The sequence below is a fragment of the Mesorhizobium sp. C399B genome, assembly GCF_030323185.1.
Taxonomy (GTDB): Bacteria; Pseudomonadota; Alphaproteobacteria; order Rhizobiales; family Rhizobiaceae; genus Mesorhizobium.
In genome coordinates this window covers 4,856,072-4,911,709 of record NZ_CP100472.1, presented here as the reverse complement: position 1 = coordinate 4,911,709, position 55,638 = coordinate 4,856,072, and the positions used below count along the sequence as shown (strand labels likewise).

The 55,638-nt window shown below is 63.7% G+C and carries 53 protein-coding genes and 1 pseudogene (2 of these 54 only partly in view); 21 read left to right on the top strand and 33 right to left on the bottom strand.

Annotation, left to right across the window (positions count from 1 at the left end; translation table 11 throughout):
* Window positions 1–1,145: the 5' portion of a histidine--tRNA ligase gene (gene hisS, locus NLY36_RS23325; RefSeq protein WP_286461491.1), read on the bottom strand. 361 nt of this gene lie to the left of the window's left edge; 1,145 of the gene's 1,506 nt are visible here — the first part of the coding sequence; its start codon is at window positions 1,143–1,145; the stop codon falls past the left edge of the window.
* A 202-nt stretch (window positions 1,146–1,347) separates the two neighbouring features.
* Here hisS and NLY36_RS23320 point away from each other — a divergent pair, with 202 nt between their 5' ends.
* Window positions 1,348–1,590, top strand: coding sequence for a hypothetical protein (locus NLY36_RS23320; RefSeq protein WP_023735722.1), 243 nt, complete (start codon window positions 1,348–1,350; stop codon window positions 1,588–1,590).
* Window positions 1,591–1,714: 124 nt separating this feature from the next.
* Here the strand turns inward: NLY36_RS23320 and NLY36_RS23315 are convergent, their stop codons facing one another.
* Complete coding sequence (locus NLY36_RS23315; protein ID WP_023695108.1) at window positions 1,715–2,353, bottom strand: DNA-3-methyladenine glycosylase I; 639 nt, start codon at window positions 2,351–2,353, stop codon at window positions 1,715–1,717.
* Between the two features lie 207 nt (window positions 2,354–2,560).
* Between NLY36_RS23315 and NLY36_RS23310 the strand changes: the two genes are divergently transcribed.
* Together NLY36_RS23310 and NLY36_RS23305 are read left to right on the top strand one after the other, a co-directional pair.
* Window positions 2,561–3,304, top strand: a complete 744-nt coding sequence (locus NLY36_RS23310; protein WP_023686831.1) for a L,D-transpeptidase — start codon at window positions 2,561–2,563, stop codon at window positions 3,302–3,304.
* Window positions 3,305–3,575: 271 nt separating this feature from the next.
* Window positions 3,576–4,496, top strand: a complete 921-nt coding sequence (locus NLY36_RS23305) for a bifunctional 5,10-methylenetetrahydrofolate dehydrogenase/5,10-methenyltetrahydrofolate cyclohydrolase (RefSeq protein ID WP_023735723.1) — start codon at window positions 3,576–3,578, stop codon at window positions 4,494–4,496.
* A 4-nt stretch (window positions 4,497–4,500) separates the two neighbouring features.
* Here NLY36_RS23305 and glcF read toward each other — a convergent pair whose 3' ends face one another.
* From glcF to NLY36_RS23285, 4 genes are all read right to left on the bottom strand, one after another.
* Complete coding sequence (gene glcF, locus NLY36_RS23300; protein WP_023735724.1) at window positions 4,501–5,826, bottom strand: glycolate oxidase subunit GlcF; 1,326 nt, start codon at window positions 5,824–5,826, stop codon at window positions 4,501–4,503.
* A 4-nt stretch (window positions 5,827–5,830) separates the two neighbouring features.
* Complete coding sequence (locus NLY36_RS23295; protein ID WP_023735725.1) at window positions 5,831–7,042, bottom strand: FAD-binding protein; 1,212 nt, start codon at window positions 7,040–7,042, stop codon at window positions 5,831–5,833.
* A gap of 235 nt (window positions 7,043–7,277) precedes the next feature.
* Window positions 7,278–8,774, bottom strand: a complete 1,497-nt coding sequence (locus tag NLY36_RS23290; protein ID WP_023695104.1) for an FAD-linked oxidase C-terminal domain-containing protein — start codon at window positions 8,772–8,774, stop codon at window positions 7,278–7,280.
* A gap of 222 nt (window positions 8,775–8,996) precedes the next feature.
* A complete protein-coding gene (locus NLY36_RS23285) occupies window positions 8,997–10,319 on the bottom strand; it encodes a DUF3422 family protein (protein WP_023695103.1) in 1,323 nt (440 codons plus the stop codon).
* A gap of 205 nt (window positions 10,320–10,524) precedes the next feature.
* On the opposite strand from NLY36_RS23285, the gene NLY36_RS23280 reads away from it, so the two are divergent.
* Genes NLY36_RS23280 through NLY36_RS23270 form a run of 3 tightly spaced genes read left to right on the top strand, consistent with a single transcriptional unit; the run spans window position 10,525 to window position 13,294 of the window.
* Window positions 10,525–11,322 (top strand): FCD domain-containing protein, encoded by a 798-nt coding sequence (locus NLY36_RS23280; RefSeq protein WP_023695102.1) that lies wholly within the window; start codon window positions 10,525–10,527, stop codon window positions 11,320–11,322.
* 12 nt (window positions 11,323–11,334) lie between these two features.
* Complete coding sequence (locus NLY36_RS23275) at window positions 11,335–12,471, top strand: alpha-hydroxy acid oxidase (protein ID WP_023695101.1); 1,137 nt, start codon at window positions 11,335–11,337, stop codon at window positions 12,469–12,471.
* Between the two features lie 55 nt (window positions 12,472–12,526).
* Window positions 12,527–13,294: a metallophosphoesterase gene (locus NLY36_RS23270; RefSeq protein WP_023695100.1), complete on the top strand. Its 768-nt coding sequence runs from the start codon at window positions 12,527–12,529 to the stop codon at window positions 13,292–13,294.
* On the opposite strand, the gene NLY36_RS23265 is transcribed toward NLY36_RS23270, so the two are convergent.
* Both NLY36_RS23265 and NLY36_RS23260 read right to left on the bottom strand, forming a co-directional pair.
* On the bottom strand, window positions 13,291–13,431 hold the full coding sequence (locus NLY36_RS23265) for a hypothetical protein (RefSeq protein ID WP_006206855.1): 141 nt from the start codon (window positions 13,429–13,431) through the stop codon (window positions 13,291–13,293). The two genes, NLY36_RS23270 and NLY36_RS23265, sit on opposite strands and share 4 nt — an antisense overlap.
* 277 nt (window positions 13,432–13,708) lie before the next feature.
* Window positions 13,709–14,407, bottom strand: coding sequence for a type 1 glutamine amidotransferase (locus NLY36_RS23260; protein ID WP_023695098.1), 699 nt, complete (start codon window positions 14,405–14,407; stop codon window positions 13,709–13,711).
* Window positions 14,408–14,493: 86 nt separating this feature from the next.
* On the opposite strand from NLY36_RS23260, the gene NLY36_RS23255 reads away from it, so the two are divergent.
* The 4 genes from NLY36_RS23255 (at window position 14,494) to NLY36_RS23240 (ending at window position 18,547) form a co-directional block, all read left to right on the top strand.
* Window positions 14,494–15,141 (top strand): hypothetical protein, encoded by a 648-nt coding sequence (locus tag NLY36_RS23255; RefSeq protein ID WP_023692351.1) that lies wholly within the window; start codon window positions 14,494–14,496, stop codon window positions 15,139–15,141.
* Between the two features lie 31 nt (window positions 15,142–15,172).
* Complete coding sequence (locus NLY36_RS23250) at window positions 15,173–15,907, top strand: 16S rRNA (uracil(1498)-N(3))-methyltransferase (RefSeq protein ID WP_023692352.1); 735 nt, start codon at window positions 15,173–15,175, stop codon at window positions 15,905–15,907.
* Between the two features lie 114 nt (window positions 15,908–16,021).
* Window positions 16,022–17,395: a glutamate--cysteine ligase gene (locus NLY36_RS23245; protein WP_023692353.1), complete on the top strand. Its 1,374-nt coding sequence runs from the start codon at window positions 16,022–16,024 to the stop codon at window positions 17,393–17,395.
* A 90-nt stretch (window positions 17,396–17,485) separates the two neighbouring features.
* Window positions 17,486–18,547, top strand: coding sequence for a DUF937 domain-containing protein (locus NLY36_RS23240; protein ID WP_023695097.1), 1,062 nt, complete (start codon window positions 17,486–17,488; stop codon window positions 18,545–18,547).
* Window positions 18,548–18,771: 224 nt separating this feature from the next.
* Here NLY36_RS23240 and NLY36_RS23235 read toward each other — a convergent pair whose 3' ends face one another.
* Entirely contained in the window at window positions 18,772–19,062 is a 291-nt protein-coding gene (locus NLY36_RS23235; RefSeq protein ID WP_023670560.1) for a DUF1127 domain-containing protein, read from the bottom strand.
* A 178-nt stretch (window positions 19,063–19,240) separates the two neighbouring features.
* On the opposite strand from NLY36_RS23235, the gene NLY36_RS23230 reads away from it, so the two are divergent.
* Window positions 19,241–20,197, top strand: coding sequence for a LysR substrate-binding domain-containing protein (locus NLY36_RS23230; protein WP_023695095.1), 957 nt, complete (start codon window positions 19,241–19,243; stop codon window positions 20,195–20,197).
* 6 nt (window positions 20,198–20,203) lie between these two features.
* Here the strand turns inward: NLY36_RS23230 and NLY36_RS23225 are convergent, their stop codons facing one another.
* Window positions 20,204–22,402 carry a bifunctional diguanylate cyclase/phosphodiesterase gene (locus tag NLY36_RS23225; protein ID WP_023695094.1) on the bottom strand — a complete coding sequence of 733 codons (2,199 nt, stop codon included), beginning with the start codon at window positions 22,400–22,402 and terminating at the stop codon, window positions 20,204–20,206.
* A gap of 91 nt (window positions 22,403–22,493) precedes the next feature.
* Between NLY36_RS23225 and xseA the strand changes: the two genes are divergently transcribed.
* Window positions 22,494–24,167, top strand: coding sequence for an exodeoxyribonuclease VII large subunit (gene xseA / locus NLY36_RS23220; protein ID WP_023735728.1), 1,674 nt, complete (start codon window positions 22,494–22,496; stop codon window positions 24,165–24,167).
* A gap of 8 nt (window positions 24,168–24,175) precedes the next feature.
* Window positions 24,176–25,294 carry a DmpA family aminopeptidase gene (locus tag NLY36_RS23215; protein WP_023695092.1) on the top strand — a complete coding sequence of 373 codons (1,119 nt, stop codon included), beginning with the start codon at window positions 24,176–24,178 and terminating at the stop codon, window positions 25,292–25,294.
* Window positions 25,295–25,327: 33 nt separating this feature from the next.
* Here NLY36_RS23215 and NLY36_RS23210 read toward each other — a convergent pair whose 3' ends face one another.
* From NLY36_RS23210 to NLY36_RS23180, 7 genes are all read right to left on the bottom strand, one after another.
* Entirely contained in the window at window positions 25,328–25,570 is a 243-nt protein-coding gene (locus NLY36_RS23210; RefSeq protein WP_023670565.1) for a DUF768 domain-containing protein, read from the bottom strand.
* A 621-nt stretch (window positions 25,571–26,191) separates the two neighbouring features.
* Entirely contained in the window at window positions 26,192–27,085 is an 894-nt protein-coding gene (locus NLY36_RS23205; protein ID WP_023695091.1) for a sugar phosphate isomerase/epimerase family protein, read from the bottom strand.
* 66 nt (window positions 27,086–27,151) lie between these two features.
* A complete protein-coding gene (locus tag NLY36_RS23200; protein ID WP_023670567.1) occupies window positions 27,152–28,090 on the bottom strand; it encodes an ABC transporter substrate-binding protein in 939 nt (312 codons plus the stop codon).
* A 76-nt stretch (window positions 28,091–28,166) separates the two neighbouring features.
* Window positions 28,167–29,159 carry an ABC transporter permease subunit gene (locus NLY36_RS23195; protein ID WP_286461478.1) on the bottom strand — a complete coding sequence of 331 codons (993 nt, stop codon included), beginning with the start codon at window positions 29,157–29,159 and terminating at the stop codon, window positions 28,167–28,169.
* Complete coding sequence (locus NLY36_RS23190) at window positions 29,156–30,652, bottom strand: sugar ABC transporter ATP-binding protein (protein ID WP_050588083.1); 1,497 nt, start codon at window positions 30,650–30,652, stop codon at window positions 29,156–29,158. Before NLY36_RS23190 ends, NLY36_RS23195 begins: the two co-directional genes overlap by 4 nt.
* A gap of 44 nt (window positions 30,653–30,696) precedes the next feature.
* Window positions 30,697–32,076 (bottom strand): FGGY-family carbohydrate kinase, encoded by a 1,380-nt coding sequence (locus NLY36_RS23185; protein ID WP_023701286.1) that lies wholly within the window; start codon window positions 32,074–32,076, stop codon window positions 30,697–30,699.
* The gene (locus NLY36_RS23180) at window positions 32,073–32,855 is read right to left on the bottom strand and encodes a DeoR/GlpR family DNA-binding transcription regulator (RefSeq protein WP_023701285.1); all 783 of its coding nucleotides are present in this window, start codon (window positions 32,853–32,855) and stop codon (window positions 32,073–32,075) included. The genes NLY36_RS23185 and NLY36_RS23180 overlap by 4 nt, the downstream gene beginning before the upstream one ends.
* A gap of 192 nt (window positions 32,856–33,047) precedes the next feature.
* Between NLY36_RS23180 and NLY36_RS23175 the strand changes: the two genes are divergently transcribed.
* Genes NLY36_RS23175 through NLY36_RS23165 form a run of 3 tightly spaced genes read left to right on the top strand, consistent with a single transcriptional unit; the run spans window position 33,048 to window position 36,212 of the window.
* Window positions 33,048–34,091: a class II aldolase/adducin family protein gene (locus NLY36_RS23175; RefSeq protein ID WP_023735733.1), complete on the top strand. Its 1,044-nt coding sequence runs from the start codon at window positions 33,048–33,050 to the stop codon at window positions 34,089–34,091.
* The gene (locus NLY36_RS23170) at window positions 34,075–35,364 is read left to right on the top strand and encodes an FGGY-family carbohydrate kinase (protein ID WP_031199271.1); all 1,290 of its coding nucleotides are present in this window, start codon (window positions 34,075–34,077) and stop codon (window positions 35,362–35,364) included. Before NLY36_RS23175 ends, NLY36_RS23170 begins: the two co-directional genes overlap by 17 nt.
* Entirely contained in the window at window positions 35,361–36,212 is an 852-nt protein-coding gene (locus NLY36_RS23165; protein WP_023701283.1) for a TIGR01459 family HAD-type hydrolase, read from the top strand. The genes NLY36_RS23170 and NLY36_RS23165 overlap by 4 nt, the downstream gene beginning before the upstream one ends.
* Before the next feature lie 75 nt (window positions 36,213–36,287).
* Here NLY36_RS23165 and NLY36_RS23160 read toward each other — a convergent pair whose 3' ends face one another.
* Genes NLY36_RS23160 through NLY36_RS23145 form a run of 4 tightly spaced genes read right to left on the bottom strand, consistent with a single transcriptional unit; the run spans window position 36,288 to window position 40,212 of the window.
* Window positions 36,288–37,469 carry a hypothetical protein gene (locus NLY36_RS23160; RefSeq protein ID WP_031249129.1) on the bottom strand — a complete coding sequence of 394 codons (1,182 nt, stop codon included), beginning with the start codon at window positions 37,467–37,469 and terminating at the stop codon, window positions 36,288–36,290.
* Window positions 37,470–37,490: 21 nt separating this feature from the next.
* Complete coding sequence (locus NLY36_RS23155; protein WP_023686805.1) at window positions 37,491–38,501, bottom strand: succinylglutamate desuccinylase/aspartoacylase family protein; 1,011 nt, start codon at window positions 38,499–38,501, stop codon at window positions 37,491–37,493.
* Between the two features lie 2 nt (window positions 38,502–38,503).
* Entirely contained in the window at window positions 38,504–38,848 is a 345-nt protein-coding gene (locus tag NLY36_RS23150) for a RidA family protein (RefSeq protein WP_023686804.1), read from the bottom strand.
* 38 nt (window positions 38,849–38,886) lie between these two features.
* The gene (locus NLY36_RS23145; RefSeq protein ID WP_023686803.1) at window positions 38,887–40,212 is read right to left on the bottom strand and encodes an alanine racemase; all 1,326 of its coding nucleotides are present in this window, start codon (window positions 40,210–40,212) and stop codon (window positions 38,887–38,889) included.
* A 71-nt stretch (window positions 40,213–40,283) separates the two neighbouring features.
* On the opposite strand from NLY36_RS23145, the gene NLY36_RS23140 reads away from it, so the two are divergent.
* Window positions 40,284–41,225 (top strand): amidohydrolase family protein, encoded by a 942-nt coding sequence (locus NLY36_RS23140; protein WP_023735735.1) that lies wholly within the window; start codon window positions 40,284–40,286, stop codon window positions 41,223–41,225.
* Here the strand turns inward: NLY36_RS23140 and NLY36_RS23135 are convergent.
* The 4 genes from NLY36_RS23135 to NLY36_RS23120 are packed head-to-tail and all read right to left on the bottom strand — an operon-like array spanning window position 41,199 to window position 45,708.
* Window positions 41,199–42,170, bottom strand: coding sequence for an ABC transporter permease (locus tag NLY36_RS23135; RefSeq protein WP_023748645.1), 972 nt, complete (start codon window positions 42,168–42,170; stop codon window positions 41,199–41,201). The genes NLY36_RS23140 and NLY36_RS23135 overlap by 27 nt on opposite strands.
* A complete protein-coding gene (locus NLY36_RS23130) occupies window positions 42,167–43,132 on the bottom strand; it encodes an ABC transporter permease (protein ID WP_023686801.1) in 966 nt (321 codons plus the stop codon). The genes NLY36_RS23135 and NLY36_RS23130 overlap by 4 nt, the downstream gene beginning before the upstream one ends.
* Window positions 43,129–44,628, bottom strand: a complete 1,500-nt coding sequence (locus tag NLY36_RS23125) for a sugar ABC transporter ATP-binding protein (protein WP_198020836.1) — start codon at window positions 44,626–44,628, stop codon at window positions 43,129–43,131. The genes NLY36_RS23130 and NLY36_RS23125 overlap by 4 nt, the downstream gene beginning before the upstream one ends.
* Before the next feature lie 27 nt (window positions 44,629–44,655).
* Window positions 44,656–45,708: an ABC transporter substrate-binding protein gene (locus tag NLY36_RS23120; protein WP_023748647.1), complete on the bottom strand. Its 1,053-nt coding sequence runs from the start codon at window positions 45,706–45,708 to the stop codon at window positions 44,656–44,658.
* Window positions 45,709–45,937: 229 nt separating this feature from the next.
* Here NLY36_RS23120 and NLY36_RS23115 point away from each other — a divergent pair, with 229 nt between their 5' ends.
* On the top strand, window positions 45,938–46,744 hold the full coding sequence (locus NLY36_RS23115) for an IclR family transcriptional regulator (protein ID WP_023723361.1): 807 nt from the start codon (window positions 45,938–45,940) through the stop codon (window positions 46,742–46,744).
* A 1,314-nt stretch (window positions 46,745–48,058) separates the two neighbouring features.
* Here NLY36_RS23115 and NLY36_RS23110 read toward each other — a convergent pair.
* A complete protein-coding gene (locus NLY36_RS23110; RefSeq protein WP_023697264.1) occupies window positions 48,059–48,232 on the bottom strand; it encodes a hypothetical protein in 174 nt (57 codons plus the stop codon).
* On the opposite strand from NLY36_RS23110, the gene NLY36_RS23105 reads away from it, so the two are divergent.
* The 3 genes and pseudogenes from NLY36_RS23105 (at window position 48,231) to NLY36_RS31835 (ending at window position 49,162) form a co-directional block, all read left to right on the top strand.
* Entirely contained in the window at window positions 48,231–48,548 is a 318-nt protein-coding gene (locus tag NLY36_RS23105; RefSeq protein ID WP_031201921.1) for a hypothetical protein, read from the top strand. The two genes, NLY36_RS23110 and NLY36_RS23105, sit on opposite strands and share 2 nt — an antisense overlap.
* 68 nt (window positions 48,549–48,616) lie before the next feature.
* A pseudogene (locus tag NLY36_RS23100) lies at window positions 48,617–48,730 on the top strand (SDR family NAD(P)-dependent oxidoreductase); the annotation flags it as partial.
* Window positions 48,731–48,811: 81 nt separating this feature from the next.
* Window positions 48,812–49,162: a hypothetical protein gene (locus NLY36_RS31835; RefSeq protein WP_444848987.1), complete on the top strand. Its 351-nt coding sequence runs from the start codon at window positions 48,812–48,814 to the stop codon at window positions 49,160–49,162.
* 483 nt (window positions 49,163–49,645) lie between these two features.
* On the opposite strand, the gene NLY36_RS23085 is transcribed toward NLY36_RS31835, so the two are convergent.
* The 7 genes from NLY36_RS23085 to NLY36_RS23055 form a co-directional block, all read right to left on the bottom strand.
* A complete protein-coding gene (locus NLY36_RS23085) occupies window positions 49,646–50,404 on the bottom strand; it encodes an SDR family oxidoreductase (protein ID WP_023697267.1) in 759 nt (252 codons plus the stop codon).
* 113 nt (window positions 50,405–50,517) lie between these two features.
* On the bottom strand, window positions 50,518–52,110 hold the full coding sequence (gene ggt / locus NLY36_RS23080; RefSeq protein ID WP_023697268.1) for a gamma-glutamyltransferase: 1,593 nt from the start codon (window positions 52,108–52,110) through the stop codon (window positions 50,518–50,520).
* Between the two features lie 43 nt (window positions 52,111–52,153).
* On the bottom strand, window positions 52,154–52,867 hold the full coding sequence (locus tag NLY36_RS23075; RefSeq protein ID WP_027049016.1) for an ABC transporter permease: 714 nt from the start codon (window positions 52,865–52,867) through the stop codon (window positions 52,154–52,156).
* Complete coding sequence (locus tag NLY36_RS23070) at window positions 52,867–53,580, bottom strand: ABC transporter permease (protein ID WP_023697270.1); 714 nt, start codon at window positions 53,578–53,580, stop codon at window positions 52,867–52,869. Before NLY36_RS23070 ends, NLY36_RS23075 begins: the two co-directional genes overlap by 1 nt.
* Before the next feature lie 29 nt (window positions 53,581–53,609).
* Complete coding sequence (locus tag NLY36_RS23065; protein WP_023697271.1) at window positions 53,610–54,458, bottom strand: transporter substrate-binding domain-containing protein; 849 nt, start codon at window positions 54,456–54,458, stop codon at window positions 53,610–53,612.
* 71 nt (window positions 54,459–54,529) lie between these two features.
* A complete protein-coding gene (locus tag NLY36_RS23060) occupies window positions 54,530–55,237 on the bottom strand; it encodes a GntR family transcriptional regulator (protein WP_245260224.1) in 708 nt (235 codons plus the stop codon).
* 266 nt (window positions 55,238–55,503) lie between these two features.
* Window positions 55,504–55,638: the 3' portion of a beta-galactosidase gene (locus NLY36_RS23055; RefSeq protein ID WP_023735738.1), read on the bottom strand. 2,007 nt of this gene lie beyond the right edge of the window; 135 of the gene's 2,142 nt are visible here — the last part of the coding sequence; the start codon falls outside the window, past its right edge — the gene reads right to left on this strand; it ends in the stop codon at window positions 55,504–55,506.

Below are 55,638 nucleotides of genomic sequence, written 5' to 3'. Positions count from 1 at the left end.
AGCACGACGACCGGCGCGATGACATCGGTGGTGTCCAGCTTGCCGAGGTTCTTCAGCGCCGTCATCAGGCGGGAGACGCCGATCGAAAAGCCGGTCGCCGGCACCGGCTCGCCACGGAAGCGCGAGACCAGCCCGTCATAGCGGCCGCCACCGCCGACCGAACCGAAGCGCACGATCTGGCCGTCTTCGTTGGGGATTTCGGCGAGCAATTCGGCTTCGAAGACCGGGCCGGTGTAGTATTCGAGGCCGCGCACGACGGAGCGGTCCATGGCGATGCGATCTTCGCCATATCCGGCCGCCCTGACCAGGGCTTCAATCGTCGCGAGCTCGCCGACGCCTTCTTGGTAAGTCGAGTTCGAGCTCACTATGGAAACCTGGTCGACCTGTGCGTTCCTTGCCGTGGCGAGAAGAACTGCTTCAGCTTGCCCGTCGTCCAAACCAGCGCCCTTGGCGAAGTCGCCCTCGCCTTCCTTGCCGCCATCCCATCGGCCCGGCCCAAGCAGAAGCTTCACGCCTTCCGGCCCGAGCTTGTCCAGCTTGTCGATGGCGCGCAGCACGGTCAGCCGGCGGCCGGCATTGTTGTCACCGCCAAGGCCGATCGCCTCCAGCACGCCGTCAAGCACCTTGCGGTTGTTGACGCGAATGACGTAGTCGCCGCGCTTGATGCCGAGCGCTTGCATCACGTCGGCCATCATCATGGCCATCTCGGCGTCGGCTGCGACGCCCGGCGTACCGATCGTGTCGGCGTCGAACTGCATGAACTGGCGGAAGCGGCCCGGGCCGGGCTTTTCGTTGCGGAACACCCAGCCGGAGCGGTAGCTGCGATAGGGTTTCGGCAGCTTCTCAAAATTCTCGGCGACGTAGCGCGCTGTCGGCGCAGTCAAATCGTAGCGCAGCGACAGCCACTGCTCGTCATCGTCCTGGAAAGAAAATACGCCCTCATTAGGCCGGTCCTGGTCGGGCAGGAACTTGCCGAGCGCATCGGTGTATTCGATCAGCGGCTGCTCGGCCGGCTCGAAACCGTAGAGCTCATAGACCGAACGGATCGTCGCCATCATCTTCTCGACGGCGCGGATGTCTTCCGCGCTGCGGTCGGCAAAGCCGCGCGGCAGCCGCGCTTTCGTCTTTTCCGATTTGTCGGCCATAGGATGGGTCTTTTCGCTTAGTAATCGATGACTTGTTTGGAGTGGGCGTGTCCTAACCGAAGCGGCTTTGTGCGGCAAGGGTTTGCGCTTTTTCCTTCTCCTCCGAAACAAAACGCACCAAAAGGAAACAATTCCGCCATCGGCGCGGCATCGTGCCGACACAATCAGAGCCGATAAGCGCGCCGAAACAAAGGGTTGGGCCATGACTGCCGCACACAAGTTCGACATCAGAGACGACGGCTTGCATGAAGTCCGGCTGCGGCCGGCCGAGAACCGTGCGCCGGTGACGGCGAGCCTCGGTCCGTTTGAGGTCACCGCCGACGAGCGCAAGGGTTCCACCATGCGCGAGGCGCTGATGACCGGATTGCTGGTGATTTATCCGGCCTTTGCGGCACTGGCGGCGATTGTGGCGGGATTGTTCCTGACTGGCGCCAGCGGGACGTGAGTTCCTTACCCTCCCCCTTGTGGGGAGGGTCGACGCGTAGCGTCGGGGTGGGGGTGCGGCGCCAAGATACCCCCACCCGCGCCTTCGGCGCGACCTCCCCACAAGGGGGAGGTCGGGGGACGCCCTACTTCGGCCTCTTAAAGGCCTTGCGTTCCTTCTCCACCTGCTCCCGGCAAACACACCCCTCGAGATGGTCGTTGACCAGACCCATCGCTTGCATGAAGGCATAGACCGTCGTCGGTCCGACAAAGCTCCAGCCGCGCTTTTTCAACTCCTTCGAAATCCTGATCGAGACCCCTGTCGTCGGGTTGGCGCGTAGATGCGCCATGTCCACCACCGCCGGCCGCTCCTCCGGCCCCGGCTCGAACTTCCAGAACCAGGCGGCCAGCGAACCGAACTCGTCGACCATTTCGCACGCCCGTTTGGCGTTGTTGATGGTCGAGACGATCTTGCCGCGGTGACGGATGATGCCGGCATTGGCGACCAGGCGCTCGACATCCTCGTCGGTGAAGGCGGCGACCTTGTCGAAGTCGAAACCGGCGAAGGCCTCGCGGAAATTCTCGCGCTTGCGCAGAATGGTCAGCCAGGACAGGCCGGACTGAAAGCCTTCCAAGCAGATTTTTTCGAACAGCCTGCGGTCGTCGGCGACCGGCCGGCCCCATTCATGGTCGTGGTAGTGCAGATAGTCCGGCAGATTGCCGTGCCAGAAGCAGCGCGTGATCCCGTCGGAGCCGGTAAGCAGTCCGGTGTTGTCTTGCGCCATGGCCGATCCATCCGTTAACGCGCTTTCGCTGCATTTACCGCGGCTTTACCAGATTCCTGAACCCGGCGGTAACCACACCAAAAGGTTTACTGACAAAGCGGCATTTTACGCATTCCGATTCATGTTTCGGTTGCCGCTTCGCGCCAAGGATCGCGCAACCGGGGGCAAGTTCCGCCTCCGTCCGTTCGACGATCAAGGTGCGTTCCGATGAAGATCTTTTTGCGTTCCGTGCTCGGCGCCGTGGCCATTCTGGCCGCCGGCGTCACCTCCTCTGCCGCCAACGACCGCTATGCCGACAGGCCGCCGGTGATGGTGAGCCCCGACCTTTCCGCACCCTGGGTGCTGCAGCTTGGCCGGGCGCCCGGCATCGTGCGGCAGAGCCGACAGGTGGTCCAGCAGCCGCGACTTCGCTATGCGCAGCCGGCGCGACCCGATCGGGTGCGCACTGCTTCCGTGCAGGCGCCGGCCAAGCGCGTGGTGATGCGGCCGCAGATCAATCCGCTCTACCTGCCGCAGGAAGTCGCCTATGACGGCCCGCAGAAGCCGGGCACGATCGTCATCGATACGACGCAGAACTTCCTGTTCCTGGTCGAGAAGAACGGCAAGGCGCGGCGCTATGGCGTCGGCACCGGCAAGCCTGGCTTCGAATGGTCTGGCACGCACAAGATCACCAACAAGCGCGTCTGGCCGGACTGGCGCCCGCCAGCGGAGATGATCAAGCGCGAGGCCGCCAAGGGCCGCTACCTCCCGACCTATCTGGCCGGCGGCGAGGAAAACCCGCTAGGCGCCCGCGCGCTCTATCTCGGCACGACGGAATACCGCATCCACGGCACCAACCAGCCATGGACCATCGGCGGCTCGGTATCTTCCGGCTGTATCCGCATGCGCAACGAGGACGTGGTTGACCTTTACGAGAGGGTCAATGTTGGAACGACCGTGGTCGTGATATAGTCGGCTACCGAATCATCTGGTTCAGAAGGCTAGACCTTCAGGGATCGGGAAGAGTTTACGGGGGACGGGCCGTGTGGGGATGCGGCCAGTCAGGAAAGGGCAGCCCGGGAAGCCGCGCTGCCCTTTCTCTTTGCGGCTATAGCTGAGCCAGGCTGCGCCAGAACGTCGCGCCAGGGGGATGACGGTTCGCTTTCACGCTGCCTTGCCGCATTTCCCCTGCTATAGGGACGGCCAAACTCCCCTGCGCCAAACTCGCTGCAAAGGTTCAGCCATGTCTCCGCCAGACGATAGCCGCTATCTCCGGGGCGGCCCGGTCGCCCAGCGCATCATGGCATCCGTGCGCGAGGATGCCGCCATCGCCACCGCCGAAGGTTTTCCGCCCAAGCTGGTGTCGATCACCGTCGGCGATACCGCTGCCGTCGATGTCTATGTGCGCAACCAGCGCGCCAAGGCCGCGCTTGCCGGCATCGGTTTCGAGGAGCGGCGGTTCCCCGCCGACATCAGCGCCGGCGAACTCGAGGCGGCGATCCACGGCCTGAACGCCGACCCGCGTGTCACCGGCATCATCATCCAGCGGCCGGTGCCGGCGCATATCCCGATCAAGACGCTGCAAGCGGCGGTGCATCCACTGAAGGACGTCGAGGGCATGCATCCGGCGTCGATCGGCAATATCGTCTACAATCAGCTCGACCTCGCGCCTTGCACGGCTGCGGCCTCGGTCGAGCTGCTCAAGGAAACCGGCCTCGACCTCAAGGGGCTCGAAGTCGTCGTCGTCGGCCATTCCGAGATCGTCGGCAAGCCGATTGCCTTCCTGCTGATGAGCGAAGGCGCAACGGTGACGGTGTGCCATCACATGACGCGCTCGGTGGCGGCACATGCGCGCCGCGCCGATGCGCTGTTCGTCGCCGTCGGCAAGCCGCGGCTGATCAAGGCCGACATGGTAAAGCCCGGTGCGGCCGTCATCGACATCGGCATCAATTTTGAGATCGGCCCGGACGGCACGAGCCGCATCGTCGGCGACGTCGACACCGAGAGCGTGAAGGAAGTCGCGTCCTGGATCACGCCGGTGCCGGGCGGCGTCGGCCCGATCACTGTGGCGATCCTCTTGCGCAACACAATGGTCGCGCTCAGCCGCCAGCGCGCGCGCTACCAGGCGACGTATGGCGTGGTGGACCGGCTGGCAGCGGAATAGCTGCTTACTCGGCGGCGACCAGGTTTCCTTCGGAGACGCCCTCCGGCTTCGGACCACCATAGGCCCAGTCGAGCAGCTTGATCGTGTGCACCACCGGCAGCTTTGCAGCCGAAGCGATCTGGGTGATGCAGCCGATATTGCCTGTGGCGACGATTTCGGCGCCGGTGGCCTCGATGTTTTTCACCTTTCGGTCGCGCAGCTTCTCCGAAATCTCCGGCTGCAGGATGTTGTAGGTGCCGGCCGAGCCGCAGCACAGATGTCCCTCGCGCGGTTCGCGCACGACGAAGCCCGCCTTGGACAGCAATTCCTTCGGCTGGCGGATGATCTTCTGACCGTGCTGCATCGAGCAGGCGGAGTGATAGGCGACGACGGTGCCGGGTTTGCGCACCGGCTCGGGCAGGTCGAGGCTTGCGAGATATTCGGTAATGTCCCTGGCCAGCGCCGAGACCCGCGCGGCCTTGTCGGCATAGGCCGGATCGAGGCGCAGCATGAAGCCGTAGTCCTTGATCGTTGTGCCGCAGCCGGACGCGGTGATGACGATGGCATCGAGCCCGCCCTGGTCGATGGCACGCGCCCACGCATCGACATTCTGCCGGGCCGAGGCAAGGGCTGCTGCCTCGCGGCCCATATGATGGACCAGCGCGCCACAGCAGGCTTCGCCCTGCGGCACCACGACCTCGACGCCAAGCCTGGTCAGCAATGCAATCGTCGTCTCGTTGATGGCGGGGTCGAGTACCGATTGGGCGCAGCCGGTGAGGATGGCGACGCGGCCTCTCTTCGTCCCCTGCCCGGCATGAATGCCGGAAGAGGCCATTGGCGAGACCGTCGGGATCGAGGCCGGTGCCAGCTTCAGCATCGCGCCCAGCGGCCTCAGGGCCGGCAGCCTTTCGAACAGGCCGATGAATGGCTTGCCCAGTCTCGCCAATTTCAGCGCGGCGCGAAAGCGCGCGGGATAGGGCAGCACGAAGGCCAGCATGGCGCGGGTGAGCCGGTCGAGCAGCGGCCGCCTGTAAGTTTCCTCGATATGGGCGCGGGCATGGTCGACCAGATGCATGTAATTGACGCCCGACGGGCAGGTGGTCATGCAGGCCAGGCAGGACAGGCAGCGGTCGATATGGGTGACGATCTGCTTGTCGGCCGGGCGGCCATTCTCCAGCATGTCCTTGATGAGATAAATGCGCCCGCGCGGCGAATCGAGTTCGTTGCCGAGCGTCACATAGGTCGGGCAAGTGGCGGTGCAGAAGCCGCAATGCACGCATTTGCGCAGGATCTTCTCCGATTCCGCGACATGCGGATCAGCGAGCTGGGCAAGGGAGAAATTGGTCTGCATCGCGTTAGCCCTGGGCCATGCGGCCGGGATTGAGGATGGCCTTGGGATCGAACTCGGCCTTGAGCCTAGCCGACAGGGCGGCCAGATGCGGCGCCTGTGGCTCGAACACCGGCACGGCGGCGCGATGCGCGGGCGCGGCGCGCACCAGCGTCGCGTGGCCGCCGCCATGTTTTCTGATCAGCCCGCGCAGCAGGGCGGCCTCGGGATCGCCCTCCTCCATGCGCAGCCAGACCAGCCCACCCTGCCAGTCGTAAAAGGCGCTGACGCCGATCTGCATGCGCAGCGTCAGTACCATCTGGTGGGCCTGGGACGGCGCCATCGAAACGCGCCAGACCGGCTTTTCACTGCCGTCGGCGAAGGGAGCGCAATCCCTGATATCACGCCAAAGGGCATGCGAGGCCTCGCCGGCAATGTCCTGCAACGGGCCGGCATTTTTCAGCAGGGTTTTCAGTGCCTCGATGCGATAGGCGACCGAAGGGCCGAACCCTTCGACGCGCAGCAGCGTCGCGGCGTCAGTGCCGAGCGCGCCGTCGGCGACACGCGCGGCGATCCGCTCCGGCAGATGCGCGGCGCTCGACACTTCGGCGCTGGAGCCGAGCGCCAGCGCCATGGCGGCGGCCGCCGCATCGTCGAGCAGGCCACGCACGGCAAGCGTGACCTCGGTCTCGGCCGCCGGCAACACCTTGAAGGTGACGTCGGTGAACACGGCCAGCGTCCCCCAGCTGTTGGCCATCAGCTTCGACAGGTCGTAGCCGGTGACATTCTTGACGACGCGGCCGCCGGACTTGAAAGCCTCGCCGCGGCCGGCAACGGCGTTGATGCCGAGGATGTGGTCGCGCGCGGCGCCCGCCTTCAGCCGGCGCGGGCCGGACAGGTTGGCGGCAAGCACACCGCCGATCGTGCCTCTTCCCTTGATGCCGCCGAACAATGGGCCGTAGTCCATCGGCTCGAAAGCAAGTTGCTGGCCGTTTTCGGCGAGCAGGCTTTCTATATCGGAAAGCGGTGTGCCGGCCTTCGCCGACAGCACCAGTTCGGCCGGCTCGTAGAGCGTGACGCCGGTGAGTTTTGAGAGATCGAGCGTGTGTTCGCTCTGCTGTGGCCGGCCGATGCGGCGCTTGGAGCCGTGGCCGATGATTTCCAAAGGTGACTCTTCCGCGGCCGCCCATTGGACGATGGAGAGGGTCTCGGCCGATGTGGTGGGAGTGAAGGTGGTCATGGCGACGCGCCGCTTGCGAGTGCAGAGACGTCGAGTTCCTTCGTGCCCCCCTCTGTCCTGCCGGACTTCTCCCCCACTTGGGGGGAGATTAGCAGCTTTGGCGACCGCGCCTCTCTAGCAACGTCGAAGATTGGCGAAGGCAGAGATGACTGGTGATCTCCCCCCAAGTGGGGGAGATGTCCGGCAGGACAGAGGGGGGCGCGAAGGATCGCCGACGTGAGACATTCCGCCCCCATCAAAACCTCGGAATGTCCGGAAACGCCACCTGGCCGCGATGCACATGCATGCGTCCAAGCTCCGCGCAGCGGCGCAGTTGCGGGAACACTTTTCCCGGGTTGAGCAGATGGTTGGGATCGAAGGCGCATTTGACGCGCATTTGTTGGTCGAGGTCGATCTGGTTGAACATTTCAGGCATCAAGTCGCGCTTCTCGACGCCGACGCCGTGCTCGCCGGTCAAGACGCCGCCGACCTTGACGCAGAGCCGCAAGATGTCGGCGCCAAAACTTTCCGCCTTGTCGAGTTCGCCCGGCACGTTGGCGTCGTAGAGGATCAGCGGATGCAGATTGCCGTCGCCGGCGTGGAAGACATTGGCGACGCCAAGGCCGTATTTTCCCGACAGTTCGCGCATGCCGGCGAGCACACGCGGCAATTCCTTGCGCGGGATGGTGCCATCCATGCAGTAATAGTCGGGTGAGATGCGGCCGACCGCCGGGAAGGCCGCCTTGCGGCCGGCCCAGAAACTCAGCCGCTCCTGTTCGGATTGCGAGATGCGGCAGGTGGTGGAGCCGTTCCTGTAGGCGATCGCTTCGACGAGACCGATCAGGTGATCGACCTCGACGCCCGGCCCGTCGAGTTCGACGATCAGCAGCGCCTCGACATCAAGGGGATAGCCGGCGTGGACGAAATCTTCCGCGGCATGGATCGCCGGCCGGTCCATCATCTCCATGCCGCCAGGGATAATGCCGGCGCCGATGATGTCGGCGACGCATTGGCCGCCCTGCTCGCTGGTCGGAAAGCCGATCAGCAGAGCGCGCGCCGTCTCCGGCTTCTTCAGGATGCGTACCGTGACCTCGGTGACGACGCCGAGCAGGCCTTCGGACCCCGTCATGACGCCGAGGAGATCATAGCCTTCCGAGTCCAGATGATTGCCGCCCAGGCGCACCACCTCGCCGTTCATCAGCGCCATCTCGATGCCCAGCACATTGTTAGCGGTCAGGCCGTATTTCAGGCAGTGCACGCCGCCAGAATTTTCAGCGACATTGCCGCCGATCGAGCAGGCGATCTGGGAGGATGGATCGGGCGCATAGTAGAAGCCCTCCTGCTCGACGGCGGTGGTGATGCCGAGATTGGTGACGCCGGGCTGAGCGACGACGACGCGATCGGGATAGTCGATCGCAAGGATGCGGTTGAAGCGGCTCATGACCAGCAGCACGGCATCCTCGAGCGGCAACGCGCCGCCGGAGAGTGAGGTGCCGGAGCCGCGCGGCACGACACGGATGTTGCGGTCGTTGCAGTATTTCAGCACCCGCGACACCTGCGCCACCGTTTCCGGCAGCACCACGACCAGCGGCAATTGCCGGTAGGCGGTGAGACCGTCGCTTTCGAAGGCGCGCATTTCGTTGGTGGCGTCGACGACGCCCTCGCCCGGCACGATGATGCGCATATCGGCGACGATCTCTGCGCGCCTTCGCATCGTGGCGTCGTCTGGCTTGGGCATGACAAGGCCGGACATCGGCGGCGTCCTCCGCTTAGCTGGTAAAAATCTTTTACCAGCTACATCCGGATGTTGCAAACACCGCGTCGGGCAAAGAGCGTACTGCCCGCCTTCCGCAGCGGCAATCTGCCGCTGGCCCGGCAGGGCGGATCGTCCAGCGCCTTGCCCTTCGCTGGCTCAGGGCGTTCGAAGCTCGAAAAGCCAAGCAATTGGCTTTTCGTCCGCTGCGCGGACCGCTTCTCACTCCCCCGGATGTTTCGCCGGCTCGGAGTGCATCCGCCTGACTCGCCGCACGCCCCACCAGACCAGCACGATGGCGACCGGCACCGCCGCGGCAGTGACGATTTCGGGTGCAAAGGCATGGCCGAAGATCGATGCGCCCTTGGCGAGATAGGAGATCAGGCCGACGACATAGTAGGACACTGCTGCCACCGACAGGCCTTCCACCGTCTGCTGCAACCGCAGTTGCAGCCGGGCGCGGTTGTTCATCGACGCCAGCAGATCGCGGTTCTGCTTCTCGACCTCGACATCGACCCAGGTGCGCAGCAGCGTGGTGGCGCGGGTCAGTTTTCGCGACAGGTTGGCCTGGCGCTCCTCGACCGAACGGCAGGTGCGCATGGCGGGTGCCACCCGCCGCTGCAGGAAGCCGCCCCAAGTGTCGTAGCCGGGCACGGCTTCTTCGTCCAGCGCTTCCAGCCGCTCGACAACGATGCCGTCATAGGCGCGGCTGGCGCCGAAGCGATAGAGGCTGGAGGCGGCATCAGCCTCGAGTTCAGCGGCAAGCTCGGTCAGGTCGGCGAGCAGCGTCTGGCTGTCGCGGGTTTCAGCGACCTTCATTTCCAGCGTGGTCTGCGCCAGCCGGTCCTCGATGCGGCGGGCGCGGCCCGACAGCGTCAGCGCCAGCGGCAGGCCGAGCATGGCAAGCGTGCGATACGTCTCGACGTCGATCAGCCGCTGCGACAGCGCGCCGGTCCGCGCCGGCGTCAGGCCGCGATCAAGCACCAGGATGCGGGTCAGGCCGTCGCCGTCCTGGCGGAAATCGGTGACTATGGCCGCATTGCCGCGCTCGACCAGCGAATAGCAGAGGCTCGTCGGGTCGAAGGCCGCAATCAGCTTCTCGCTTACCGGCGTCCATTTGCGGATCTCCAGCCTTATACCTGAGATCACCGTTCCCGGCGGCGAGAAGCCGTTGCCGAAAGGAGAATCCTCCTGCGCCCTGCTGCTTTCGGCCAGCGGCCCTTCCCACAGATAGGTCGAAAATTCCGTATGCCGCTCCCAGCGCAGCGTGCCCTTGCCCCACTTCATGGCGTGGTGGCGGGCATGACGGTCGGGCGCCGCGATGCCGAGGCGCCGCGACAGTTCGGAGAGCACGGCCATGTCGACGCCGGAGCCGCCCTCGGTCATGAAGGCGAGTTGCACAAGCACGCGCGGCTTCTCGATCAGCGGATGCGGCCGAGCATGGACCTCGCCAAGCGCGCCAGGCCGTCCCTCATGCGCGGGAAAGCCCATCACGCTGCCCTGGGCGCGCGGCTGGAATTCGAGGTTGGACGTCTCGTCCGACACGGTGGTCCCCCTGTTCTCGACCCTTCGTGTGATGGCGTCCTCTAAAGGCAATCCATGAGGCGCGTAAACACCAAAGTCTAGCATCGTAGGTCCTGCCGGCGCGACGCGCAGACCGACCCGATTGGGCAAATTGGATAAATAATTTGACCAGTTGGCGACGCTGGCTTTATCTTGCGCGACGCCGGTTCAATTTCCCAGGCCCCCGTTGAGCGATATTTTCTCCAGGATCGAGCATTCGCGCACCGCCGACGAGGTGGTGCAGCAGATCGAAAGCCTGATCCTTGAAGGCGTGCTGCGCACCGGCGACCGGCTGCCGGGCGAGCGCGAGCTGGCGCGCCAGTTCGACGTGTCGCGGCCGATCCTGCGCGATGCGCTGAAGGCGCTGGAAGGGCGCGGGCTGCTGATCACCAAGGCCGGCGGCGGCACCCATGTCGCCGACGTCATCGGCCAGTTGTTCACCAAGCCGGTGACCGACCTTATCTCGATGCACCGCAAGGCGGTGACCGACTATCTGGAATACCGCCGCGAGATCGAAGGTGTTGCGGCCGAATATGCGGCGCGGCGCGCGACAGCGGACGACATTGCGCTGCTCGACCGCATCATGGCGCGCATGGACGAGGCGCACCGCACCGGCGATTTCGACGACGAGGCGGAAATCGACGTCGAGTTCCACCATGCTGTGTGCGAATGCGCGCACAACATCATCCTCTTGCACACGCTGCGCTCCTGCTACCGGCTGCTGTCTGAAGGCGTGTTCCAGAACCGGCTTCTGGTGTTCAGCGTGCCCGGAGCGCGCGAGGCGCTGCTGGCCCAGCACGGCGCGATCTACAAAGCCGTGAAGGCCGGCGATCCCTCAGCTGCCCGCCAGGCGGCGATGGACCATATCTCCTATGTCGAGCGCTCGATGCTCGAGGCCGAACGCAGCGGCGACTGGCAGCGCGTGTCGCGGCTCAGGCTTAAGCAGCGCTCCGACGCCGACGACGGCTTCAAGACGACTGGCTAACGAGGAACCACCATGAGCGACATCCTCACCATTGCCGATCTCAAGGACCTGGCGCGCCGGCGGGTGCCGAAGATGTTCTTCGACTATGCCGATTCCGGCGCCTGGACCGAAAGCACCTACCGCGCCAACGAAGAGGACTTCCAGAAGATAAAATTCCGTCAGCGCGTACTGGTCGACATGAGCAACCGCTCGCTGGAATCGACCATGATCGGCGAGAAAGTGGCGATGCCGGTGGCGCTTGCCCCAACTGGAATGACCGGCATGCAGCATGCCGATGGCGAGATGCTGGCCGCGCAGGCGGCAGAGGAATTCGGCGTGCCGTTCACGCTGTCGACGATGAGCATCTGCTCGATCGAGGATGTCGCGTCGGTGACCAAGAAGCCGTTCTGGTTCCAGCTCTACGTGCTTCGCGACAAGGATTTCGTGCTCGACCTGATCGACAGGGCGAAGGCTGCAAAATGCTCGGCGCTGGTGTTGACGCTCGACCTGCAGATCCTGGGGCAGCGCCACAAGGATGTCCGCAACGGGCTGTCGGCGCCGCCCAAGATGACGCTGGCCAACATTGCCAACATCGCCATGCGGCCGCGCTGGCTGATGGGCATTGCCGGCACCAAGCGCCGCACCTTCCGCAACATTGTCGGCCATGCCAAGGGCGTCGGCGACGTCGCTTCGCTGGCATCGTGGACGACGGAGCAGTTCGACCCGCACCTGTCGTGGAAGGACGTCGCCTGGATCAAGGAGCGCTGGGGCGGCAAGCTGATCCTGAAAGGTATTCTCGACAAAGAGGACGCGCTGATGGCGGTCGAGACCGGCGCCGACGCCATCACCGTTTCCAACCATGGCGGGCGCCAGCTCGACGGCGCATCGTCGTCAATCATGGCGCTGGAGGAGATCGCCGATGCCGTCGGCGACAGGATCGAGGTGCATATGGACGGCGGCATCCGCTCGGGCCAGGACGTGCTGAAGGCGCTTTGCCTCGGCGCCAAGGGCACCTATATCGGCCGCCCGTTCCTGTACGGGTTGGGTGCCATGGGCAAGCAAGGCGTGACCCTGGCGCTGGACATCATCCGCAAGGAGATGGACATCACGCTGGCACTGTGCGGCAAACGGCTGGTGACCGAGATGGGCAAGGACCAGTTGCGGCGATAGGGTCTTGTTCACCGATTAGACCCTAGCCTCGCTGGATCACGGAGACGAAGCCGCCTTGACCGAGACCGGCATCCACTACCTCGACGCGCGCGCGCCCGATGGCATGCGCCTCTATGCGATCGGCGACGTGCATGGCCGGCTCGATCTGCTCGCCGCCATGCATCGCCGCATCGAGAGCGAACTCGAATACAAGCCGACCAGCGATTGGCGCGTCATCCACCTCGGCGACTATGTCGACCGCGGACCAGAGTCCAAGGGCGTCATAGACTTCCTGATCGACGCACAGAAACGCGATCCGCGGCATCTGATGCTCGCCGGCAACCACGATATCGGCTTCCTCGACTTTCTCGACGAGCCTGACCCGGAAGGGCTGTTCATCCGTTATGGCGGCGTGCAGACGGCACAATCCTATGGCGTCGACCTAGCGGGACACGCAAGCTGGTTCGGCAAGGCCGAGGCGTTACGGCGGGGACACCAGGCACTGGTCAATGCTGTACCGCAAGCCCATGTCGACTTCCTGCGGTCGCTGCAATTGTCACTGATATCAGGTGATTTCTTCTTATGCCATGCCGGCGTCAGGCCTGACGTGCCGCTGGCGAGCCAGAGCCCGCAGGATCTGGTCTGGATCCGCGACGTCTTCCACAACCATCCAGGGCTTTACCCGAAGGTGATCGTGCACGGCCACACACCGGTGCCGCAGGCGGAGGTGATGCCGAACCGCGTCAATGTCGACACGCTCGCCTGGCAGTCAGGCATGCTCAGCGCGCTCGCCGTGGACGGCGCGGACAAGCGTATCCTGACTGTGCAGGGAAAAGCGTTTTAGCGAAGCGCGGCGGTGACGCCGTAGCCGTCGACGGCCTGATGGTTGTTGGCCGCATCGGCGGAATAAATGCCGAGACCGCACAAAACGATGGCAGACAGCATGACAAAGGACAGAAGCGCTGCTTTCACGGACGTCATCTCTAGTTGAGCTTCCTGCATCTGGGCACGAGGCGGTTACCAATGGGTTGAAACCGAGAATTCGTCTCAAAGTTTCGACGATTTCGCGCTTGTAGGTCGATTCTGTATCGGCGGTGTGTCGCGCGGACCACACAGAAGGTTCATCGCGGTTGCATTGCCGATGCATAGCGCGCGCCTTGTAGGATAGCGTTCGGCCACAAACCAAGGACGAAAGAAGTTGTCCCCGGCAGATTCCCCGCCGCGTGCCAATTATGCAACGGCCGCGCGTTGGCTGGGTTCAGATCGTCGCCACCCAGGCGCGGGCAATGGCCAAGCCCGCGGCATCAGCCTCGGGGCCGTTGAGAGCCATTTCGCTGTCGAGGCGGTCGTGCCAGTCGGGATGGCGATCGGCAATCAGCGGCGCGAAGGACGTGCTCCAGTCCCTCACCATCGGCCGGTCGGCCTCGAAATGGAACTGGAAGCCGTAGACGGCGCGGCCGATACGGAACGCCTGGTTTTCGGCAATTTCGCTGCCGGCAAGCCGCACCGCATTTGACGGCAGCGCGAAAGTGTCGTCGTGCCATTCGAAGATGGGGAAATCCTGGGGAAGTGCGCCAAGCACCGGATCGGTTCTGGCGTCCGGCGTCAGCGATACCTTGTGCCAGCCGAATTCCGAGGCGCCGCCGATCTGGTTCTCACCGCCGAAAGAGCGGGCAACCAACTGGCTGCCCAGGCAGATACCGAGAACCGAGCGATCCTTGGCGGCGAAATCGCGGGTCAGTTCGAGCAGCGCCGGGAAATACGGGTAGTCATCGTCGGCCAGCGCATTCTGGCCGCCGCCCAGCATCACCATGGCATCGTGTCCGGTCGCGTCGTCCGGCAGCGCATCGCCCTTGTAGGGCCGGCGCAGGTCGAGATCGGCGCCGGCTTCGGCGAGCGCGGCACCAACCTGGCCAAGGCCGGTGTTGTCGTAGTTCTGGACCACCAGCACCCGCATCGCAAAACCCTGCTGACATGAAATGACGCGACGAGCGATATCATGTCGCCAGCATTGCAGCCAAGCTGCGTATTCGGGAGAGAGCTATGCCACTGCAGAACCGGGTCGATCCGTTCGGCGCCATCCATGCCATATCCGAGCGCGGCCTGTTCACCGGCAATCGCGGCATCATCCACGATCCTGAGACCAAGACGCTGCTGAAAAAGCGTTGGGCCTTGCCGGCCTGGATCATCTGCGTCTGCCAATTCCGCAATGTGCGGCGCGAGCCGATGGGCAGGAACAGGCCGGGCGGCAGGGCCGGCTGGACCGAGTTGTTCTTCCTCGACGAGGTGACGGCGCTGGCCGCCGGGCACCGTCCCTGTTTCTATTGCCGGCGTGAGCGAGCCACGGATTTTGTCGGGCGTTTCGGCAAAGTCTTCGGTGTAAATGAACCGCGCGCGCCAATGGTGGACAAGCGGCTGCACAAGGAGCGGCTGGCTTCCGGCGGCAAGCCACCTGATGTCACCATGGGAGAGCTTGCCGAATTGCCGGACGGAGCGATGATCGCGGATGGCGGCTCGGCCTATGCGCTGCGCGGCGGCAACGCGCTGCCCTGGTCGTTCGCAGGCTATGGCGATGCGGCGGCCTTCGACAGCCTTGCCGGCCGGTCGCTGCGCCTGCTCACACCGGCCACGACCGTTTCGGTGCTGCGGCACGGTTTTGAACCGGTGTGGCATCGTTCCGCCGAGACTTGACGCCAGGCACCGCCTCGCCCATTCCTCGGCGATGCGCGCCAATTACAAGATGCAGCGGCTGTTCGTGCCGGACGACCTCGCGGCAGGCATCGAATTCGATGCCGGCCAGCAGCAGAGCCATTATCTCATGCATGTGCTGCGGCTCGGCGAAGGCGCCGAGATCCTGGTCTTCAACGGCCGCGACGGCGAGTGGTCGGCGGCGATTGCCACCAGGTCGAAAAGGGCGGTGCGGCTGAAGGTGCTGGCCTCGCAGAGACCGCAACCGCCCCTGCCTGACCTGATCTATTGCTTCGCGCCGCTGAAACAGGGCCGGCTCGACTATCTCGTGCAGAAGGCGGTCGAGATGGGCGCCGGCATCCTGCAGCCGGTGATCACACAGCACACGCAAGTGGCAAAACCCTCCATCGACCGGCTGCGCGCCAATGTCGTCGAGGCGGCCGAGCAATGCGGCATACTGGCGGTGCCGGAAGTGCGCGAGGCCGAGAAATTCGAGCGCCTGCTCTCCGGCTGGGACAAGGAACGCCGGCTTATCTTCTGCGACGAGGATGCCTCGACCAACAATCCACTGCCAGCGCTGCAGGGGTTGAGGGAAAAGAAACTGGCGCTGATGGTCGGACCGGAAGGCGGCTTTTCCGACGAGGAACGCAAGATGCTGCGGGCGCTCCCCTTCGTCACCGCCATCCCGCTCGGACCGCGCATCCTGCGCGCCGATACGGCAGCGGTGGCGGCGCTTGCGGTGATGCAGGCGACGGTCGGAGACTGGTAAGAAGCGTAAAGATCAATTCCTGTTGACCTGTGGCTCAGGATTTTTCGCTTGATCGGCTGCTGACATTTCGTCCATTTAGCGCCGGCGGGCTCCGAGAGCCGCAGAGGGGGCCCCATGGCGCGCGACACAACCGATTTCCGGGCAATCGAAGGCATCGACGAACTGGTCGAGCATCTGGCCGAAGGCAACAAGCCGCGCGACAAGTGGCGCATCGGGACCGAGCACGAGAAGTTCCCCTTCTATGTCGACGGGAACGCGCCGGTGCCCTATGGCGGCGAGCGCGGCATCCGCGCCATCCTCGAAGGCATGCAGCAAAAGCTCGGCTGGGACCCGATCATCGATGACGGCCGCATCATCGGCCTGGTCGAGCCGACCGGACAGGGCGCGATCTCGCTGGAGCCTGGTGGCCAGTTCGAGCTGTCGGGCGCGCCGCTGGAAACGATCCACCAGACCTGTCGCGAGGGCAATGCGCATCTGGCGCAGGTCCGCGAGATCGCCGAGCCGATGGGCATCCGCTTTCTCGGCCTCGGCGGCAGCCCGAAATGGTCGCTGGCCGAGACGCCGAAAATGCCGAAATCGCGCTACGAAATCATGACCCGCTACATGCCCAAGGTCGGCACCAAGGGTCTCGACATGATGTATCGCACCTGCACCATCCAGGTGAACCTCGACTTCGAAAGCGAAGCCGACATGCGCCGCAAGATGCAGGTGTCGCTGAAGCTGCAGCCACTGTCGACGGCGCTGTTTGCCAACTCGCCCTTCACCGACAGCCGGCCGAACGGGCTGCAGAGCTGGCGCGGCGACATCTGGCGCGACACCGACAACCAGCGCTCGGGCCTGCTCGAATTCTGCTTCTCGCCCGAGTTCGGCTTTGCCGACTATGTCGAATGGGCGCTCGACGTGCCGATGTATTTCGTCATCCGCGACGGCCACTATCACGACATGACGCACATCACCTTCCGCCGGTTCATGGCCGGCGCTGCCCGCAATGAAGTACCAGACGGACTGCCGACCATGGGCGACTGGGCGAACCATCTGTCGACGCTGTTCCCCGACGTCAGGCTGAAGCGCTTCCTCGAAATGCGCGGCGCCGATGGCGGGCCGTGGCGCCGCATCTGCGCACTGCCGGCCTTCTGGGTCGGGCTGCTCTATGACGAGGCCGCGCTCGACGCCGCCGAGGCGCTGACTTCGAGCTGGACGTATGAAGAAACGCTGGCGATGCGCAATGCGGTGCCGGAACAAGGCATTTCCGCGCCGTTCCGCAACACGACGCTGCGTGAGATCGGCCGCGATGTAATGACGATTTCGCGCCTTGGGCTGAAAAATCGCGGCAGGAAGAACCGCGACGGCTATGACGAGACCTCGTTCCTCAACACGCTGGACGAAGTCGTGGCGCGCGGTACCACCAGTGCTGAGGAAATGCTGTCGGCCTACCACACGCGCTGGGGCGGCTCGATCGAGCCGGTGTTCATGGAATATGCGTATTAGCGTCGCGCCTTGAGCAGCGGCAAAAGCCGCTTCAATCGAACATCGAAACGAACTAGGTTCTCCCTCGAGGATTTCCCGGAGGAGAAACCGATGCCTACCTTGTTCGACATATTGGCGCAGGCGCAGAACGGCAACGGCATGCAGGCGCTTGCCCAGCAGTACGGGCTTTCCATGCAGCAGACGCAGGCGGCTGTCGCCGCTCTGCTGCCGGCCTTCTCGCAAGGGTTGCAACGCAACACCGCCGATCCCTATGGGCTAGGCGCCTTCATGACGGCGATGGCGAGCGGCCAGCACGCGAAATATTTCGAGGACGCGACCAGGGCTTTCTCACCGCAAGGCGTCAATGAGGGCAATGGCATTCTGGGTCATCTGTTCGGCTCGAAGGAGCTGTCGCGCGCGGTGGCCAGCCAGGCCGCGCAGGCGACCGGCGTCAGCCAGCAGATCCTGCAGCAGATGCTGCCGGCCATCGCTTCGATGGTGATGGGCGGATTGTTCAAGCAGACGACAAACCAGTTGACCGGGGGTCAGATGCAGGCCGCCGGTGGCTTCGGCGGCGGCAGCAATCCGCTCGGCGAGATCATCGAACAGATGATGCGGCAGGCGGGCGGCGGGGCACAGCCTGCGCCGCAGCCAGCACCCAATCCTTACGGTGAGAACCCGCTGGGCAAAGTGCTGCAGGACATGTTCGGCGGCGGCGCCCAACAGCCGCAAAGCCAGCCGCAACAGGCGCCCAACCCATATGGCGACAATCCGCTGGGCAAGGTGCTGCAGGATATGTTCGGCGGTGGCGCGGCACAGCAACCGCAGGGCCGGCCGCAGCAGCCAACACAGCCGCAACAGACGCAGAGCCCTTACGGCGACAACCCGCTGGGCAAGATTTTTGAAGAGATGATGCGGCAAGGCGGTGGTGGCGGCTTCGGCCTGCCCGGTGGGCAGCCGGCGCCGCAGCAGCCGCAAGCACCCCAGCCGCCACAGGCACCGCAGGAGCGCCAGGCGCCGCAACCGCAGGCCAATCCGAGCGGCAGGCCACGCAATCCGTTCGACGATATTTTCGGCAAGATGTTCGAGACCGGCGCCCAGCAGCGCGACGACTATCAGAAGGGCGTGGAAACGATCTTCGACCAGTTCAAGCGGGACATGGACCGGCGGTAGTTGGCGGTAGTTGGGCGCTGACCTTCGCGGCTTCGGAGCAAGGAACGAAGCGACGCGGCGCAGACCGCACGATGACGACGGAGCTTTAAAAGAAAAGCCCGGTCCTGGAGGAGGACCGGGCCAGTGTGCAGGCTGGCCGGCGGGGAACCGGCAGGGAGTGGGGAGCCTGCTATACTCGTTGGTCGTAGCGAGCCTGAGAAAGGTTCACGGCAATGCGCCCGATATCACGCTATCTGGCGGGCGAGATCTTCGATTGTATCGGCGCGATCGCTCGCAATCGCACGCAGCTTCACGGTCGGATCGGCGCCGAACGGCACATCGATGGCGACATGGAGATCCGCGCGCGTCAGGCCGATATCGGCGAGTTCGGCGTCCGACATCTCGCCGAGGCGATAGAAGGCCCGGCGATTTTTCCAGGCCTGGTAGGCATTGAGAAGGGTGTTGGCCACGCGCGTCGCAACGGCCGGACGCGAGGTGATGCGCGAGGTCTCGGTGGCGAAATCAAACGTGGTCATGTCGGTCTCCTTCAGACTCGAACTGGACAAGACCAGGCGATCGGCGCTGGGGACAGCGGCCGTTCCGGTCTCGATTCACATGCCTTCATGTGGACAATGTGAATTTGCCACGCACCGATTGATTAATCCAACGAATGTTTCTAATCTTTAGCATCAACGCTACTGATGGATTGGACCGATGAAAGCGCCACTCGATCTCGACCAGTTGCAGACCTTCATCTCGATTGCCGATACCGGCAGCTTTACCCGCGCGGCCGAGGAAGTGCTGCGCACGCAATCGGCGGTGTCGATGCAGATGCGCCGGCTGGAAGAGCGGATCGGCAAGCCGCTGTTCGAAAAGGACGGCCGCACCAACAGGCTGACCGAGGAAGGCGACAAGCTGCTCTCCTACGCGCGCCGCCTGCTCTATCTCAACCGCGAAACGCTGGCCGCCTTCGATGACCAGCGGCTCGAAGGCACCATCCGCATCGGCACCCCCGACGACTATGCCGACCGGTTCCTGCCCGAAATCATGGCACGCTTCACGCGCTCCAACCCACGCGTCGAGCTGACCGTCATCTGCGAGCCGACACCAGGCTTGGTCGAGCATATCAAGCGCGGCAATCTCGATCTTGCGCTGGTGACGCACAACGACACGCGCGGCCAGTCGGAAGTGGTGCGGCGCGAGCCGCTGCTATGGGTGACCTCGGCCAACCATGCCACGCACGAACAGGAAGTGCTGCCGATGGCCTTCGGCCGGCCGAACTGCATCTGGCGGCGCGCCGCCGTCGATGTGCTCGACCGGCAAAACCGCGACTATCGAATCCTGTTCACCAGCTTCTCGGCCACCGTCATCACCGCCGCGGTGCTGTCGGGGCTGGCGATCTCGGTGCTGCCGGAATGCGCGCTGCGGCCCGGCATGCGAGTGCTGGGCGAAGCCGACGGTTTTGGCGCCCTGCCCGACTGCCGCATCGGCATCATGCGCGGCCAGACCTCGCGTCCCGAAATCGTCGACGCGCTGGCCCGGCACATCTCGGAAAGCCTCGACAATATTTCCGTGCCGCTCGGCGAAGAAACGGGAAGCTTCGATTTCGCCTCGCTCGCCTTCGCCAAGATGAAGCGGAGCAAGCCGAACCAGATCCTGCCTGGCTGGTAGGAACGATCAGGCCGACGCTGCCGCCTCCGTCGTTGCGTTGGCCGACGACAGGCCGGGCAGCGCCACCAATTGCGCCGGCTCCAGCGGCGGCGACAAGAGGTAGCCCTGCAGCTGCTGGCAGCCCATGGCGACCAGCAGCGCCTTTTGCACCTCGGTCTCTACGCCCTCGGCGGTGACCTCGACCTTGAGCGCGCCGGCGAGATCGATCAGCGCCTTGACGATGGCGCCCGAATTGCCGTCGCCGTCGAGAAGCCGCACGAAGGAGCGGTCGATCTTGAGCTTGTCGATGGCATGGCGGCGCAGATAGCTCAGCGACGAATAGCCGGTGCCGAAATCGTCGAGCACAATGCCGACGCCCGACTGGCGCAAGGCTGCCAGAGCCGCTCTGGTGGTGTCGTTGTTTTCCAGGAGAACGTTTTCGGTGATTTCGAGCTGCAGGCGCTTCGGCGCCAGTCCGGTTTCGGCGAGGATCGAGGCAACCTCTTCGGCAAAGCCGGCGTCGCGCAATTGCAGCGGCGAGACATTGACGGCGAGCCACGGCAGTTTGGTCTTCACGGCGAAGCGGCAGGCTTCCAGCAGGGCCCATGCGCCGAGCTGCCCGATCATGCCGCGTTCCTCGGCGATGGCGATGAACTGCGCCGCCGGCAGTGCGCCATGGACCTCATGCGCCCAGCGGATCAGCGCCTCGGCGCCGACAATGGTCTTGCCGTCGCTGGCAAAGACCGGCTGGTAGGCGAGCTTGATACCGATGCCGCCATTCAGCGCGCTGCGCAGCTCGCTCTCGACCTTGCGCTTGCGCAGCAAAAGGTCGTCCATGTCGCCGGCGAAGACCTGGTAGCGGCCACGGCCGTTCTTCTTGGCTTCGTAGAGCGAGATGTCGGCCTTGCGCAGCAGATCGTCTGCGTCGGCATCAGGGCCTGTCGACAAGGCTATGCCGATGCTGGCGCTGATAAAGACCTGATCGTCCATCAGCTTGAACGGCTCCTGCAGTTTCTGCAGCACCCTCTCGGAAATATCCTCGGCGTTCCTTACGTCGCGGACATCGATCAGGATCACCGCGAATTCGTCGCCACCCAGTCTTGCCACCGTGTCGACGTCGCGAACCGTATGCTGAAGCCTGGCCGCCGTCTGGCGCACGAGTTCGTCGCCTGCCGGGTGACCAAGCGTGTCGTTGACATGCTTGAAGCGATCTAGATCGAGATAAAGCAGCGCGACCTTGCTTTCATTGCCGGAGGTAAGCAAGGCACGCCGCAGCCTGTCCTCGAACAGTGCCCGGTTGGGCAGGCCGGTGAGCGTGTCGTGAAAGGCGAGATATTGCGCCTGGGCCTGGCTGGTCTGCAGCGCCGATGACGCACGGCGCAGACGCCGGAGCAGAAAGGCGAGCACGCTCGCCGCAACCAGCGCGGCCAGAGCCAGGGCCGGGCTGGCCTTGCCCACCAGCGTCAGGCCGGGCCGTTCCTGGTCCCAGGCAATATAGCCGAGGATGACACCCTGTTTGTCGATAAGCGGAATGGCAGCAGAGCCAAGCGGCTGAGCCATCGGCAGGAGATGCGCCCCCGCCAGCAGATATTTCTGCGCGATCTTGCCGATCACCGCGTCGTTGATGAACTCTATGGAGACATGCAGATATTCGCTGCCGGATGCCTGGGTGACGCGATCCGAACTCGGCACCAGAGGCATGACGCTGAGTATGGCAGGCTGACCGCCAAGCGAGACCAGATCGTCGGCAACGAATTTTGCGCCGGCCTGGCTTGCGTCCTTGCTCATCATCTGGCGCAACCTGGCGATGGTCGGCCGCAAAGCGGGTTCGTCCTCGCCAAAGACGGCAGGCGACACGACCTTGCCTTCGCGCATGGCGTGGACCGGCCGGTTGGCGTTGTCCAGCACATAGACCCGGTTGTGGCCGTAATACGAGTACATCCAGACGCTGAGATTCTCGGCCATCCAGGTCTGGTTGCCGGCCTTGGCGTTTATAACGGAATCATCCCAGACGGCGACGCTTTCCTGCTCGCGCTTTACCGCGGCGATCTGGTCCTGCAGGCCGTTGGCAAGGAAAACCTTCTCCCGCTCGAGCGAGACCCGGTCGGCCTGCATGGTGGCGTAAAGGCCGAAGCCGACAACGATGGCCAGTGCAAAAACGGCAAGCGTCAGCACCGTCAGGGTGACCTGGAACGTCAACGGGCTGCGTTGTCTGCGGGCGCTCATGCGTCCTCCTTGGCCCAGAGTCAATCAGGACAGGCTTAAGATCAAGTTATGGAATCTTGACGCGGAGCGACAACAGCCGCTCAATCGGCCGATGAGCGACGCAGAATCCGAATCACGAACCAATGCCACCGAATACACGGTGAGCGAGATTTCCGGCGCGCTGAAGCGTACGGTCGAGGATGTCTTCGGCCATGTGCGGGTGCGCGGCGAAATTTCCGGCTATCGCGGGCCGCACTCTTCCGGCCATGCCTATTTCACCCTGAAGGACGACCGCGCGCGGCTCGATGCCGTGGTCTGGAAAGGCACGATGAGCCGGCTGAAATTCCGCCCCGAAGAGGGGATGGAGGTGATCGCCACCGGCAAACTCACCACCTATCCCGGCAAATCCAACTACCAGATCGTCATCGACAATCTAGAACCCGCCGGCGCCGGGGCGCTCATGGCGCTTTTGGAAGAGCGCAAGCGGCGACTGCAGGCCGAAGGGCTGTTCGATGCCGGCCGCAAGCGGCGGCTGCCCTTCATGCCGCGCACCATCGGCGTCGTCACCTCGCCGACCGGATCGGTGATCCGTGACATCATCCATCGCATCAAGGACCGCTTTCCGCTGCATGTGCTGGTCTGGCCGGTAAGAGTGCAGGGCGAGACGGCGGGGGCGGAAGTGACGGCGGCCGTCAACGGCTTCAACGCGCTGGCCTGGGATGGAGCGATCGTGCCGCCCGACCTTCTGATCGTGGCGCGCGGCGGCGGCAGCCTCGAGGACCTCTGGGGGTTCAACGATGAAGGGCTGGCGCGCGCCGTCGCCGCCTCGCGCATCCCGGTGATTTCGGCCGTCGGGCACGAGACCGACTGGACCTTGATCGATCTCGTCGCCGACATGCGGGCACCCACGCCGACAGGTGCGGCGGAGATCGCGGTGCCGGTGAAAGCGGACCTCGAAGCGACACTAGCCAGTCTTGGCGCACGGCTCAAAGCAGCCACCTTGCGCAATTTCGAACGCAAGCGGCAGGCCTCGCGTGCGGCCGCCCGCGCGCTGCCCTCGCCCGACCAGTTGCTGGCGCTGCCGCGACGGCGGCTGGACGAGGCGGCCAGCCGGCTTAGCCGGGGGCTGATGGTCTCCACCGAAAGAAAGCAAGCTCGGTTCTTCGCCGTGAAGCTCACTCCGGCAACGCTGTCGCGGCGGATTGCCGAGGCGCGACGCACCAACGACCGCAACCTTTTGCGCGCCCAGGGGGCGCTGCGCGCATTGGCGAGAGCCCGGCGCGCGGAGTTGAATCGTGCGGCGGATCAGTTGCCAAAATGTGCGAAAGCATCCCTGCAACGGCACAGGCAGCAACTGGCTTTGCTGCAAGGCCGCATTACGATCGAGCCAACCGCACGGCGGCAAACCGTGCAGAGGGATCTGCTGACAGCTTTGACGAGACGCGGCACGCAAGCGGTACTGCTCAGGCTGGAGCGACTGCGCGGCCGCATCGTCCAATCCGAGAGGCTGATGGCAACGCTGTCGCACAAGGCTGTGCTGGCCCGCGGCTTCGCGCTGGTCAAGGATGCCGACGGCGCGGTGATCAAACTGGCAGTTGATGTGGCGCCGGGCGCTGGCCTGCAGCTGGAGTTCGCCGACGGCATCGTAAATGCAGTCGCGACCGGCGACGCCGAGCGGGTGCAGGCCGTTGCCAAACCAGCGGCCACGCCGCCCGCCAGCAAACCCGCCGCAAAGCCGACGGCCAGCAAACCGAAAGAACCGGGCAATCAGGGCTCGCTTTTTTAGAGGACCGCATGACCGGACATGACCCGCATCTTCAAACGCCGGCGGGCAAGCCGCGCGCCCGTGCTTTCGGCATTGCCTTCGAGGGCACGCCGGGCGGCTTCAACGCCATCACCGATGTGCCCGGCGTATCGGTCGGCTATGCGACGCTGATTTCCGGCGAGGGTCTGCTCGAGGTTGGCACGGGGCCGGTGCGCACCGGCGTCACCGCCATCCTGCCGCGGCCGTTGGCTGAGCTCGCCACGCCGGTGTTTGCGGGTGTCTTCAGCCAGAACGGCAATGGCGAGTTGACGGGGTCGCACATTATCGAGGAAGTCGGCGCCTTCAACCTGCCCGTCACGATCACCAACACGCATTCCTGCGGCGTCACCCGCGACGGCACGCTGCGTTGGATGCAACGCGTGCTGCCGGCGGCGCTCGACAGCGGCTGGGGCCTGCCGGTTGCGGCGGAGACCTATGATGGTTTCCTCAACGACATCAACGGTCATCACGTCGGCTTCGAAGATGTCGAAGCCGCGCTCGACGGTGCCGCCGGTGGAGCGATCGAGGAAGGCAGTGTCGGCGGTGGCACCGGCATGATTGCCTTTGGCTTCAAGGCCGGCTCGGGCACGGCATCGCGCATCATCGAGTGGCAGGGCATCAGGCATACGGTCGGCGTATTCGTGCAGGCGAATTTCGGCAAGCGGCGCAATTTCACACTGCGCGGCGCCCGCGTCGGGCCCGATCTGGTAGAGCCGGCGATGCGCGAAGGCACGCCGCGTGCCGAAAAGGGCTCGATCATCGCCATCGTCGCCACCGATGCGCCATTTCTGCCGCACCAGATGAAGCGGCTGGCAAAGCGCGTGCCGCTCGGCATCGCCATGACAGGCGGCTTCGGCTACCACAGTTCGGGCGACATTTTTCTGGCCTTCACCACCGCCAATCCGCAAGCAGCACTTGCACCGTCGGGACGAACCGCAAACGCCGCTTACATCCCGGACGTCGATATCGATCCGTTCTTCGATGCGGTGGCGCAAGGCGTAGAGGAGGCGATCCTCAATGCAATGGTCGCCAATGAGGATATGAGCGGACGCGACGGCAATTTCGTGCCGGCGCTGCCGAAGGCCTGGCTGAAAGATCGATTTGGATAGAGGACAAGGCCTGGCGGCGCCAGGCCTGTTGCGTCACGGCTTGGCCGCGTTGCTCTGGTCGGCCTCGGCCGCCTCTTCGAGCCGCGATGCGATCAGTTCCTGGATGTCGCCGACTTCTTCCTGGATATCTTCCAGCGGAATGCCGACCTCAGCGGCCTTGGCCGCGCACTCCTTGGCGAGGGTCTCGGCCTGCTTCTCGATCTTTACCGGCGAGTGCTGGCAGTGGACCTTTTCACCGATCCATCCGCGCAAGAACTCGATCGCATGTTCACTCATACTGCTTTTCCCTGGCGGCTATGCCGGTTGGTAACCGTAAACGTCCGCACCCGGTAAAGGATGCATGCTGCCATTCGAACCGAGTCGGCTTCGCCCGGCAAGTTGATCTTGTCGGAGGTCCGAAGAGCCGAATGAAGGGAAGGGTTCAATGAGCACGTTCTGATTGTTTGATAGAGTGGTACGTTGGCCGGGATCGGCTTCGGCTCTATGCTATTGTTCTTACGATCTTTTCCTGCTGTCGACGGCCGATTTGTATCACAATAGGGATCACAACGCGTAACACATTTTCTGCTGCTTCGTGGTACACCGCCACAGCTACACGGTCGAAGCCGCCGCTATATAGTGACATCATTATGCGATGTCGACTCTATCAGCCATCCTGCTTCCTTCCGCCGCGCTGTGTCAAACGTCATCCCCGTCCAGTATGGAGATCGGATGGCCCCGGACGGCGTATGAAGATGTTGATTTTATTGCGTTTCGTGAGCCAAAATCAGAAAGCTCTCGTCAGCGTCACCCCGCTCGACTGCCTCCGCCACACTCAGCGCCTCCGACGTCGATTCCTTGCACGTAACGCGCGGGCCGGATGAACGACAACATTGGCGCTTTGGCAGCGCGCTCCTGCTAAGGACGATGTCTCGATGCGACAAGCTCTGCCTTGCGCTGCGCCGTCTCCAGCCCGATTGAGATGAAGGCGCGCGCATGCCGGGCCAGTTCCATATTGTCGGCCCACAGATTGCGCCAGATCGCGGTCTTCCGTGAGAGGTTCTCGTCGACGATCTTCGACGAGAAGGATTCAAAGCTGAGGTCGTCCCTATAGCCGATTGCGGTCAGCGCATCGAAGATGGCGGCAAAGTCGATATTGCCGGTGCCGAGGAAACCGCGATGGCTCTCGCCGATATGGACATAGCCGATCTTGTCAGCGGCATGGCGGATAGCCAGTCCGACATCGGCCTCCTCGATGTTCATGTGGAAGGTATCGAGATGCAGGAAGATGTTGTCGGAGCCGGTGTCCGCGATGAAGGCCAGGCCTTGTGAAGCGGTGTTGAGCAGATTGCTTTCGAAGCGGTTGACGATCTCCAGATTGAGCGTGACGCCGCCTGCCTTGGCCGTCTCCGCAACCTTCGCAAGTGTCCCCGCGCTGCGGTTCCACTGATCGCGCGTCGGCGCCTGCGTCTGCAAGCCGTGGCTGGTGCTGAGGATGCCGCCAATCTTCTGGCCGCCGAGATCGCGGGTGAGCGCGATCGTCTCGTTGAGGATCTCGACGCCGCGCGCGGCAACCGCCTTGTCGGCACTCGAAATGTCGCCGTCGGCCGGCAGGCCGATGCTGATCGCGACGCCGAGCTTGAGGTCGGCGATGCGCCTGGCCAACCCGCCAACGTCGACATTGGCCGGGTCAAGATAGGAGAACTCGATCAGGTCGAAGCCGGCCTCTCTGGTGTTGGCCAGCGTGCGTTCAAGGTCGCCTTGCGCCGAACTCGCCGACCAGACGAAGGAATGAATACCGATGCGCGACATGATCGTCTCCCGTTTCTGGAATTGAGATGCGGCCGGGTTGCCCCGGCCGCATCGGCCTTGGGAGGCTTAGCGGGCTGCGGTCCAGCCCTTGTAGTCTTTCAGGTTCTCGGCCGTGATCAGCTTCGGGTCGAGCAGCACGGTCGGCTCCGCCGGCTTCTTGCCGGCAAGCAGCTCAGCCGCCATCGTCAGCGACTGGCCAGCCATCACGTAGGGATCCTGCGAAGCCGAGGCCTTGATCATCGAGGTGCCGGAAGCGAGTTCCTTCTCGATATCGGGAGCGCCATCCACTGCGGTGAAGATGAACTCCGAGCGATTGAGCTGCTTGGCCGCAAGCTGGGCGCCGATCGCCGTCGGATCGTTGATGGCAAACACCGCATCGATCTTGTCGAAGCGGGTGAGCAGCGACTGGAAGACCTTCAGACCGCCGTCGCGCGAGCCTTCGGCATTCTGGTCGTCGGAGAGGATCTTGATGTCGGGGTGTTTTGCAAGGACGTCCTTGCAGCCCTTCACCCGCTCCAGGATCGACGACGACGCCGGGCCGTTGAGGATGACGTAGTCGCCCTTGCCGCCGGTGTGGTCGACCAGATACTGGCAGGCCTCTTCGCCGGCCTTGACGTTGTTGGTCATGACGGTGACGTCGGCGCCTGGCGCCGAAACGTCGAAGGCGGCAACGACGATGCCCGCTGCTTGCGCCTTCTTCACCGCCGGGCCGATCGCCTTGGCATCGACCGCATTGAGCATGATGACGTCGACGCCGGCGGCGATGAAGGAATCGACCTGAGAGACCTGCTTGTTGAGGTCGTAGTCGGCCGACACTGACGTCACCTCGACCTTCGGGTTGATCTTCTTGGCCGCGTCCTCGATACCCTTGATGGTCGCGACGAAGAAGGGGTTGCCGAGCAGGCCGACCGAGATGCCGACCTTGTTGAGGTCCTTGGCCGATGCGGGCGCGATGGCGGCAGCCGCGAGTGCGACGCCGCAGAGCAGTTTAGCGATGGTCTTCATTGCTTTCCTCCAATTGCCCCGCGCCTCTCACGGTGCGTTACACAAACCGGTCGTTTACGCCGGCGACCAAGGTCAATCACGTTCTCGCTCCTGCCTGGAGCCTGTAGCGGTCGAGGGCGACTGCCACGATGATGACCAATCCCTTGATGATGTACTGCCAGATGTCCGAGACACCGGCCAAGATAAGCCCGTTGGAGAGCACCGCTATGATCAGGCCGCCGATCAGCGTACCCCAGATCGAGCCGACGCCGCCGACGAAGCTGGTGCCGCCGAGAATGACCGCGGCAATGGCGTCGAGTTCGTAAGACTGCCCAAGCTGCAGCCCGTTGGCCGCATAGAGCCGGGCCGCTGACATGGCGCCGCCAAGGCCGGCCAGCAGGCCGGAAACGCCATAGACAAAGAGCAGCACCAGCGGCACCTTGATGCCGGTCAGCCGCGCCGCTTCGGCATTGCCGCCGACGGCATAGATCCAGGTGCCGAGCACGGTGCGCTTGAGCACCAGCCAGGACAGCACCACGACCGACAAGGCGATGATGACCAGCCAGGGAATGCCGAACAGCGTACCGTTGCCGATGAAGTCGAACGGCAGGTCCGAGTTGAACACCGTGGTGTCCTGGCCGAGCAGGCGGGCGACGCCGCGCACAGCGGTCAGCGACCCCAGCGTGACGATGAAGGGCGGCAGTCTGATATAGGCGATCAGCAGCCCGTTGATGACGCCGAAGCCGAGGCCGACGAGAATGGCCGCCGGCACGCCCAGCAGTCCCCAATCAGGCACCAGCGACACCATCACCGCCACCATCGCCGAGGCGGCAAGTATCGAGCCAACGGACAGGTCGATCCCGCCGGTCAGGATGACGAAGGTCATGCCCGCTGCCAGCACAATGTTGATCGACGATTGCTGCATGACGATCAGCAAATTGGTCTGGGTGAAGAAGCGCGCGTTCATCAACTGAAAGCCGACCGCCAGCAGGATCAGGATCGGCAGCATACCAAGGGCGGCGAAGGCGGTGCGCAACCGCCGGCTCCTGCCGACAACCTGGCCACTGATCTCGGTCGCCTTGTCGGTCATCCCTTGGCCGCTCCCGTTGCAAGTTCCATGATTGCTTCCTGGCGCAGCGGCTGGTCTTTGGACGCCGTAACCTCGCCGGCAATCGTGCCGTCGCGCATTACCAGCACGCGGTCGGCAACGCCGATCACCTCCGGCAGTTCGCTGGAGATCATCAGGATGGCGATGCCCTTTTTGGCGAGATTGTCGATCAGCCGGTAGATTTCCGACTTCGCTCCGACATCGACGCCGCGCGTCGGTTCATCCAGGATGACCACTTGCGGCTCGGTCTCGAGCAGGCGGGCAAGCAACACTTTCTGCTGGTTGCCGCCCGACAGCGAACCCGCATTGGCCTGTACCGACCTGGTGCGGATGGAGAGATCCGAAACGGCCGTGGCAGCACGTCTCTCGGCGGCTTTGAAATCGCGCAAGCCGCCGGGCCGCGCATCCCTGGCCAGCACGCCCATGCTGATGTTGTCGGAGATCGACATGTCGAGAAAGAGGCCGAGCTCCTTGCGGTCTTCGGTGAGATAGGCGATGCCGGCATTCAGTGCCTCGCTTGGCGAGCCGATGGTTACGGGCTTGCCGTCGAGTTCCAGCGTGCCGGCGATGCGTCTGTCGGCACCGAAGATCAGTCGCGCGAGTTCGGTGCGGCCCGAGCCGACAAGGCCAGCCAGAGCCAGCACCTCGCCCTTGTACAGTTCGAAGGAGCAGTTCTTCAGGAGATTGCCGTCCGCCATGCCGCGCACCGACAAGGCGACCGCGCGCTTGTTGTCCGGCGGGCGATGATCCTTCCTGTAAAAAGCGGACAGGTCGCGGCCAACCATCATCGAGACGAGGCGCGAGGCGTTCAGCTCGGCACGCTCGAGTGTGCCGACATAGCCGCTGTCGCGCAGCACGCTGACACGGTCGGCCAACTGGTAGACCTCTTCCATGCGGTGGCTGATGTAGATGATGGCGATGCCTTGCGACTTCAGCGTCGCGATGACCTCGAAGAGACGGTCGGTCTCGCGCGAGGTCAGCGAGGTGGTTGGCTCGTCCATGACGATGATGCGCGCGCTGGTCGAAAGCGCGCGGGCGATTTCGACCAGCTGACGCTCGCCGAGCGACAGGCTGGAAACCTGAGCCCGTGCGGAGAAGGACACGCCGAGACGCTTGATGATCTCATTGCTGCGCCGGTAGCATTGGTCGCGGTCGACGATGCCGAAACGCCTCGGCTCATTGCCGAGGAAGATGTTCTGCGCGACCGTCAGGTTGGGCGCCAGCGACAGTTCCTGATAGATAACCGCAATGCCGTGAGCCCGCGCCTTGATCGGGTCGCCGGTGGCGACCGGCACGCCGTCGATCAGTATCTCGCCGCCGGCATCAGGCCGATAGGCGCCGGACAGCACCTTCATCAAAGTCGACTTGCCAGCACCGTTTTCACCCATCAGCGCATGGACTTCGCCGGCATGGACGGTCAGCGACACGTCCTGCAAGGCGCGGACTGGCCCGAACGTCTTCGAGATGTGCCGCATTTCCAGCACTGGCTGGCGCGTGACTTCGGCCTGAGCAGCGACAATCACCGTGCGCCTCCCGCTGCCGCGCGGGGGATGCCCTGCTCGCCGATGAGGCCACGCCATGTGTCGCGATATCGGGCAAGTCCGGTGAAGCTTGCGGCACGCACGGGCTCCGGCACTTCCGCGGCAAATTCGCGGCCGACGGTCTCGAAGGCCAGCGCCGCCGCCCCGGTGGCGCTGCCCTCCAGTGTGGCCCCTTGCAGGAAGGCCTGGCTGGGACGCAGTTGCGCCACTAGCCCGGCGAGCAGGCCGCCAGCGTTCAGTCCGCCATCGACGATCACGGTGTTGTCCGAATGGATCTGGTCGAGGCAGAGGTCGACCATCAGCGCGACGTAGAGCAGCGCCACGGCTGCGCGTTCCTCGGCGCTTGGCATGCGGCCGACCAATTTGCCGGCGCGGCCGGGCATTGGTCCGCCCGGCGCGAAGCTCGGCAGCGCCATGCTGCCGGCGTTGATCACCCGCTGCACTGCCGCCGGCGCGATCGCGCCTTGCCAGCCGTCGCTGATCGTGGCGAATTCGCGCCCGCCCATGAAGCGGATGGTCGGCACAGGGCCGCCGTCGATATCGACATTGACCAGCATGTCGCGCTGGCCATCGAGCGCGTCGAGCAGGCAATCCGGATTAAGCACGACGACCCAGGTGCCGGTCGAGACGACGGTGACCGGGCCAAGCTCCTGCCGGCGATAGGCATGGAGCGCGGCATTGCTGTCATGGACACCATTGTGGATGGCGATCCGCCGCTTCGTGTCGCCGAGGCGTTGCTCGCCGACAACCGAGCCCGCCCGCTCGAAAGCGGGCATCCGGTCGCGCCAGCCCTCAATATCGACCAGCGAACTGAAGTCGCGCTTGCGCGGCGCCCATAAATGCGAGTGGCAGCCGAGATAGGACACTTCCGAGACCGCCCGGCCGCCAAACCGCCAGCTCCAGTATTGTGGATAGCCGAGGATCGATTTCGCGGCCGTGAATGCACCGGGTTGCACCGCCTGTAGCCACAGCATGTGGCGACCGTAGTTGAAGCCGAGCGGCAATCGCGGCGAGAAGGTCTCGGTGAAATCCGGAACGAGGCGATCAATTTGCGCGGCAATATCAGCCGGCGGCTCTTGCTCATAATCGAGTATCGGATGCGTCAGCGCCGCCTCGTCGACCAGGGCAAAGGTGCAGCCATGGCCCGACACCATCACGCCCTGTACGCCATGGACGTCGGAGGCCTCGCTTACGGCGCGAACCGCCCAACTGTGAAGTGCTGCCTCATCAAGCACGCTGAAGCCATCTTTGCGCATCCAGTTCGGCCGGGTCCGGCGCTCGTCGACGATGCGCCCGTCCTGAGCGAAGACGAACAGCTTCGAATTGGTCTTGCCGAAATCGAGGACGGCCATCTTCACTGGATGGCTCCCGAAGCCGAAGCGATGCGCACCATGACGCCCGCGTCTTCCAGCATGCGCGCGTCGACGTCGGACAGGCCGTCATCGGTCACCAGCGTGCCGATGCGCGACAAGGGCAGCGCGATGTTACGGGCGTGGATCGACAGTTTGCGGCTGTCGGCCAGCACCACGATCTGGTCGGCACACAGGCTGAGATCGGCGATGGAGCGGACCAGCAGCGGGTGCGATTCCAGCACGCCCTCCTGGCCAAGGCCTTGCGCGCCGAGAAAGAACTTCGATGCGTAGAACGGCTCCGCCTGGGTCGGTGAATGGATGATGCCCGGCTCACGATGCAGATCGCCGCCGGCAACGGTCAGGCTGCAATGGCCGTGGTCGCTCAGATAGGCCGCGAGCGGCATCGAATTGGTATAGAGACGGATGCTGCGCTCAGCCAGCTTGACCCCAAGGTGGAAGCAGGTCGAACCGCCATGCACGATGACCGCATCGCCGTCGCGCACCATCGTGGCCGCGAGAGCGGCGATCTGCCGCTTGGCCTCGACCGCGAGGTCGCGGTTCTCGTCATAGGGCCTGGCATAGGCAACACCCGCCTGTGAAGCGCCGTCGAGCGCCGAGATGCCACCATAGACCTTCCGTGCTTCACCGGCCTCGTCGATCTTGTCGATGTCGCGCCGCACCGTCGCCGCCGACACGCCGAGCTGCTCCTGCAGTTCGCGCACCGACGCGAAGGGGCGATCCCGCAGCAACTCGACGATCTGACGCTGGCGGCCGGAGTCGCTCAATCGTTTTCCTCCCAGGAGCCGTTTTTGCCACGGCATTTGACGTAACTTACTCAACATCTTTCCGATTGCAAGAACCTTTGATGACATTAGATCACTATTGACGTAAGTCGCTCGCATCTGCGATACACATCAACATCCCACGACGGGTATCCGAAGCTGCGAGGCTGACGGAGCTGATAGAGGAAATGCGCCATGGCGAGCTATGCGGATGCGCAGGAAATGGCTGCTTTGCGGGCGCTTTCGGCCAGCATCGGGCGCAATCCAAATCTGACCCAGGCCGCCGGCGGCAACACCTCGCTGAAAGCCGGCGACACGCTGTGGATCAAGGCTTCCGGCACATGGCTGAAGGATGCGCTCTCCGAAGACATCATGGTCCCGGTGGCGATGGCGCCGCTGCTCAGGGCTGTCGAACAGCGCGACAGCGCCGCCGACCAGCCGCAGATCTTCGCCATCGAGACGCTCAACGCCCGGCGCCTGCGCCCTTCGATTGAAACCACCGTTCACGCGCTGATGCCGCAGCGCGTCGTCCTGCATGTCCATTGCGTCGAAACCATTTCGCTGGCGGTACAGGCCAATTGCGAGGTGGAAGCCGCCAGACGCCTTGATGGTCTCAAATGGGCGTATGTTCCTTATTTCCGGCCAGGCCTGCCGCTTGCCCAGGGTATTGCCGAGCGGCTTCAGGCTGGGGTCGACGTGCTGATCCTTGCCAATCACGGGCTGGTCGTCGCGGCCGATACCGTCGCCGAGGCCGAAGTGCTGCTGCGCCGCGTCACGCTGCTTCTGGCGCGGCCGGCGCGCCAAGTGGCGGAACCGGATGTTGCGGGATTGGCGGCGCTGGCCGGGAAAACCGGTTACAGGCTGCCGGCGGAAATCGAGGCGCACGCGGTCGCCATCGATCCCGAAAGCCGCCGCATGGCGTCCGGGGGCAGCCTCTACCCCGATCACGTCATCTTTCTGGGTCGGGGGTCGGTGGTGGCAAAGCCCGGTGAGGATGTGCCGCGCGTCATCGAGCGGTGCGGTACAAACCCCGTGGCGATCCTGTTTCCCGGGCTGGGCGTGCTGATGCGCGGCGATGCCAGTGCGGGCGCCGACGCCATGCAACGCTGCCTTGCCGACGTGACGGCACGCGTCGACATTGCAGCGCGGCTGAACTACCTCACCGCCGCCGAGAACGATGAACTGGTCAACTGGGACGCCGAGAAGTATCGCCAGAAACTCAATGCCGCCAGCCGCTGACACGCCGCTTGCCATAGGCATCGACATCGGCACGTCCGGCGCGCGCGCGGTCGCCATGCGTCCGGATTTTTCCATTGCCGCGCGTTCCGCCGTTTCGCTCGAGTTGTTTGGCCGGAATGCCCGCGACCCTGCAGTGTGGTGGTCAGCGGTCGGCGCAGCGCTGGCGGAACTGCTTTCGGGCATCGACCGAACAGCGGTCCGGTCGATCGCTGTTGACGGCACTTCAGGTACGTTGCTGCCGGTCGACGGCGCCGGGCGGCCGCTGGCCGAGCCGCTGATGTACAACGATACGGTCGCCGACAACGCCATTCTGGTCGCGATCGCTCGCGAAGCCCCAGCGACCAGTGCCGCACTTGGGGCGACGTCCGGTCTCGCCAAGGCGCTCTGGTTCCAGCGCACGCCCGGTGTTGCCGCGGTGCTGCATCAGGCGGACTGGATCGCGGGACAATTCTCCGGTCGCTTCGATGTCAGCGACGAGAACAATGCCTTGAAAACCGGTTACGACATCACGGCCCGCTGCTGGCCGGACTGGATTGCGGCCACCGAAATGCGCATGGAGTTGCTGCCCGGTATCGCCAGGCCGGGCGATGTCGTCGGCAAACTCACCGCGGATGCCGCGGATATGTTCGGCTTACCGCGCGAAATCGCCGTCGTCGCCGGAACGACCGATGGCTGCGCCTCGTTCCTGGCGACAGGTGCCGCGGCAATGGGCGACGGCGTCACCGCGCTGGGGTCGTCGTTGACCGTCAAGATCCTGTCCGACCGGCCTATCTCGGCGCCACGCTTCGGCATCTACAGCCATCGGCTTGGAGATGTCTGGCTGGCGGGCGGCGCATCGAACTCCGGCGGCAAGGTGCTGACACAGCATTTCCCTCTGGCGCGCATCGTCGAGCTGAGCATGGCGATCGACCCGATGACCGAGACCGGCCTCGACTACTATCCTCTTGCCACTGCAGGCGAACGCTTTCCGATCGCCGATCCGGCACTGCCGCCGCGTCTTGTGCCGCGACCGGTGGAGGACGCCGACTATCTGAAAGCCATGTTGGAGGGTATCGCCGCGATCGAGGCGCTCGGCTATGACAGGCTCGCCGAGCTCGGCGCTCCGCAGCTGACGTCGGTCAGAAGCGTCGGCGGCGGTGCGGCGAATGCCGCCTGGACGGCGATCCGGCAGCGCAGACTTGGTGTTGATTTCCTGCCGGCGCTTTCGGACGAAGCCGCCGCCGGCACAGCGCGGCTGGCGCTGATGGGCGCAAGCGCGGCGGGGCTTCTATGAGCGCGAAAACAGTCGAACACCTCAACGGCGTCAACCAGCTGGCCGAGCGCTATGATTTTTTCCTGCTCGATCAGTTCGGCGTGCTGCATGACGGCGCCAGCCCCTATCCAGGGGCAGTGGAAGCACTGTCGGCGCTGAAGCGCGCCGGCAAGACCATTGTGCTGATCTCGAACTCCGGCAAGCGGGCGGGGCCTAACGAGAGCCGGCTGCTAAAGCTCGGCTTCGAACCGGGAAGCTGGGACCATTTTGTTTCTTCCGGCGAGGTCGCGTGGGAGTTCTTCCACGACATGGCGGTATCCGGAAAGCTACTGCCAAACACGAAATGCCTGTTGATAAGCCGCGACGATGACCGCTCGGCGATCGAAGGTCTGCCGTTCGCATTGACTAAGGACGGTGACGATGCCGGGCTGGTGCTGATTTCGGCCAGCGAGGGCGACCGCTATGATCTTGAGCACTATCGCCGACTTCTTGCGCCGGCTGCGGTGCGGCAGGTGCCATGCTTCTGCACCAACCCTGACAAGATCATGCTGACGGCAGTGGGGCCGCGCTTCGGTGCCGGCCGGCTGGCGGATCTCTACGAGGACCTCGGTGGTAGCGTCACGCGTATCGGCAAGCCTTACCCCACTATATTCGGCGCCGCACTAGCGCTGGCAGGCAATCCAGACCGCGGCACTGTGGTCTGCGTCGGCGACAGTGTCGAACACGACATCGCTGGCGGACTTGCTGCCGGCGTGGCCACGGTGCTGGTTCTGTCAGGAATATTGGCGGACACACCTGACCTGTTCGACCTGTTCGACACGATGGACGCATACCCGGATTACACCATGGATGGCTTCAGGTTTCGCTGATTTGATTCACCCCGCAGCGCTCGCGCCCGAATCCGGCCTCAACGCCTCGTGGCCGGCGAGCATTGGCCGGCTGGCTCAAGGCTGCCGAACAGCGCGGATCCAGTCGAGCCGCGCGGCTGGAATGAGGCCGTAATTGTAGAAATTGATGCCGTCGACACCGGGCGCCAGCGCTGGCTTCACCTTGGCCGCAAGAATGTCGGGGCGGGCCATTTCCGGATAGAACAGCCGGTAGCCGGCGCCGAGGAATTTGTCCGCGCCCAGTGCCGCACGGCCGGCCGCCATCAGGCTGGCGACATCGCCGGCCTGCATGTCGTAGGCGCACAGGATCGCCCCGTCGCAGACCTTGCCCAGCGCTGCCAGATCGCAACCGCCAAGCCAGCCGTCTTTCAGATCGATAATAACGACCCGCGTCGTGGGATCGGCTACCTCGCGCAGTTCGGCGACCAGGCTGGTCACTGGCTCGAATCGCCACAAGAGATAGGCATGGAGCTCCGGCCAGGGGGCAAAGGCGTCGATGCCGCAGGCGGTCAAATCGGGAAAGCGCTGCTCAGGCATCGCACGCTCGCAGGTCTCGACGATCCATTGCCTGGTGAGCTTGCGCGCCGCCTCGGCATCGATGCCGGCTTTTGCCGCACGGGCGACGCAGGACGGACAGAAGCACAGAGACAAAAGAAAATCGTCTTCCGGCGTCAGCCCGACACCGTCCTTCTCGTGATGGTATTCATGGGCAAAGCCCATGAAGGACGGGCTTTCAAGTTCTATCCGGTCCGGCCGGTAGCTGTGCGAGATGTCGGCGATCAGCGCGCGGACATAGGCGCGCGCATCGGGATGGGAGGGGCAGAGATTGTAGTAGTTGGCATCGCCGAAGGCGTTGCGGGTGACGGCCTGCGGATGCAGCATGCCCAGGCGGGTGTTGTGCAGGCAGACCGTCCAGCACGAAACTCCTAGTCCGCCCGCGTCGCGACGGCGGATGAGCTGACCGAGCACGTCGCCGCCCTCAGTGATCACGTCAGCCACCTTGGGCTGGATGGCTAGACTTCCCCAGCGCGCAGCGGTCGGCTTGAAATAGATGGTGCCGTCCTCAGGGAAATAGGCCTTGCGGCGCGGGCTGCGCGGCTGCAGGAAGCGCCCGGCATGATAGGATGTCGCCAGGCTGATCATGTTGAGCCCGGCGCGCTCGACAAGATCACGTTCGACCGTCTCCAGGCCGAGATCCTGGATGTCCCAGGGATAGGTCCACATGGACAGTTGCTGCATGGAATATCCTCTGCCTTTGGCTCAGCCGTCGACCGGCTCTGCGACCTGCATTAGGCAGTCGCCCGCCTCACACATCGTGTGCAGCCGGCGCGACAGCACCAAGCCGCTTTCGGCGAAATGCAGGGCCTCCTCGGCAACATCGAGCCGCTCGAGATCGTGGTACCAGCCGGCCAATTGTCCTGAAGTGACACTGTCGCCGAGCCTAGCGGCGGGCTCGAACCAGCCGCGGCGGGTGGCATAGAGGCCCTGGCTGTGCCTGGACAGGGACAGCAGCCTTGTCGGCGCCGAAGGCTTTTCGCCCGCGCCAAGAACCGGCGCGTCGACCACACCCATTGCTATCATCAGACGGTCGAGCGCGCGGGCCGTGATCGCCATCGAATCGACCGTTGCGGTGCCACCGCCGCCGAACTCGCCGCTGACGCCGACGGCGCCGGCGCGGCGCGCTGCGCCCATCGAGGTTGGCGAGGCCTGGCCGTTGTCAGCGATAAAGCCGTAGGGCATGCCGAGCGTGCGCATCAGCTCGACGCCACGCCGGTGGCGCTCGGGATCGGCGTTGCGTTCGACCAGCGCGGTCGGCAGATGCTCCATCGACGTGCCGCCCGAATGGATATCGAAGACGACGTCGTGACGAGGAAACAGCTCCGTCTCAAGGAAATTGGCGAGCCGGCTTGTCGGCGTTCCCGAGGGATCGCCGGGAAACGCCCGGTTGAGATTGCCGCCGTCGAGCGGCGAGCAGCGCTTGGCGGCCATCACCGCAGGGGCGTTGGCCATCGGCATGATGGTGATGCGGCCCTTGATCCGCTTCGGATCGAGCCGGCGCGCCAGTTTTGCCAGCGACAGCTCGCCCTCATATTCGTCGCCGTGATTGCCGGCCATCAAAAGCAGTGACGGGCCGTCGCCATTGCGGATGAGGCAGATCGGCACCTTGACCTGAAAGTAGGGCGAGCGATCGATCGAGAACGGAATGCTTAGATGGCTGAGCGTCTTGCCGTCGCGGTCGAAATCGAGCGTGTGGGCGAGGCCGGTGTGCATGGTCAGACCGCCGCGACCGCGGTGATTTCGATGCGCAGATCAGGGTCGGCAAGCCGCGCCTCGACGCAGGCCCGCGCCGGCAGGCGGGCAGGATCGATCCAGGCATCGTAGATGCTGTTCATGGCCTCGAAATCACCGATCTGCGGCAGGAAGATGTTGACCGCCACCAACTTCGACTTGCTGCTGCCGACCTCGACCAGCAGCGCCTCGACTTTGGCAAGCACGTCGCTGGTCTGGCCTTCGATGCCGGCCTTGCGATCGTTGGCCACTTGGCCGGCTATGTGAACGAGGCCGCCATAGACGACGGCCTGCGACATGCGCGAGCCGGACTGAAAATACTTGATCATATCGGATCCTTTCGAGGTTCTCTTTTTGGGGGATCTGGTCAGCCGAACCAGGTGGGGAAAGCGTGGCGGACGTGGCCGGTCGCGTCGACGCCGAAGATCACGCGATAACGGTCGAGGCAGGTGCAGGGATGCGAGATGCCGAATTCGACGACGTCGCCGACGGCCACGTCGTCGCTCGGTGCAATCGACAGGAAGGAATGCTGGTCGTTGAGCTTGACCACCTCGGCGCGCGCCGCCGGCATCGGCAGCGGCTTGCAGGCACGAAAGACGGTGAGCGGCGTTGGAAAGCCCTGGTCGAACGACACGTCGCGCATGCCCATGCCGCAGATGACAAGGCCCGGCTCCGGACGCGACAGCACTTCGGCCCAAAGGCGTAGCGCAGGGCGAAAGGAATGCCGCGCCGAAGCGCTGATGCCGCCTATGGCAAAACCTTTGCGGGCATCGAGGGCGCCGAGCGAACGGTCATAGGTGCCGTGGTCGTGGAAGAAGATGGCGCCGCTGCGCAGCACCAGCGTTGCGTTGCCGTCGCTGGAAACGAGGGGTGCAAGCGCCGCGACCACCTGGTCGAAGAAGGCGGAGCCGCCGGCTGTGACGATCAGCGGTGCGTCGCCGCCGACGCGGGCACGCAGCCGCAGGAACATGTCGGCGGTCATTGCCAGCAGGCCGGATATCACCTCATCGGTGCGACCGGGCTCGGGTTGCGCCGCCGCCCCTTCATAGGTCGCAACGCCGGCGATCAGCAGCCGCCCGCCGGCAGCCGTGATCGCATCGGCGATGGCCTCGGCTTGCGCGGTGGTGCGGGCGCCCGCCCTGCCCGCACCAAGTTCGACCAGCACGCGCAGCGGCGGCAGCGCCGCATTGGCGCGCCAAGCCTCGGCAAGCGCGTTCACGGCGTCGACCGAGTCGGCAAAGACATAGAGCTCGGCATCCGGCCAGGCACCAGCAAGCACGGCCAGCCGGTTGGCGCCGCCGGCTCCTCCAACCTCATTGGCGATGATCAGCCGTGTCAAGCCGGCCTTCAGCATCACTGTCGCTTGCCTGATGTCGGCGACCGTCGTGCCCCATGCGCCGGCCTCGACCAGCGACCGGGTAAGATCGGGCGCCATCGGCGTCTTGGCATGCGGAGCGATCGCAACATTGTGTTCGCGCGCATAGCGCAGGAACAGGTCGCGATTGGCGGAGAAGGCCGCCTCGTCGAGGGTCAGCACCGGAAGCGCCATGCGTCCATCGGCCGGATGCCAGTGCTCGGCCGCGACAAGGCTGCTGTCCAGCCCGGTTGTGCCGGGAGGCACGCCGCGGATGCGGTCGTCGAGCCGAAAATTTTCGCGCACCGAAAGGGCTGGAACCGGTGAGTTTTCAGTCATGCGATGCTAACCCTTTTACCGTCGCAGAACGAAGCCAGGATCGATCGCCGGTCACAGCCTGAGAGAGATACGTGCCAGAACCTTACGCCGGACCGATCATCGACGCCCATCATCATCTTTGGGATCTCAGACTGGGACGGCATCCCTGGCTCGCCGCCACGGCCAGCGAGCGCGGCGGCCTCGGCGAGCTTGGCCCCTTGCGGCGGAACTATCTGCCCGGGGATTATGCGCGCGATGCCATAGGGCATAATGTCATCGCCACCGTCCATGTCGAAGCCGGCTGGGCGAGTGGCGACTGCATCGGAGAAACGCGCTGGCTTGAAACACTCGACAAATCGCGCGGCGTCGCCGCCCGCTATGTCGTTCACGTGCCGCTCGCCGATCGCCAGGCGCCGGCGCTGATCGAAGCGCAAGCCGCGTTCGAGCGTGTCGCCGGCGTGCGCGACATATTGAGCTGGGATCCCGACCCTGCCCGCCGTTTTGCGGCCCGTGACGGCATCATGGACGATCCGGCCTGGCGCGCCGGGCTTGCCTTGCTTGGCCAGCATCGGCTGGCCTTCGACATGATGGTGTTTCCGCGCCAGCTCGCCGACGCGGGGCTGCTTGCCAGGGCCTTCCCCGATCAGCAATTCGTGCTCAACCATTGCGGTAGCCCGATCGACCGCGACGCCGATGGCATGCAGGTGTGGCGCGACGGGCTGCGGCTTCTGTCGCAATGCGACAACGTCGCCATCAAAATATCGGATCTGGTCGCCTACGATCATGACTGGACGCTCGACAGCCTGAAGCCCGTCGTCCTGCATTGCATCGATTGTTTCGGCACCGGTCGCGCCATGTTCGGCAGCGACTTTCCGGTCGCCGGCCTGCATGCCTCGTTCGATGACATATATGACGGCTTCAAAACCATCACAGCGGACTTTTCCGCCGACGAGCAGACGGCGCTGTTCTTCGGCAACGCAAGGCGCATCTATCGGCTCGACGATGTGTCATCGGCGCGCCTGCTCCCGGCCTGAGAGCAGCAGCAGGCCGAGGATCAGCGAGCCGAACAGGATGCTGCGCCAGCCGGGCGATGCGTTGACGACGGTGATCAGCGCGGTGATGGTGACCAGCAGGATGGCGCCGGGGATGGTGCCGGCATAGGTGCCAAGCCCGCCGAGGATCGAGGTGCCACCGAGGACCACGGCGGCAATCGAGGCGAGCAGATAGGGATCGCCGATGCCGACATAGCCCTGTCCGTTCATGCCCAACACGAGCACGCCGGCAAGTCCCGAGCAGAAGCCGCTGATGCCGTAGACCGCAAGCGTCGTGGACGTGACCGGAACACCGGACAGCGCCGCGGCAAGCGGGTTGGCGCCCATGGCAAAAATCCGGGCGCCGAGCGATGTCGCATGCATCGTGGTCAGCACGATCACCGAGACGACCACCCACAACAATACGCCAGCGGGAATGCCGGCCGGCCGGCCATTGCCGAGCCAGTGGACCAGCGGGTTCTCGGCGGTCACGGCGCTGCCGCCGGCGATGATGATCAACAGACCCTGCAAGAATGTCGCCATGGCCAATGTCATGATCATCGGGTGGACGCGCAGCAAAGCGACGCCGAGCCCGTTGACCAGGCCGATTGCCGTAGTCAGCACCAGAACGGCAAGAATGGCGGTGATGCCGGTCGGATCCACCTGCCACGACAGCAGCGGCAGGCTGACGGCGCTGACCGTGACGATGGCCGCGACGGAAAGGTCGATGCCGCCGGCGATCACCACAAAAGTCTGGCCCGCGGCAACCAGGCCGATGACGGCGCCGAGCTCCACCAGATAGCGCAGATGGCCATAAGCGCCGAAGCCGCGCGAAACGAAGCTCGCCACGATCCAGACCGCGGCAACGATGGCAACGGTGAGAAACGGCCGGCTGCGCAGGACCGTCAGGGCGCGTTTGCCGCCCGCGCTGTCATTCCATGCTGTCATTGCTGTGCCTTGCGGAATTGCGGGATGGCGACCGCGCCGATGATGATCAGGCCCTGGGCCACATATTGTGCGACCGGCGTGAAGCCGAGGAAGAACATGACGCTGATCATCAGGCTGAGCAGCAGGCTGCCGGCAAGCGCGCCGCGCATCGTGCCCTGGCCGCCGAGGAAGCCGATGCCGCCGAGCACCGCAGCGGCAATCGAGTTCAGGGTAAAGGCGGCGCCGATGACCGGGTCGCCCGAACCGGTCTGTGCGGCGACGAACAAGCCGGCGCCGGTGGAGAGCAGACCGCTGATCGCATAGGCCGCAATGCGCGCGCCGTCGACCGGCACGCCGGAGCGATAGGCGCCGACCGGATTCTCGCCGGCGGCATAGAGGCTCAAGCCAAGCGGCGTGGCGAGATAGAGCTTCCACAGGAGAACGATGAGCACCAGCAGCACGAATGCCGCCGGTGTGTTGCCGGCAAGCAGGTCGGACAGCCACGCCGGGATTGCGCCGCCGGGCCGCGGCAGGATCAGCAGTGCGGCGCCGCCGATGATGAACGACCCGGCAAGCGTCACCACGATGGCCGGCAGCCGAAGCCGTACCACGATGAAGCCGGTCGCCGCCCCGATGCCGAGGCCCGTCAGCGCCACCGCGGCAGTGCCCCCGGCGACGCCCAGCGGCCCGGCCATCGTCGTCGCGGCGATGACCGCGCCCAAGCTGACCGTCGCGCCGATGGCCAGGCTGATGCCGCCGGTGAGCATCAGGATCGCCTGCGCCATCGCGACCAGAGCCAATGGAAACCAGCTCTGCGTGAATTTGGCGAAGCCGGACGCCGTGAACAGACCCGGAAAGAGGACGCCATAGGCGATGAGAAACACTAGGACGACGGCAAACAGGCTGCGCACGCCGACATTGCGACGCAGTTGCACCGGCCAGTAGAGCGCGCCGGTCTGCCGGGCGGAGGAAGATGTGTTCATGCCGCAACCTTCCGCTGTTCGGCGCCCATCGCCGCGGAGACGATGGCTTCCTCGCTCAGCGCTCCACGCGCCAGCATGGCGACGATGCGGCCTTCGCGGACGATGGCTACACGGTCGCAAAGGTGCACGAGTTCGGGCGTGTCGGAACTGAGCAGCACGACCGCCTTGCCGGCGGCGGCGAAATTGCGAAGCATCATGTAGATCTCACGCTTGGTTTCGACGTCGACGCCGCGCGTCGGATCGTTGAGCAGAAGCACCAACGGGTCGTGCGGCATCCATTTCGCCAGCGCCACCTTCTGCTGGTTGCCGCCCGATAGAGCCTGCGCCGCCCGGCCGAGGTGACCCTTGATGCCGAGTTGGGCGGCAAGGCTTTTGGCCGTCTCGCGCTCTGCGCGGCGGCTGCGCAGCTTCAGCGCCGGCAGCCTGGCAAAGGCGGGCAGCATCATGTTGGTGATGATGGGATGGATCAGGTGCAGGCCCTCGCGCTTGCGATCCGCGGGCACATAGGCCAGCCCCAGCGCGTTGGCTTTCGGCACGCCGCCGGGCAGGCCGGAGGCGCCGTTGACGGTCGCCGACGCCGTCCGTGCCGGAATGGCGCCGTAGAGACCGAGCAGCAGATCTTCCTGCCCTTGCCCGACCAGGCCGCCAATGCCAAGCACTTCGCCCGTTTTGATATCCAGATCGACGTCGCGCATCAGGCCGCCCGAAAGATTTCGGACGGAGATAGCGTCGGCAGGCAAACTGGAAGGCTGCCATTGCGGAAAAAGATCACCGGGATCGCGGCCGACCATCAGCCGAACCAACCCGGCGGCGTCGGTGCCTTCCAGGGTGCGGTCGGCCGTGCAGGTGCCGTCCTTCAGCACGGTGACGTGCTGGCACAGCGCCATGACTTCGTTCAGTCGGTGCGAGATGTAGAGAATGGCGATGCCTTCGCCGCGCAACCGCTGCAGCAGATCGGTGAGGATTTTGGTTTCGGTTGCCGATAGCGACGATGTCGGTTCGTCGAGAATGAGCACGCGCGGCCGGCGGTAGAGCGCCTTGGCGATCTCCACCATTTGGCGGCGGCCGAGCGACAGATTCCCGACCGGCGTCGACAGCGGCTCGTGCAGCCCGACAAGTTCGCATGCGGCCCTCGCCCGCGCAGCGAGTTCGCGGTAGTCGATCAGGCCGAACCGTTTGGGATAGGCGCCGAGACCAACATTTTCGGCGATGGAAAGACTGGCCGTCAGGCTGAGTTCCTGCTGGACGACGGCGATGCCGGCCTGCCGCGCAACAGCTGGCGTCATGCGTGAGACCGCGCGTCCATCGACCTCGATCGTCCCGCCATCCGGTCTCAAGGCGCCGGACAAAAGGTTGATCAAGGTCGACTTTCCGGCGCCGTTCTCGCCGAGCAGCGCATGCACGCGGCCCGGCTGGAGAGCGATTGAAACGTCGCGCAGGACGGGGTTGCCGAAGAAAGACTTCGACACCCCGCGCGCCGCGAGCAGCGGAGCCATGGTTGTCAACGCTACAACCCTTCAGGCTTATTTCTGAGCCAGCAGCTTCTTGAACAGCTCCTCATCGTAAGGAGAAAAGATGTAGCCGTCAGCCGGGAAGTCCTTGGCCCGGGCGAGGTATTCGTCGATGTTGGAATTGTCGATCACCGGCAGCGGAATCTTGACGAAAGCCGGCACATCCTTGCCTTCCAGCGCCTGAACGGCGGTGTAGGTGGCGAAGGCGCCGAGCCAGTTCGGCTGCATCGTCGCCCAGCTCTTCAAGCCCTTTTCTTTCCAGAGTTCCAAAAACTGCCGGGCGTTCTCACCGGTGATCGGCACCTGTTCACGGCCCTGCTTGTCGAGGGCCAGCACGGCGCCTGCCGACAGAGCGCCGCCGAGCGACAGGATGCCGTCGATCTCGGGGTTGGCGAAGAGCAGGCTGGTGACGGCTTCCTGTGCCGGCGCGACGTTGTAGGGCGTGTTGGTCTCGGCAAGCACCGTCACGTCGGGATGGGCCTTGAGCTCAGCGTCGGCGCCTTTGCGCCTGTCATCGCTGACCGAAACCCCGGCGGGGCCATTGAGGATCAGGATCTTGCCCTTGCCGCCGATGGCGTCGATCAGGAACTTGGCGGCCTGGTCGCCCCATTGCGAAGAATCGGTGTTGACCTTGGCGGTGACCTTGTCGGTGTCGACGAGGCTGTCGAAGTTGATGATGGCGATGCCCTTGGCGCAGGCGTCGGCCAGAACGCGTGCCGGTGCGGTCGACGAACCGGCGATCAGGATGATGGCGTCGACATCGGAATCGATCATCGACTGAATCTGCTGGATCTGGACGTTGGCATCGCCCTGAGCGTCGGTGACGACGAGCTTGTCGACCAGTCCCTGCTTCTTCAGGGTCTCGACTTCGGCTTCGATCGTGCCTTGGGTCTGCTTCATCCAGGTCGGCACGGAATAGATGTTGGCCCAGCCGATCGTGTACGGCGCCTTGCGGTCGCCCTTGATGCAGTTGGCGGCAGCATTGGCCTGCGAGGCGACGCCAAAGCTCAGCACGAGACCGAGGCAAAGCGCGCTGGCGGATGCGAAAAACGGTGATTTCATCATGACTGTTCCCTTCAGAGGTTGTGGCCTCGACGTGCAGAACAAGGGCGAGGAAACCCGTCGGTCGCCGGGTCTTGGAAACCGTGTGTCCTCTCGGGATTTGTCTGCGTCCGGCTCGTTAGTTTGTCTGGTATTTCAGACAATGTGTCTGTATATCGGACAAATTGGATGCTAGACCGAGCCTTGACATCTTTCAAGCGCCTTGAGACGAGAACCGAAATGATTTTGGCGGATGGTCATGAGCGACGGCACTAACGATGCGATCGGGAAGGAAGCCGGCGCGGAGCCGCGCAACGGCGAACGACGACGCGGCATTGACCGCGTCATCATGCTGCTCGAGGCGTTGCTGCGGCACCGCGCGCCAATGCGCGTCGGCGACATCGCCAAAATGATCGGCGCGCCGCGTTCGACCACCTACGAGATCGTCAACAGCCTGCTCGACGCCGAAATGCTCGAAAACGTCGGCGGTGAAGGTTACGTCTATTTCGGACGCGCCATGCATCTGTTCGGCTGGGCCTACTCACATCACAATGCCCATTACCGTCGCATCATCGAGACCTTGGATAAGTTGGCCGCCGAGACAGGCGAGACGGTCCAGCTATGCGGCCTGCGTGGCAACAAATACGTCGTTCTTGACTGCAGAGATTCCCCAGGCCCGTTCCGGATCTCAAGCGATGTTGGGGTTGAGGTGCCGATCCCATGGACGGCATCCGGACGGCTGCTCCTCGGCCATATGAACGAGCAAGAGTTGAGGGATTTCATCCCATCTGGCGACTACAGGCTTCCCGACGGCCGCATCATTGCACCAGCCGAATTCTTTGCCGATGTTGCCCTGGCCCACCGGCAGGGTTTCAGCGAGACCACAGCCTTGGCCGACCGTTTCACCTGGTGCATGGCGGCCCCCATCCGTGACGGCCACGGCGCCATCAAAAGGACCTTGTGTTTGGTGTTACCCGTCGACACGCCGGAGCCACGGCGCGACGAACTGCTTGCGTTGCTGCGCGAGCGCGCCCGTGGACTGTCTCTGGCGGGAGGCTGACGATCAGCCGTCGTGCCCTCAGGTTGAAGCCTCTTAAAGGCACATGGATTCCGCTCTTCCCCATTGGTTCCATTTAGGTTCCGGACCTTAGTCCCATAGTCGGTGGATAAGGTCCGAACCAGGGAACACGCAACCGGAAGCCACATTAGGAGAAGACCGTCGATCAAAGTCCCTTCATCGCCGGTTGAGGATCCCGCCGCTCTTACTGTCGAGAGCGCGGCGGGATCCTTACGCGCGGAGCGAGCACATGAGATTTGTCGAGATTTTCACAGATGTGCTTACGGCCCTGCTTCTCGCTTTATTCGTGTGCGGGATATTCGCTGTTTTCGGAGGCCATCTGGTTCCTCCACGCTACGCAAAGATGGTGTTGCTGCCGGACCTCGATAGGATGACGACTGCATCATCTACACCCAGCTTGCCCGATTCCATCGACTTGCAAGTTCAAAAGCGCCCAGAGGTGCAAAGGTCTGCCGGCGTGACACAGCGCGCAGTCGGTCTGGAGCCGCCAGTGCCATCCAGCAAGCGGTAAGAATCAGCGGAGGTTTTGTGGCTCCCCAGCTATCAGAGAGCGCCGGCGATTATTGACAGACCCGGCTCTTGAAATTGGCTGAAATCGCCGCTCCACATTTCCGCATCTGTTTGAATTGTGTTTATCAACTAGTGCGAACGCTATGGCGAAGCAGGTTGAGCTGGCGGCGTTCCTGGCTGATCCCCGCCAGTGCTTGATCGCGGCGTGGGATCCTTGTCGAGCTTGGGATTTCGGTCCACCGGTTCGCCATTCACATCATCGGCCTTGGAGTTTGCAGGGTCCGTTTGGCCAGGATTTGGGCTGTAAGTATCTGGCGATGGAACCCGGCTGTTTTGCTGTGTCGCCGGTGTCTTAGCCTGCTCGCCATAGATTTCAGCGATCCCCCAGGCAACGAGCGCCAAGACAAGGCCTGCCAAGAGCACGCCAAGGACCGGTCGCCCCAAGCCACCCTGCCTGGCCCGCTTTTCCGGAATGTTTCTGCTCATGATCGCAACCTTGGGCTAAGAGGAGTGGCCCGCGCTCCAGGAGCGAAGACGCGGGCAGTCAAGAGCTCCGGATGTTGGCCATGCGGCGAACAGGGAACTCGCTGCACATACCGAACTCGCTGGCGCTGTTGATGTTCCCACGGAATCCAAACAGCGCGCCGCCGGGAGCCGGACTGGCAATTTGGGTTGGAGTGGCTGGAACGAGCCAGCTCAAGGTCAACGAGCGGCGGTGTGCGTAAGCGGGCATTGCGAGCCAGACTGGAACTTTGCCGAATCTGCCGCGTTGCCGACCATGGCCGACTACAACGAGACCACCAATCCGGTGCTGACCGGTTGCAAGGCCCGCGTTGCCACCAGGGACATCTGTTTGAAGGCTATCTGAATTTGCTCCTCGTTGTCGGCGATTCCGCCCGATGGAACATCCTGATCCGGTCGCGGTTGGGAAAGCCCGGCCAGCGACAGGAGCATCATCATGGACGTCGAACGCAACCCGGCCGAAGACAGAGGCGATATCCAGTCTGGGGTGACAGAGGACAAGACGCCGGGATTCGACCCGGCGGCGGCGCCTATGGAAACCGATGCCGAAGCAGCAGACACCTGCGCCGTGCCGGTTCCCGCAGCGACGGGCACGCCGGCTTTCGCTAATCAAGCAAGCTTCGCCAATGCGATGCGGCGGCCGGACGACGAGCACGCCCCGGCCCCGAGTAAAAACGGCCCGGTGCTGGCCATTGTCGCGCTTGTCGTCGTTGCCGCCGTCGTGTTCGTTGTCGCCGCGATTCTGGCGCGATAGCAGATCCTGCGCTTGCGCCAAACCTCTGCCCTGCGAAGCGATCAGGGATGCGGTCGTGGCAGCAGGCGATCAGCGGCTGGAAAAACAAGCTGCAGGTTGCAGCGGCGCATGGCACGCCGGCCGGCACCCTGGCCGAGCAGCATTGCGGCATGGCCGAACCCGGCTCGGCCGCCAAGGGTTGAGGCCGGATGCTCGTTCGAAGCGGGAACATTTCACATCAAGCCAAGTTCGGGCTCGCAGAGCTTGTCGTCAAGGAACAGCACATGAAGGCCCTCACATGGCACGGCAAAGGCGACATACGTTGCGAACAGGTGGCCGATCCGACGACCCAGGATGAACGCGACATCGCTGCAGAAAGTTCGGAACGGCGATATCGACCCGTCATTCGTGATCACCCATCGGGCTGGCCTCAAGGCCGGGCCCGCACTTTACAAAACCTTCCGCGACAAGGAGGACGGCTGCATCAAAGTCGTGATGCGCCCGCACGGCAGACCGTTCTGTCCAATGGCCCGACTTTGTTGTCCGGCCGTCTGCATGCTGAAAAGGCGAGAGTTGAAAATGGCCAAGGACAAACCCGTATCGACAAACCCGGTGGGCAATTTGTATCACAATAGGTATCGTAACGCGTAACACATTTTCTGCTACTTCATGGTACATAACCACACGCGGTTGAAGCCGGCGCTACGATGCCGCTTCTCGGCCGCTTTCATCAATTGATCTGCCAAGTCGCTGGCGACGATCGGATCGTCTCGCGCCGCAATGGGGAGTTGCTCGGCAACCCACCCTGTCCAAAAACTTCAGTCCGGGAACACTCAAAATTCCAAGCGGGGTGCGCACCGGGCTGAAGTCCGGCGTTTTTGTCCATATCTCGTCGTACCAACGACAGAGATACATTGATGCCGAAATTCTTATCACCGGTGCTTCGTCGGGTTTCGGTCTCGCCACGGCAGAACTCTTCCTTGCTCGGGGTTGGGAGGTCGTCGCGACCATGCGCACCCCCACGCACACACACTTCAGCCTCGGCGAATGCGTTGGCGATGCTATTTCCAACGCTTTCCATAACCCGCGACCTGATCGTGAACGACCTCGTTTCGGAGTCAGCCCTTGCGCTCCTGAAGACTGTTGCCGCCGTCGACCACCAACAGGGCGCCGTTGACGTAACTCGCGCCTTCCGATGCCAGGAACACCACCGCTGCGGCAACCTCGTCCGGTCGCCCGGCCCGCGCCGGTGGCGTGTGCAGGGCAGCTTGCCGCTCCATTGCGCTAGACGAGCCCGTTTCGATCCAGCCGGGGGCCACGGCATTGGCCGTGATGCCGCTTTTTGCCACTTCGAGCGCCAGCGTGCGCGTCAGGCCGACCATGCCGGCCTTGGCGGCGGAATAGGCTGCTGTGCCTTCGAAAGACACCAGCGGCCCGGTAACCGACGCCACATTGACGATGCGCCCATAGCCTGCCTCTACCATCGCCGGCAAAAACGCGCGGGTGACCAGGAATACGGTCTTCAGGCTGACGTCGATCCCTTGGTCCCAGTCTGCCTCGGTCATGGCAAGAAACGCCTTATCGGACGAGGGCGATGCCAGCGAACCCATGCCGGCATTGTTGACCAGGATGTCGACAGCGCCGACATCAGCCCGCAGCCGCGCGACTTCGGCCGCGATGGTGAGATCGGCGACCGCAGCTTTGGCATTGATGCCCTCGGCGCAAAGTTCGGCGGCGCGATCGAGTACACGCGCGCTGGCACCGTTCAGGAAAACGGCATGACCGGCAAGACCGAGCTGCCGCGCTATGGCAAAGCCGATGCCGTCGGCAGCACCCGCCCCGGTGATCAGTGCTCGCTTGATGATAGAAGAAGGCATGGTCAAATCAGACTCCGCTGGTTGCTACGAGGATGAGCCCATAGGCCCAAGTATGCGAGATGGCCGGACAGTGGCCTCGACCTTTGTTCCTCGTCCAACACCTGTGTAGCGTTCTAAATGCCGATTGCGCAGCCGTCCTTGCGTGGGTCTGAACCGCCCTGCAGCGTTCCATTCATCCAGTCGATCATGATCGCTTGGGCGCCCCCGATCGGCTCTCCCGCCGGGACGATGCGGAATCCGCGACCGGCCAGTTCCTCCTGAACCGCGACTGGAAGCGTGCTCTCGACCTCCACGTCCATCGTGCCAGGAATTGGAAAGACGCGGGGCAGATCAATGGCTTGCTGAAGGTCGAGGCCAAAATCAAGAACTTTTGACAGGAAGTGCGCGTGACCCATGGCCTGATACGCTCCACCCATCACACCGAAAGGCATAACAACGCGCCCATCCTTCACCAGCATGCCCGGAATGATCGTGTTCAGCGGGCGCTTGCCTGGTTCGATAACGTTTGGGTGGTTGGGATCCAGCGAAAAACTTATACCGCGATTGTTGAGTATCACGCCCGAGCGCGCCGCGACGATGCCGGAGCCAAAACCATAATAGATCGAGTTGATGAAACTGACGGCGTTGCGATCCTTGTCGACGACGGAAATATAGACCGTGTCGCGATGCACCGGCATATCGAATGAAGGAAGATCCGCGCGCGCGCGGCCAAGATCAATCATCCCCGCCAGACGATCCGCCGTCGCGCTTGAAAGCAGTTGCTCGACCGGCACCGCCACCTTCGCCGGGTCGGCGAGCAAAGCATCGCGCGCCGCATAAGCAAGTCGCGTCGCCTCGATCTCGATGTGCAGCCGGTCGGCGGATTGAGGGTCACCCTTGGCCTCGAAGCGCGACAGGATATTGAGGATCATGAGCGCTATGACGCCTTGGCCATTTGGCGGACATTCGTAGACGTCGTGGCCGCGGAAACCTGTCTTTATCGGCGTCACATATTCGCCCCTGGCCCCCATGAAATCATCCAGTGTGTGCAAACCGCCGAGGCTTCGCAGGCGCGAAACCATGTCCTCGGCAACCTCCCCCATGTAGAAGGCGTTGCGTCCATCCGTAGCTATCTTGCGGAATGTTGCGGCGAGTTCTGGTTGCCGGTGCACCTCGCCGATCCTCGGCGCCCGCCCCCCAGGGAGAAAGATGCGTTTTGCGCCAGGATCGGCGGAAAGCAGCGCCGCCTCCTGTTCCCAGTCGAAATGCACGCGTGGGGAGATGGCGTAGCCGCTTTCGGCGAACTCGATCGCAGGAGCGAAAAGCTTGCCCAGCGGCAGTTTTCCATGATCGGCGTTGAGCTGGGTCCAGGCGTCGACCGCACCGGGAACCGTCACCGCATGCGGTGAGTGACGCTCGATGTCCGTGATGCCCTGAGATGCATACCAATCGGCTGTTGCAGCCGCAGGGGCACGGCCGGATCCGTTGTAGGCGATGATCTCGCTGGAGCCTTCCTTCGACATCAGTACGAAACAATCTCCGCCGATGCCGGTCGATCCCGGTTCGACCACGCACTGGACGGCGCTGGCGGCGATGGCCGCGTCGAGTGCGTTGCCGCCCGCCTCCAGGATCCGGATGGCCGCAAGTGTGGCCGACGGATGGGACGTCGCGGCCATGCCATGCTGTGCGACCACGACCGACCGGTTTGGCTTCTCGAAATCCCTCATATGCAAAAAAACTCCCTAAAACGAATGCTGTGAGCGCCAGCCATCACGTTGGACCGGTCGAAAGGCCCGATGCAGGGCGCAGATGCCGTGACAGATTGTATTCGAGCCGGCCCAGCGTCCGGGTGATGATGAAATTGAGGATCAGGTAGATAGCGCCGGCGCAGACGAAAACTTCCATGGCCCGGTAGGTTTGCGAGATGATGCCCTGGGCGATGCCGGTGATTTCCATCAGCGTAACGATGGATGCAAGTGAGGTTCCCTTGACCATCAAAATGATTTCGTTGCCGTAGCTTGGCAAAGCCTGGCGCAGTGCGATCGGCAGGACGATGCGGCGCAAGGTCATCAGTCGCGTCATGCCAAAGGCCTGCGCCGCCTCAATCTGGCCGGACGGGACCGACTGCATGGCGCCGCGGAGGATTTCACTGCCATAGGCTGCGGTGTTGAGGGTTAGCGCGAGGATGGCACACCAATAAGGGTCGCGGAAAAGGCCCCACAAACCAAGTTCCTGCAATGTCGGCCGAAACTGGCCAAGGCCGTAGTAAATCAGGAATATCTGGACCAACAGGGGCGTGCCGCGAAACACCGCGACGAAGCCCTTGATTGGCCAGTCAATCAAGGGCTGGCGGAGGCGCTGGGCGAGCGCCAAAGCCAAGGCGAGGATGGCGCCGAGCAGGATGGACGTGCCGGCCAGCTCAAGCGTCAGCGGCAGGCCGGCAAGCAGCTTCGGTAGTATTTCGGCGAAAAAGGCGAAATCCATCACACTCTCCGAATGCCCCGAAGCGCGCGGCGCTCAGCGCGCTTGAACAGCAACCCTGTCGCTGAGGCGATGGCCAGGTAAAGCGCGGCGGCAGCTGTGTAGAAGAGAAACGGCTCGCGAGTCGATCCGGCCCCGATCTGTGCCTGACGCATCAGTTCGACAAGCCCGATTACCGAAATCAGCGCTGAATCCTTGAGCACCAGTTGCCACACATTCCCTAGGCCCGGGATGGCGTAGCGCATAAGCTGGGGTGCGATCACCCGGCGCAACATGAGCGCAGGCGGCATGCCATAGGCGCGCGCTGCTTCGATCTGGCCGCGGTCGATGGCGATGTAGGCACCGCGAAACACCTCCGCCTGATAGGCACCCGAAATTATGCCGATTGCCGTGGTGCCTGTGGCGAAAGCCGGCAATCCAAGGAATCCTTGGGCGCCAAGCCAATGGCCGACCGCAGTCAGCGCCATGCTACCGCCGAAATACAGGAGATAGATGGTCAATAGGTCGGGAACGCCCCTGAATACCGTGGAATAGGCATCGGCGAGCAGGCGGAGGGAGCGCGACCCGCTGACCCGGGCCGCAGCTGCCAAGGCGCCGATCACCGAGCCGACCATAAATCCGGCGACCGAAAGCAGAAGCGTTACGAACGCAGCGCTGAGCAGCGCCACCGCCCAGCCGCCGTCGCCAAACCCTAGCAGACGAACGCTATCCAGCATCGGCTAGTTCGCGCTCCGGGAAGGGCTTCTCACTTGGGCGGCGTGACGTCGGCCTTCAGCCATTTCAGCGAAAGCTTTTTGATGGTGCCGTCGGCAATGGCTTCATCGATCGCCTTGTTGAACATCGCCTTGAGCACGGTATCCTGCTTGCGCAGCCCTGCCCCAGTGCCCCGTCCGAAAACCCCGCCGAGAAAGCCGGGACCAGCGACCGTGTAGCCTGAGAATTCCGGCTTGGCCAAGGTTGCCGCCAAAGCGGTCTGCTGTGCAAACAGGGCATCCACACGGCCGGCCGCGAGATCGAGGTCGTGCTGTTCCGTGGTTTTGTACTCGCGGATTTCGACGGCGCCGTCGAAATACTTTTTCAGGAACTCCAAGTTCGCCGTCGCAGCCTGGACGCCGACGATCTTGCCGGCGATCAGCGGCTTGATCTTGTCGATCGCCGCCTTGGCAGGGGCCTCGTCTTCCAGTTTTATCTTCTCGGTCGAACCGGCCAACGCAGCGAGCGGACTGTCCTTCGCCACGGCGAATCCGGAAGGATCGATGGCGTAGGGTTGAGTGAAGTCTATAACTTCAAGTCGTTTGTCGGTGATAAACATGCTCGCCATGATGACGTCGAACTTGCCAACTGTCAGCGCCGGGATGAGCCCATCCCAGTCCTGCGTAATGATGGTGCAGTCAATTTTCATACGCTCACAGAGATTGCGCGCGAGCTCGACCTCCATGCCATCGGGCTTTCCATCAGCGGTGGTAAAGTTCCAGGGCGCATAGGCGCCCTCCGTCGCTATCGTGATCTTCTTTGGCGTATCCTCGGCTGAAGCCGACAGCGCGGCAGCTAAGCTCAATCCGGCCGCAAGACATGCAATGGGTAATAGTTTCATGGTTCTGTTCCCCTTTTTTACGGCCCTGCGAGGGCACTTTGTAGAACTCGAATATCCCTTAGCCGACTACCTCAACGTCGGCTCGGGCTCGCGAACTCTGCCAGCAGCGGCGCCGTGTCGAGAATGTGGCTGCGCATGACCGCTTCAGCGGCTCCGGCATCGCCGCCGCGTAGCGAATCGATCACGGCCAAATGCTCCTCCGCGGCGCTGAGCGGTTTTTCGACATAGTCGAACCAGATGCGCAGATAGGGTTCGATGGTCACATGCAGGGATGCGATTTGCCGAATAAGCTTCGGGCGGCCGCTTAGATTGCAAATGTAGCCGTGAAATTCCTGGTGCCGTGTCACCCAATCGGCGCCGCCGGCAGCGCCACTGCGCTCCATACGGGCCAAAAGGCGCTCAAGTTCGGCAATGGTTTCGGCGTTCATCCGAGGCATTGCCAGGCGAACGGCAAGCCCCTCAAGCACCGAGCGGATCTCGAACGTCTCGTAGATCTCGTTCAGCGTCAGACCAGCGACGATACAGCCACGATTGGGGCGGATCACCACCAGCCCGTCGACTGCCAGCCGCTGGAAGGCCTCCCGCACAGGCATCCGGCTCATGCCGATCTCGGCCGCGATCTCTTCCGGGATGAGCCGGTCGCCTGCACGGTAACGCCCGAGGCGTATTGCAGATTGCAGATGCAGAAAAGCTTCCTGCTCCGCAGTGGCCGGCGTCTGGGCGTAGGGAATTGCCGAATGGCTCATCTGGGGATCTTTTTTGCTGAATTTTCTGATCAACGCAAAATTGGATTTTTGTATCCACAAATACAATAGAGTTCTGTCGCGCAGTCAAGGCAAATCGTCAAGAGCCCTTAGAGGCCGGCGCGGTCCCCTGATACCGCCTCGTATCGCGCGCCCGAACTTGGCGCAAACGCGGCACGGCTTCTCATCGAAAGGATCAAGGGACGTACGAAAAGCGTGTTCGTGACGGTCGCGCTGAAAGTCGTGGCACGTGGCAACACAAAGATGCCTGGAGCGTTTCCCAAGGCCTCGCGCCAATATCCCTAGTCGAGTTCGATGATGCTGCAGCCATAGGCCGGGAGCGACAGCCTACCGCCGCGTACTTTGCCATCGCCGAGCAAATCCTTGCCCGCGGGGACATTGCCGATGCTTGCCGGCTCGCCCAGCGTGTTGAGGAT

What these genes read in the sequence shown, in the direction of transcription:
- NLY36_RS23260 (WP_023695098.1), bottom strand. Translation starts at nt 14,407, where the DNA reads ATGCGGGTGCTGGTGGTCCAGAACTACGACAACACCGGCCTTGGCCAG.
- NLY36_RS23115 (WP_023723361.1), top strand. Translation starts at nt 45,938, where the DNA reads ATGGTCATGAGCGACGGCACTAACGATGCGATCGGGAAGGAAGCCGGC.
- NLY36_RS23190 (WP_050588083.1), bottom strand. Translation starts at nt 30,652, where the DNA reads ATGCGGCACATCTCGAAGACGTTCGGGCCAGTCCGCGCCTTGCAGGAC.
- NLY36_RS23205 (WP_023695091.1), bottom strand. Translation starts at nt 27,085, where the DNA reads ATGTCGCGCATCGGTATTCATTCCTTCGTCTGGTCGGCGAGTTCGGCG.
- NLY36_RS23235 (WP_023670560.1), bottom strand. Translation starts at nt 19,062, where the DNA reads ATGACCACGTTTGATTTCGCCACCGAGACCTCGCGCATCACCTCGCGT.
- NLY36_RS23150 (WP_023686804.1), bottom strand. Translation starts at nt 38,848, where the DNA reads ATGATCAAGTATTTTCAGTCCGGCTCGCGCATGTCGCAGGCCGTCGTC.
- NLY36_RS23155 (WP_023686805.1), bottom strand. Translation starts at nt 38,501, where the DNA reads ATGCACACCGGCCTCGCCCACACGCTCGATTTCGACCGCGACGGCAAG.
- NLY36_RS23245 (WP_023692353.1), top strand. Translation starts at nt 16,022, where the DNA reads ATGGCGCGCGACACAACCGATTTCCGGGCAATCGAAGGCATCGACGAA.
- NLY36_RS23230 (WP_023695095.1), top strand. Translation starts at nt 19,241, where the DNA reads ATGAAAGCGCCACTCGATCTCGACCAGTTGCAGACCTTCATCTCGATT.
- NLY36_RS23255 (WP_023692351.1), top strand. Translation starts at nt 14,494, where the DNA reads ATGCCACTGCAGAACCGGGTCGATCCGTTCGGCGCCATCCATGCCATA.
- NLY36_RS23250 (WP_023692352.1), top strand. Translation starts at nt 15,173, where the DNA reads ATGCGCGCCAATTACAAGATGCAGCGGCTGTTCGTGCCGGACGACCTC.
- NLY36_RS23240 (WP_023695097.1), top strand. Translation starts at nt 17,486, where the DNA reads ATGCCTACCTTGTTCGACATATTGGCGCAGGCGCAGAACGGCAACGGC.
- NLY36_RS23065 (WP_023697271.1), bottom strand. Translation starts at nt 54,458, where the DNA reads ATGAAACTATTACCCATTGCATGTCTTGCGGCCGGATTGAGCTTAGCT.
- NLY36_RS23175 (WP_023735733.1), top strand. Translation starts at nt 33,048, where the DNA reads ATGGCGAGCTATGCGGATGCGCAGGAAATGGCTGCTTTGCGGGCGCTT.
- NLY36_RS23125 (WP_198020836.1), bottom strand. Translation starts at nt 44,628, where the DNA reads ATGGCTCCGCTGCTCGCGGCGCGCGGGGTGTCGAAGTCTTTCTTCGGC.
- NLY36_RS23135 (WP_023748645.1), bottom strand. Translation starts at nt 42,170, where the DNA reads ATGACAGCATGGAATGACAGCGCGGGCGGCAAACGCGCCCTGACGGTC.
- NLY36_RS23310 (WP_023686831.1), top strand. Translation starts at nt 2,561, where the DNA reads ATGAAGATCTTTTTGCGTTCCGTGCTCGGCGCCGTGGCCATTCTGGCC.
- xseA (WP_023735728.1), top strand. Translation starts at nt 22,494, where the DNA reads ATGAGCGACGCAGAATCCGAATCACGAACCAATGCCACCGAATACACG.
- NLY36_RS23295 (WP_023735725.1), bottom strand. Translation starts at nt 7,042, where the DNA reads ATGACCACCTTCACTCCCACCACATCGGCCGAGACCCTCTCCATCGTC.
- NLY36_RS23120 (WP_023748647.1), bottom strand. Translation starts at nt 45,708, where the DNA reads ATGATGAAATCACCGTTTTTCGCATCCGCCAGCGCGCTTTGCCTCGGT.
- NLY36_RS23320 (WP_023735722.1), top strand. Translation starts at nt 1,348, where the DNA reads ATGACTGCCGCACACAAGTTCGACATCAGAGACGACGGCTTGCATGAA.
- NLY36_RS31835 (WP_444848987.1), top strand. Translation starts at nt 48,812, where the DNA reads ATGAAGGCCCTCACATGGCACGGCAAAGGCGACATACGTTGCGAACAG.
- NLY36_RS23200 (WP_023670567.1), bottom strand. Translation starts at nt 28,090, where the DNA reads ATGAAGACCATCGCTAAACTGCTCTGCGGCGTCGCACTCGCGGCTGCC.
- glcF (WP_023735724.1), bottom strand. Translation starts at nt 5,826, where the DNA reads ATGCAGACCAATTTCTCCCTTGCCCAGCTCGCTGATCCGCATGTCGCG.
- NLY36_RS23070 (WP_023697270.1), bottom strand. Translation starts at nt 53,580, where the DNA reads ATGCTGGATAGCGTTCGTCTGCTAGGGTTTGGCGACGGCGGCTGGGCG.
- NLY36_RS23315 (WP_023695108.1), bottom strand. Translation starts at nt 2,353, where the DNA reads ATGGCGCAAGACAACACCGGACTGCTTACCGGCTCCGACGGGATCACG.
- NLY36_RS23265 (WP_006206855.1), bottom strand. Translation starts at nt 13,431, where the DNA reads ATGACGTCCGTGAAAGCAGCGCTTCTGTCCTTTGTCATGCTGTCTGCC.
- NLY36_RS23210 (WP_023670565.1), bottom strand. Translation starts at nt 25,570, where the DNA reads ATGAGTGAACATGCGATCGAGTTCTTGCGCGGATGGATCGGTGAAAAG.
- NLY36_RS23215 (WP_023695092.1), top strand. Translation starts at nt 24,176, where the DNA reads ATGACCGGACATGACCCGCATCTTCAAACGCCGGCGGGCAAGCCGCGC.
- NLY36_RS23290 (WP_023695104.1), bottom strand. Translation starts at nt 8,774, where the DNA reads ATGTCCGGCCTTGTCATGCCCAAGCCAGACGACGCCACGATGCGAAGG.
- NLY36_RS23130 (WP_023686801.1), bottom strand. Translation starts at nt 43,132, where the DNA reads ATGAACACATCTTCCTCCGCCCGGCAGACCGGCGCGCTCTACTGGCCG.
- NLY36_RS23160 (WP_031249129.1), bottom strand. Translation starts at nt 37,469, where the DNA reads ATGCAGCAACTGTCCATGTGGACCTATCCCTGGGACATCCAGGATCTC.
- NLY36_RS23105 (WP_031201921.1), top strand. Translation starts at nt 48,231, where the DNA reads ATGGACGTCGAACGCAACCCGGCCGAAGACAGAGGCGATATCCAGTCT.
- NLY36_RS23145 (WP_023686803.1), bottom strand. Translation starts at nt 40,212, where the DNA reads ATGACTGAAAACTCACCGGTTCCAGCCCTTTCGGTGCGCGAAAATTTT.
- NLY36_RS23170 (WP_031199271.1), top strand. Translation starts at nt 34,075, where the DNA reads ATGCCGCCAGCCGCTGACACGCCGCTTGCCATAGGCATCGACATCGGC.
- NLY36_RS23305 (WP_023735723.1), top strand. Translation starts at nt 3,576, where the DNA reads ATGTCTCCGCCAGACGATAGCCGCTATCTCCGGGGCGGCCCGGTCGCC.
- NLY36_RS23165 (WP_023701283.1), top strand. Translation starts at nt 35,361, where the DNA reads ATGAGCGCGAAAACAGTCGAACACCTCAACGGCGTCAACCAGCTGGCC.
- NLY36_RS23085 (WP_023697267.1), bottom strand. Translation starts at nt 50,404, where the DNA reads ATGCCTTCTTCTATCATCAAGCGAGCACTGATCACCGGGGCGGGTGCT.
- ggt (WP_023697268.1), bottom strand. Translation starts at nt 52,110, where the DNA reads ATGAGGGATTTCGAGAAGCCAAACCGGTCGGTCGTGGTCGCACAGCAT.
- NLY36_RS23225 (WP_023695094.1), bottom strand. Translation starts at nt 22,402, where the DNA reads ATGAGCGCCCGCAGACAACGCAGCCCGTTGACGTTCCAGGTCACCCTG.
- NLY36_RS23195 (WP_286461478.1), bottom strand. Translation starts at nt 29,159, where the DNA reads ATGACCGACAAGGCGACCGAGATCAGTGGCCAGGTTGTCGGCAGGAGC.
- NLY36_RS23110 (WP_023697264.1), bottom strand. Translation starts at nt 48,232, where the DNA reads ATGATGATGCTCCTGTCGCTGGCCGGGCTTTCCCAACCGCGACCGGAT.
- NLY36_RS23075 (WP_027049016.1), bottom strand. Translation starts at nt 52,867, where the DNA reads ATGGATTTCGCCTTTTTCGCCGAAATACTACCGAAGCTGCTTGCCGGC.
- NLY36_RS23275 (WP_023695101.1), top strand. Translation starts at nt 11,335, where the DNA reads ATGAGCGACATCCTCACCATTGCCGATCTCAAGGACCTGGCGCGCCGG.